Source organism: Nocardia flavorosea (assembly GCF_015477805.1).
Lineage (GTDB): Bacteria > Actinomycetota > Actinomycetes > Mycobacteriales > Mycobacteriaceae > Nocardia > Nocardia flavorosea_A.
In genome coordinates, this window is sequence record NZ_JADLQL010000007.1 from 56,767 (window position 1) to 112,580 (window position 55,814).

Annotated in this window: 59 protein-coding genes and 1 riboswitch (2 of these 60 only partly in view); of the genes, 32 read left to right on the forward strand and 27 right to left on the reverse strand. The window is 67.4% G+C overall.

The genetic code is table 11. The annotated features are described in order from the left end of the window. On the forward strand, positions 1-464 hold the end of the coding sequence (locus IU448_RS26250; RefSeq protein ID WP_195058393.1) for a CHAP domain-containing protein. 646 nt of this gene lie to the left of the window's left edge; the window shows 464 of its 1,110 coding nt (coding positions 647-1,110); its start codon lies off the left edge, out of view; it ends in the stop codon at positions 462-464. A 152-nt stretch (positions 465-616) separates the two neighbouring features. Here IU448_RS26250 and IU448_RS26255 read toward each other — a convergent pair whose 3' ends face one another. From IU448_RS26255 to IU448_RS26265, 3 genes are all read right to left on the reverse strand, one after another. Continuing rightward, the gene (locus IU448_RS26255) at positions 617-1,390 is read right to left on the reverse strand and encodes an adenylate/guanylate cyclase domain-containing protein (protein ID WP_195058637.1); all 774 of its coding nucleotides are present in this window, start codon (positions 1,388-1,390) and stop codon (positions 617-619) included. Between the two features lie 708 nt (positions 1,391-2,098). Next, positions 2,099-2,866: an ABC transporter permease gene (locus IU448_RS26260; RefSeq protein WP_195058394.1), complete on the reverse strand. Its 768-nt coding sequence runs from the start codon at positions 2,864-2,866 to the stop codon at positions 2,099-2,101. Beyond that, complete coding sequence (locus IU448_RS26265; RefSeq protein WP_195058395.1) at positions 2,866-3,858, reverse strand: ABC transporter ATP-binding protein; 993 nt, start codon at positions 3,856-3,858, stop codon at positions 2,866-2,868. Before IU448_RS26265 ends, IU448_RS26260 begins: the two co-directional genes overlap by 1 nt. A 78-nt stretch (positions 3,859-3,936) precedes the next feature. Here IU448_RS26265 and IU448_RS26270 point away from each other — a divergent pair, with 78 nt between their 5' ends. After that, positions 3,937-4,557, forward strand: a complete 621-nt coding sequence (locus IU448_RS26270; RefSeq protein ID WP_228814369.1) for an NYN domain-containing protein — start codon at positions 3,937-3,939, stop codon at positions 4,555-4,557. A 285-nt stretch (positions 4,558-4,842) separates the two neighbouring features. Here IU448_RS26270 and IU448_RS26275 read toward each other — a convergent pair whose 3' ends face one another. From IU448_RS26275 to thiO, 3 genes are read right to left on the reverse strand one after another with little or no spacing between them, the layout of a single operon-like run. After that, on the reverse strand, positions 4,843-5,601 hold the full coding sequence (locus tag IU448_RS26275) for a thiazole synthase (protein WP_195058396.1): 759 nt from the start codon (positions 5,599-5,601) through the stop codon (positions 4,843-4,845). Further along, on the reverse strand, positions 5,594-5,842 hold the full coding sequence (gene thiS, locus IU448_RS26280) for a sulfur carrier protein ThiS (protein WP_195058397.1): 249 nt from the start codon (positions 5,840-5,842) through the stop codon (positions 5,594-5,596). Before thiS ends, IU448_RS26275 begins: the two co-directional genes overlap by 8 nt. Next, a complete protein-coding gene (gene thiO, locus IU448_RS26285) occupies positions 5,839-6,924 on the reverse strand; it encodes a glycine oxidase ThiO (RefSeq protein WP_195058398.1) in 1,086 nt (361 codons plus the stop codon). Before thiO ends, thiS begins: the two co-directional genes overlap by 4 nt. 52 nt (positions 6,925-6,976) lie before the next feature. On the opposite strand from thiO, the gene thiE reads away from it, so the two are divergent. After that, positions 6,977-7,672 (forward strand): thiamine phosphate synthase, encoded by a 696-nt coding sequence (gene thiE / locus IU448_RS26290; RefSeq protein WP_195058399.1) that lies wholly within the window; start codon positions 6,977-6,979, stop codon positions 7,670-7,672. Positions 7,673-8,227: 555 nt separating this feature from the next. On the opposite strand, the gene IU448_RS26295 is transcribed toward thiE, so the two are convergent. Beyond that, entirely contained in the window at positions 8,228-8,383 is a 156-nt protein-coding gene (locus tag IU448_RS26295) for a hypothetical protein (RefSeq protein ID WP_195058400.1), read from the reverse strand. 90 nt (positions 8,384-8,473) lie between these two features. Beyond that, positions 8,474-8,947: a type II toxin-antitoxin system VapC family toxin gene (locus IU448_RS26300; protein WP_228814371.1), complete on the reverse strand. Its 474-nt coding sequence runs from the start codon at positions 8,945-8,947 to the stop codon at positions 8,474-8,476. A 103-nt stretch (positions 8,948-9,050) separates the two neighbouring features. On the opposite strand from IU448_RS26300, the gene IU448_RS26305 reads away from it, so the two are divergent. From IU448_RS26305 to IU448_RS26340, 8 genes are all read left to right on the forward strand, one after another. After that, positions 9,051-10,766, forward strand: coding sequence for an acyclic terpene utilization AtuA family protein (locus IU448_RS26305; RefSeq protein WP_195058401.1), 1,716 nt, complete (start codon positions 9,051-9,053; stop codon positions 10,764-10,766). After that, complete coding sequence (locus IU448_RS26310; protein ID WP_416383048.1) at positions 10,763-11,914, forward strand: acyl-CoA dehydrogenase family protein; 1,152 nt, start codon at positions 10,763-10,765, stop codon at positions 11,912-11,914. Before IU448_RS26305 ends, IU448_RS26310 begins: the two co-directional genes overlap by 4 nt. Beyond that, a complete protein-coding gene (locus tag IU448_RS26315) occupies positions 11,911-13,509 on the forward strand; it encodes an acyl-CoA carboxylase subunit beta (protein WP_195058403.1) in 1,599 nt (532 codons plus the stop codon). Before IU448_RS26310 ends, IU448_RS26315 begins: the two co-directional genes overlap by 4 nt. 8 nt (positions 13,510-13,517) lie before the next feature. After that, positions 13,518-15,575, forward strand: coding sequence for an acetyl/propionyl/methylcrotonyl-CoA carboxylase subunit alpha (locus IU448_RS26320; protein ID WP_324188724.1), 2,058 nt, complete (start codon positions 13,518-13,520; stop codon positions 15,573-15,575). 55 nt (positions 15,576-15,630) lie between these two features. After that, positions 15,631-16,791: an acyl-CoA dehydrogenase family protein gene (locus IU448_RS26325; protein WP_195058405.1), complete on the forward strand. Its 1,161-nt coding sequence runs from the start codon at positions 15,631-15,633 to the stop codon at positions 16,789-16,791. 18 nt (positions 16,792-16,809) lie between these two features. After that, complete coding sequence (locus IU448_RS26330; protein WP_195058406.1) at positions 16,810-17,700, forward strand: enoyl-CoA hydratase family protein; 891 nt, start codon at positions 16,810-16,812, stop codon at positions 17,698-17,700. 6 nt (positions 17,701-17,706) lie between these two features. After that, on the forward strand, positions 17,707-18,309 hold the full coding sequence (locus tag IU448_RS26335; RefSeq protein WP_195058407.1) for a TetR/AcrR family transcriptional regulator: 603 nt from the start codon (positions 17,707-17,709) through the stop codon (positions 18,307-18,309). A 149-nt stretch (positions 18,310-18,458) separates the two neighbouring features. Then, positions 18,459-18,878, forward strand: a complete 420-nt coding sequence (locus tag IU448_RS26340) for a nuclear transport factor 2 family protein (protein ID WP_195058408.1) — start codon at positions 18,459-18,461, stop codon at positions 18,876-18,878. Positions 18,879-18,908: 30 nt separating this feature from the next. On the opposite strand, the gene IU448_RS26345 is transcribed toward IU448_RS26340, so the two are convergent. Next, positions 18,909-19,361 (reverse strand): MarR family winged helix-turn-helix transcriptional regulator, encoded by a 453-nt coding sequence (locus tag IU448_RS26345; protein ID WP_195058409.1) that lies wholly within the window; start codon positions 19,359-19,361, stop codon positions 18,909-18,911. Between the two features lie 19 nt (positions 19,362-19,380). On the opposite strand from IU448_RS26345, the gene IU448_RS26350 reads away from it, so the two are divergent. Both IU448_RS26350 and IU448_RS26355 read left to right on the forward strand, forming a co-directional pair. After that, the gene (locus IU448_RS26350) at positions 19,381-20,043 is read left to right on the forward strand and encodes an SgcJ/EcaC family oxidoreductase (protein ID WP_195058410.1); all 663 of its coding nucleotides are present in this window, start codon (positions 19,381-19,383) and stop codon (positions 20,041-20,043) included. Positions 20,044-20,264: 221 nt separating this feature from the next. Beyond that, on the forward strand, positions 20,265-20,588 hold the full coding sequence (locus IU448_RS26355; RefSeq protein WP_195058411.1) for a hypothetical protein: 324 nt from the start codon (positions 20,265-20,267) through the stop codon (positions 20,586-20,588). A 97-nt stretch (positions 20,589-20,685) separates the two neighbouring features. Here the strand turns inward: IU448_RS26355 and IU448_RS26360 are convergent, their stop codons facing one another. From IU448_RS26360 to IU448_RS26370, 3 genes are all read right to left on the reverse strand, one after another. Then, complete coding sequence (locus tag IU448_RS26360) at positions 20,686-21,573, reverse strand: oxidoreductase (RefSeq protein WP_195058412.1); 888 nt, start codon at positions 21,571-21,573, stop codon at positions 20,686-20,688. Between the two features lie 192 nt (positions 21,574-21,765). Beyond that, positions 21,766-22,191 (reverse strand): organic hydroperoxide resistance protein, encoded by a 426-nt coding sequence (locus IU448_RS26365; protein WP_033246407.1) that lies wholly within the window; start codon positions 22,189-22,191, stop codon positions 21,766-21,768. Positions 22,192-22,199: 8 nt separating this feature from the next. Further along, positions 22,200-22,643: a MarR family winged helix-turn-helix transcriptional regulator gene (locus IU448_RS26370; protein ID WP_195058413.1), complete on the reverse strand. Its 444-nt coding sequence runs from the start codon at positions 22,641-22,643 to the stop codon at positions 22,200-22,202. A gap of 238 nt (positions 22,644-22,881) precedes the next feature. Between IU448_RS26370 and IU448_RS26375 the strand changes: the two genes are divergently transcribed. Further along, positions 22,882-23,682 (forward strand): class I SAM-dependent methyltransferase, encoded by an 801-nt coding sequence (locus tag IU448_RS26375; RefSeq protein WP_195058414.1) that lies wholly within the window; start codon positions 22,882-22,884, stop codon positions 23,680-23,682. Between the two features lie 207 nt (positions 23,683-23,889). Beyond that, on the forward strand, positions 23,890-24,378 hold the full coding sequence (locus tag IU448_RS26380) for a cupin domain-containing protein (RefSeq protein WP_195058415.1): 489 nt from the start codon (positions 23,890-23,892) through the stop codon (positions 24,376-24,378). 44 nt (positions 24,379-24,422) lie between these two features. Here IU448_RS26380 and IU448_RS26385 read toward each other — a convergent pair whose 3' ends face one another. Together IU448_RS26385 and IU448_RS26390 are read right to left on the reverse strand one after the other, a co-directional pair. After that, positions 24,423-25,187: a DUF2332 domain-containing protein gene (locus tag IU448_RS26385; RefSeq protein ID WP_195058416.1), complete on the reverse strand. Its 765-nt coding sequence runs from the start codon at positions 25,185-25,187 to the stop codon at positions 24,423-24,425. 460 nt (positions 25,188-25,647) lie between these two features. Next, complete coding sequence (locus tag IU448_RS26390; protein WP_195058417.1) at positions 25,648-26,235, reverse strand: hypothetical protein; 588 nt, start codon at positions 26,233-26,235, stop codon at positions 25,648-25,650. Between the two features lie 187 nt (positions 26,236-26,422). On the opposite strand from IU448_RS26390, the gene IU448_RS26395 reads away from it, so the two are divergent. Then, the gene (locus IU448_RS26395; RefSeq protein ID WP_280457341.1) at positions 26,423-27,979 is read left to right on the forward strand and encodes an MFS transporter; all 1,557 of its coding nucleotides are present in this window, start codon (positions 26,423-26,425) and stop codon (positions 27,977-27,979) included. A gap of 50 nt (positions 27,980-28,029) precedes the next feature. On the opposite strand, the gene IU448_RS26400 is transcribed toward IU448_RS26395, so the two are convergent. Continuing rightward, complete coding sequence (locus IU448_RS26400; RefSeq protein ID WP_195058418.1) at positions 28,030-28,371, reverse strand: DUF5713 family protein; 342 nt, start codon at positions 28,369-28,371, stop codon at positions 28,030-28,032. Between the two features lie 102 nt (positions 28,372-28,473). Then, a complete protein-coding gene (locus IU448_RS26405; protein ID WP_195058419.1) occupies positions 28,474-29,187 on the reverse strand; it encodes a GntR family transcriptional regulator in 714 nt (237 codons plus the stop codon). A 99-nt stretch (positions 29,188-29,286) separates the two neighbouring features. Here IU448_RS26405 and IU448_RS26410 point away from each other — a divergent pair, with 99 nt between their 5' ends. The 6 genes from IU448_RS26410 (at position 29,287) to IU448_RS26435 (ending at position 35,036) form a co-directional block, all read left to right on the forward strand. Then, positions 29,287-29,973: a phosphonatase-like hydrolase gene (locus IU448_RS26410; protein WP_195058420.1), complete on the forward strand. Its 687-nt coding sequence runs from the start codon at positions 29,287-29,289 to the stop codon at positions 29,971-29,973. A gap of 33 nt (positions 29,974-30,006) precedes the next feature. Next, on the forward strand, positions 30,007-30,966 hold the full coding sequence (locus IU448_RS26415; protein WP_195058421.1) for a phosphate/phosphite/phosphonate ABC transporter substrate-binding protein: 960 nt from the start codon (positions 30,007-30,009) through the stop codon (positions 30,964-30,966). A gap of 4 nt (positions 30,967-30,970) precedes the next feature. Continuing rightward, positions 30,971-31,789: a phosphonate ABC transporter ATP-binding protein gene (gene phnC / locus IU448_RS26420; RefSeq protein ID WP_195058422.1), complete on the forward strand. Its 819-nt coding sequence runs from the start codon at positions 30,971-30,973 to the stop codon at positions 31,787-31,789. After that, positions 31,786-33,378, forward strand: coding sequence for a phosphonate ABC transporter, permease protein PhnE (gene phnE / locus IU448_RS26425; protein ID WP_195058423.1), 1,593 nt, complete (start codon positions 31,786-31,788; stop codon positions 33,376-33,378). Before phnC ends, phnE begins: the two co-directional genes overlap by 4 nt. Beyond that, on the forward strand, positions 33,354-34,367 hold the full coding sequence (locus tag IU448_RS26430; RefSeq protein ID WP_195058424.1) for a zinc-binding dehydrogenase: 1,014 nt from the start codon (positions 33,354-33,356) through the stop codon (positions 34,365-34,367). Before phnE ends, IU448_RS26430 begins: the two co-directional genes overlap by 25 nt. Positions 34,368-34,652: 285 nt before the next feature. Next, a complete protein-coding gene (locus tag IU448_RS26435) occupies positions 34,653-35,036 on the forward strand; it encodes a nuclear transport factor 2 family protein (protein WP_195058425.1) in 384 nt (127 codons plus the stop codon). Between the two features lie 57 nt (positions 35,037-35,093). Here IU448_RS26435 and IU448_RS26440 read toward each other — a convergent pair whose 3' ends face one another. From IU448_RS26440 to IU448_RS26455, 4 genes are all read right to left on the reverse strand, one after another. Further along, a complete protein-coding gene (locus tag IU448_RS26440) occupies positions 35,094-37,175 on the reverse strand; it encodes a glycosyltransferase family 39 protein (protein WP_195058426.1) in 2,082 nt (693 codons plus the stop codon). Next, positions 37,172-38,425 (reverse strand): bifunctional glycosyltransferase family 2/GtrA family protein, encoded by a 1,254-nt coding sequence (locus IU448_RS26445; RefSeq protein WP_195058427.1) that lies wholly within the window; start codon positions 38,423-38,425, stop codon positions 37,172-37,174. The genes IU448_RS26440 and IU448_RS26445 overlap by 4 nt, the downstream gene beginning before the upstream one ends. Positions 38,426-38,694: 269 nt before the next feature. Then, positions 38,695-39,534: a bifunctional hydroxymethylpyrimidine kinase/phosphomethylpyrimidine kinase gene (gene thiD / locus IU448_RS26450; protein WP_195058428.1), complete on the reverse strand. Its 840-nt coding sequence runs from the start codon at positions 39,532-39,534 to the stop codon at positions 38,695-38,697. A gap of 345 nt (positions 39,535-39,879) precedes the next feature. Continuing rightward, the gene (locus tag IU448_RS26455; RefSeq protein ID WP_195058429.1) at positions 39,880-40,437 is read right to left on the reverse strand and encodes a TetR/AcrR family transcriptional regulator; all 558 of its coding nucleotides are present in this window, start codon (positions 40,435-40,437) and stop codon (positions 39,880-39,882) included. Between the two features lie 31 nt (positions 40,438-40,468). On the opposite strand from IU448_RS26455, the gene IU448_RS26460 reads away from it, so the two are divergent. Further along, entirely contained in the window at positions 40,469-41,725 is a 1,257-nt protein-coding gene (locus IU448_RS26460) for a KasA/KasB family beta-ketoacyl-ACP synthase (RefSeq protein WP_195058430.1), read from the forward strand. Positions 41,726-41,966: 241 nt separating this feature from the next. Here the strand turns inward: IU448_RS26460 and IU448_RS26465 are convergent, their stop codons facing one another. Further along, positions 41,967-42,647 (reverse strand): TetR/AcrR family transcriptional regulator, encoded by a 681-nt coding sequence (locus tag IU448_RS26465; RefSeq protein ID WP_195058431.1) that lies wholly within the window; start codon positions 42,645-42,647, stop codon positions 41,967-41,969. Positions 42,648-42,732: 85 nt separating this feature from the next. On the opposite strand from IU448_RS26465, the gene IU448_RS26470 reads away from it, so the two are divergent. Beyond that, entirely contained in the window at positions 42,733-43,821 is a 1,089-nt protein-coding gene (locus tag IU448_RS26470; protein WP_195058432.1) for an epoxide hydrolase, read from the forward strand. A gap of 114 nt (positions 43,822-43,935) precedes the next feature. On the opposite strand, the gene IU448_RS26475 is transcribed toward IU448_RS26470, so the two are convergent. Next, positions 43,936-44,289 carry a nuclear transport factor 2 family protein gene (locus tag IU448_RS26475; protein WP_195058433.1) on the reverse strand — a complete coding sequence of 118 codons (354 nt, stop codon included), beginning with the start codon at positions 44,287-44,289 and terminating at the stop codon, positions 43,936-43,938. Positions 44,290-44,409: 120 nt separating this feature from the next. Here IU448_RS26475 and IU448_RS26480 point away from each other — a divergent pair, with 120 nt between their 5' ends. Further along, positions 44,410-45,189 carry a helix-turn-helix domain-containing protein gene (locus IU448_RS26480; protein ID WP_280457332.1) on the forward strand — a complete coding sequence of 260 codons (780 nt, stop codon included), beginning with the start codon at positions 44,410-44,412 and terminating at the stop codon, positions 45,187-45,189. Between the two features lie 124 nt (positions 45,190-45,313). After that, positions 45,314-45,937 carry an NAD(P)-dependent oxidoreductase gene (locus tag IU448_RS26485; protein WP_195058434.1) on the forward strand — a complete coding sequence of 208 codons (624 nt, stop codon included), beginning with the start codon at positions 45,314-45,316 and terminating at the stop codon, positions 45,935-45,937. A 230-nt stretch (positions 45,938-46,167) separates the two neighbouring features. Here the strand turns inward: IU448_RS26485 and IU448_RS26490 are convergent, their stop codons facing one another. Together IU448_RS26490 and thiC are read right to left on the reverse strand one after the other, a co-directional pair. Next, positions 46,168-46,797 carry a hypothetical protein gene (locus IU448_RS26490; protein ID WP_195058435.1) on the reverse strand — a complete coding sequence of 210 codons (630 nt, stop codon included), beginning with the start codon at positions 46,795-46,797 and terminating at the stop codon, positions 46,168-46,170. A gap of 130 nt (positions 46,798-46,927) precedes the next feature. Then, a complete protein-coding gene (thiC, locus tag IU448_RS26495) occupies positions 46,928-48,556 on the reverse strand; it encodes a phosphomethylpyrimidine synthase ThiC (protein ID WP_195058436.1) in 1,629 nt (542 codons plus the stop codon). After that, positions 48,546-48,671, reverse strand: a riboswitch (TPP riboswitch). Its footprint overlaps the gene before it by 11 nt. Positions 48,672-48,770: 99 nt before the next feature. On the opposite strand from thiC, the gene IU448_RS26500 reads away from it, so the two are divergent. Beyond that, a complete protein-coding gene (locus tag IU448_RS26500; RefSeq protein ID WP_280456509.1) occupies positions 48,771-49,349 on the forward strand; it encodes a Uma2 family endonuclease in 579 nt (192 codons plus the stop codon). Between the two features lie 139 nt (positions 49,350-49,488). On the opposite strand, the gene IU448_RS26505 is transcribed toward IU448_RS26500, so the two are convergent. Genes IU448_RS26505 through IU448_RS26515 form a run of 3 tightly spaced genes read right to left on the reverse strand, consistent with a single transcriptional unit; the run spans position 49,489 to position 51,927 of the window. Continuing rightward, on the reverse strand, positions 49,489-50,304 hold the full coding sequence (locus IU448_RS26505; protein ID WP_195058437.1) for an exodeoxyribonuclease III: 816 nt from the start codon (positions 50,302-50,304) through the stop codon (positions 49,489-49,491). 35 nt (positions 50,305-50,339) lie between these two features. Next, entirely contained in the window at positions 50,340-51,347 is a 1,008-nt protein-coding gene (locus tag IU448_RS26510) for a GNAT family N-acetyltransferase (RefSeq protein WP_195058438.1), read from the reverse strand. Continuing rightward, a complete protein-coding gene (locus IU448_RS26515; protein ID WP_195058439.1) occupies positions 51,337-51,927 on the reverse strand; it encodes a peptide deformylase in 591 nt (196 codons plus the stop codon). The genes IU448_RS26510 and IU448_RS26515 overlap by 11 nt, the downstream gene beginning before the upstream one ends. A gap of 243 nt (positions 51,928-52,170) precedes the next feature. On the opposite strand from IU448_RS26515, the gene IU448_RS26520 reads away from it, so the two are divergent. The 5 genes from IU448_RS26520 to IU448_RS26540 all read left to right on the forward strand — a co-directional run. After that, entirely contained in the window at positions 52,171-52,515 is a 345-nt protein-coding gene (locus tag IU448_RS26520; protein ID WP_195058440.1) for a DUF3263 domain-containing protein, read from the forward strand. A gap of 90 nt (positions 52,516-52,605) precedes the next feature. After that, positions 52,606-53,190, forward strand: a complete 585-nt coding sequence (locus IU448_RS26525; protein ID WP_195058441.1) for a LytR C-terminal domain-containing protein — start codon at positions 52,606-52,608, stop codon at positions 53,188-53,190. 125 nt (positions 53,191-53,315) lie between these two features. Beyond that, a complete protein-coding gene (sodC, locus tag IU448_RS26530) occupies positions 53,316-54,008 on the forward strand; it encodes a superoxide dismutase[Cu-Zn] (RefSeq protein ID WP_195058442.1) in 693 nt (230 codons plus the stop codon). Positions 54,009-54,033: 25 nt separating this feature from the next. Next, positions 54,034-55,179 carry a glutamate--cysteine ligase gene (locus IU448_RS26535; protein ID WP_195058443.1) on the forward strand — a complete coding sequence of 382 codons (1,146 nt, stop codon included), beginning with the start codon at positions 54,034-54,036 and terminating at the stop codon, positions 55,177-55,179. A 153-nt stretch (positions 55,180-55,332) separates the two neighbouring features. Next, positions 55,333-55,814, forward strand: partial view of a phosphatase PAP2 family protein gene (locus tag IU448_RS26540; protein ID WP_416383053.1) — the beginning only. The gene runs 967 nt beyond the window's last position; only the first 482 of its 1,449 coding nucleotides appear in the window; the start codon lies at positions 55,333-55,335; its stop codon lies beyond the right edge, outside the window.

Here is a 55,814-nt window from a genome sequence, read left to right on the forward strand (position 1 = left end):
TCGAGGCTGCCCGAGCGGAGCTGGCCCTCGGGGCCGCCGAGCGCGGGAGTTCCAATAGCCTCTACTACGCCGAAAAGCCCGGTGTGAAAGTCCCATACGATATCGGTGATGCGTGGTGCGCCGCGTTCACCAGCCACGTCTGGAAGCAAGCGGGCTATGAGGTCGACTGGACGAACCCGAATTATGTGCCGGCTATCTGGAACGACGCCAAGGCCAAACTCGATACCGCCACTGCCGCTTATGCGGAGGAGGGCGATTTGATCATTTTCGATTGGCAGGGCGACGGCACCCCGGATCACATCGGCATCGTGGAGAGAGTGGAAGGAAACACCATCCACACGATCGAGGGCAATTCCAGTGACCAGCTGAAGCGTAACCAGTATCAGATGGGCAACAACGATTTGGTCGGTGTCGTCAAACCGCCTGCGCAACAGGCCCCCGCACAGCAGCCTGTTCCGCAATAGCGGAACTCCGTTCCGTCCTTTGCCTGCGGATCCGCACGGGCGCAGGCTGTCGAAGTCCGCCGACGGAAGTGTAACGCTCCCGTTTTCTGTCCAGGCCGATGGCCCGGCCGCCGCGGTTCCAGGTGGACCGACAGTGCGGCGGCCGAATCGGTTCAGGCGCGCTGACTCGAACTGACCCGGTAGATGCGCAGATCTTCCGGAACTCCGTTGAGTGGGGCCGCGAAAAAACTGCGCCGGTAGGGGCGGGCGGTATGTCCAAGTTCGGACAGTGTTTCCGCATCCAATGCCGCGAGGGTGGATTCGGAGATCATCATCCGGCCGTTGCCGGCCGCTTCCATCACCCGGGCCGCGATGGTGACGTCGACGCCCAGCCAGTCGCCGCCGATCTCCCGCGGGGAGCCTGTGTGCAGGCCGATCCGCATCCGGGGCCGGTAGGTGCCGACGGTGATATCGGCGAGGTTGCGCCGGGCCGATATCGCGGCTTCGACGGCGCGGTCGGCGGAGGGGAACACCGCCATCACACCGTCGCCCATTCGTTTCACCACCTGTCCGCCCCGTTCGGCGATGGGTGGTTCGATGGCCTGGGCGACCCTGCGCAGCAGGTCCAGGGTGGCTTCGTCGCCGGCGGTCAGCGACCACGACGAGAACGAAACCAGATCCGTGAACATGACGGTGATCTCCTGGGTGCCCTTGCCGCGGCCGAGGCGTTCGAGAACGGCCTGCCAGACCTGTAATGCACCGAAGCCGATTTCGCGGGCGGCGCTGGGGCTGTCGCCGACGAGCCGGTCCGCGGCGCGGGCTACGGCCCGGGCGCCGCCGGGGCCGCTGACCGAGAGCGGATCGCCGAAGGCGGGGTCACCGGGGAGTTGTCTGCGGGCCTTACGCAGAACGTCGATCACATCCGGGCGATTGTTTGCTGCGTGCATGAACGCGGAGAGGGGGCCGATCCGCAGGCGGAGCTCGTCTGCTTTTCCGGGTGCGCCGCTGTCGCTGGCCTCCGCGGCGGCGGTGTCGTCGCTGTCTTCGGTGGTGGGCGCGGAACCGTCCGTGGCTCCGCCGTGCCGCCGGCGCGACGCCCGGCGTGACCGCGTGGTGGCCGTAGCGTTTCGGCCGCGGGCCGGGCTCGATTCGATTGTCGGATCAGCGCCGTCGACACCGGCCGCGACGTCACCGACCTCCGGCTCCGGCGCTGTGCCGCCGGAGGGTTTGTCGTTCACGTCCCGAGGGTATCTCAGGGGATCGGACGGATGGGGAGTGCTGAGAATCGTCACCTGTCACCTCTCTATCGGAGGAGTGCGGCACGCCGTTGGGTCCGCCGATGGAAAACGTGTGGTGCCCGACCTTGCCGGTCCCGAGCCTAATCGGCCCTGACGTCGATGGTAGCCAGAACCGCGGGGCAGGAGGTGAACTCCCGGTTACCGATAGCGGGCATGCCCGGCCGGTGTCTCGGTGATCAGGTCGAATGTCCAGGCTGTGATAACGACCACCGGTCCGGTGCGTGGACGCACCGGACCGGTGGTAGAGCACCCCGGCGGCCGGGCAGTGGCCGCCGAGGCGCGGGGTGCGCGAATTCTCCCGACAAGGTCGCACACCCGCTACCCGAGCGGCGAGGGAAGCGGCTCGGGCGGTTCGGGTCAGGCGTCGCGCCGATTCACCACCAGCAACGCAGCGCCCGCGACGACTACGACGAAGGCGGTGAAGTAGGCGAGGCTGCCCCACACACCCCAGTGCCAGTTCGCCGAAGACATGGACTGGTCCATCGTCGCGAAGCGGCTCGCGTTCTGGAACGGCAAGAACGCGCTGATCTCACGTCCTACTTTACCCAGCGCGCCGACCAAGGGTTCGATGATCAATTGCCACAGAACGATCAAGGAGATCGCCGCGGCGGATTGCCGGACCAGCACACCGACCGCGATGGCCACCACCACATTGAGGAAGGCCAGGATCGGCACCGCGTACAGCGCCCGCCAGTTGCCCTCGAGTACCAGCGTCGCTCCCGCATCCCCTGCGACCGCCTTGGCGACGGCGTAGGCGGCGAAGGCCAGCACCGTGGTCAGTACCGCGGCATACAGGCCCACCAGGATCGTTTTGGCACCGACCACGGACGTGCGGTTGGGGACGGCCTGGAAGGTGGTCCGGATGATGCCGAACCGGTATTCGCTGGTTACGGTCAGGGTCGCCATGATGGACAACACCAGGATGCCGAAACCGGTGACACCGAGAAACGCGGTATCGACCGTGATGACCGGGGCGCCGGATGCCTGTGGGTCGTCGGCGGCGATCCGGCCGATCAGGCCGAACAGGGCGGCGAATCCGACGGCCAGCGCCACCACGATCACCGAACACCACCACGGTGACCGGGTGGAGGTGAGTTTGATGCGTTCCGCAGCGATCACGCCCATTACTTCGTACCTCCCGTGAACTGCGGCTCCGAGTCCGCCGGTTTGTCCATGAGCACCGTGGCGTCGGCCGCAGATCCGATCTCGCCCTGGTACTGGACGTCCCCGCCGGTCATTCGCATGAACGCCTCCTCCAGCGAGCCGCGCTGCGGGGCGAGTTCGAACAGGGTGATCTGGTGTTCGGCCGCCAGCGTCCCGACGGCATCGCTGGTGACCCCGTTCACGATCAGCGCCGCACCGTCGGCGTTGCCGTCGTTCTCCTTCACCGTCATCCCGTGCGAAGTGAGCAGGCTGCGCAGCTCGTCCAGTTGCGGGCTGCGCACCCGGACCGACGCCTCCGAGGCCCGTTCGATGAAGTCGGAGGTCGTCGAATCGGAGATGAGCCGGCCCCGCCCGATCACCACGAGGTGATCGGCGGTTTGTGACATCTCCGACAGCAGATGGCTCGACACCAGAACCGTGCGCCCCTCGGCCGCCAGCCGCTGCATGAACCGGCGAATCCACAGGATGCCCTCCGGATCCAGGCCGTTGACCGGCTCGTCGAACAGCAACACCTTCGGGTCGCCCAGCAGCGCCCCCGCCAGCCCCAGCCGCTGCGACATCCCGAGCGAGAACCCGCCCGCGGATTTCCCGGCCACCTCCGAGAGGCCGACCAGCCGCAGCACCTCCTCGACCCGCGATTTCGGCAGATCGTTGGAGGCGGCCATCCATTCCAGATGGGCGCGTGCCGAGCGATTGGGATGCACCCATTTCGCGTCGAGCAGCGCGCCGACCGCACGCAGCGGGTGCTTCAGCTCGGCATACGGCCTGCCGTCGATCAACGCGGTACCCGAGGTGGGACGATCCAGCCCCAGGATCATCCGCATGGTGGTGGATTTACCGGCGCCGTTCGGTCCGAGGAACCCGGTGACCTGCCCCGGTCGCACCGTGAAGGTCAGGTCCTGGACCGCGACGGTCTGCCCGTAATGCTTGGTCAAGCCCCGGACTTCGATCATGCCGACCAGCATGCCCTATCAGAAATGGATACGCGTCACCCGATGGTCGGGAGTCATGGTCATCCTCGAGGATGATCGGTGACTGTCCCGATGGGTACATCCCCGTACGGGCCCGCTTACAACCTCTACTACGGCATGCGTCCGCACTGCGGACGGGGGACGCCCGGATGGCGATGGCTGGACATCCGCAGCCTCGCCTCATCCCTGTGCGGCTGGAAGGAAGCGACGGTCCATCGCATCGTCTACTGCACTGCTCGCGTTGACCAAGCCGACGACCCCGGCGCATACGCCGACCAAGATATCTATCTGAAGGCTCTCCGCGAACGTGGCTCAATCGACAAACTCGAGCTGGGCCGGTATGTGTCGCGTTCGAAGAAAGCGCCTCTCGCTCGCGATGTGGGCAAGGGGCGAGCCGAGGTGATCAAGCCTCTGGGTACTGAGGTTTTCCCCGCAGGGATCCCTGTGTGCTCCGATGGCAATAGGTTGATGGCCCAGGTGCGGATCCGAGAGGAAAAGGGCTCGGACGTCAATGTCGCCACCCACCTGGTGACCGATATCCTCACCTCTGCCGTCGAGGCCGCGATCGTAATTTCGAACGACTCAGACCTTGCGCTGCCACTCTCGATTGCCCGGCAGTCCGTTCCAACCGGGACCGTGAATCCCGGCACAAACCCCCTTGCGGGGCGCTTCGTGGTCTGAAAACTGCCGGCCCGGGGCGCCATTGGTGGGCTAACCTTTCGCCCAAGCATTTCTACGACAATCAGATGCCCGACAGCGTCGGACGGTGGAAGAAACCAGTCGACTGGTAGAGCAGAACCCGGCGAGAGTGCGATATGCGCGGTCGTCGTACCCAAGGACGAATACCGTTGATCCGAAATGTCGGGCACGACAGGTGTCACGGAAACCCACCCCGCCATGTCGGCAGACCGCTTGGGGCGTAGCACCGCCGTGCGCGATCTGCTCGAGCGTGGCGGCGATCGTTATCTACAGTCCGGGCGACGACGCCTGGGCCCAGAACCGTTTCGGGATACGGCCCGCTTCGCGTGCCCGGTGTCCGGCCCGAACCGCGTCCGCCATGGCAGCGGCCATCAACGCCGGTTGCCGGGCGCGGGTGACGGCGGTCGCGAGCAGGACCGCGGAACAGCCGAGTTCCATGGCGAGCGCGGCGTCGCTGGCGGTGCCGATGCCGGCGTCGAGGATCACCGGCACCTGGGCGCGGCTCACGATCATCTCGATATTGTGCGGATTCCCGATGCCCAGGCCGGTGCCGATCGGCGCGCCCAGCGGCATCACCGCCGCGCAGCCCGCATCCTCGAGCCGGCGCGCCAAGGCCGGGTCGTCGTTGGTGTAGGGCAGCACCGTGAATCCGGCGTCGACCAGTTGTTCGGCCGCGTCGAGCAGTTCGATCGGGTCGGGTAGCAGGGTGCGTTCGTCGGCGATCACCTCGAGTTTGACCCAGTTCGTATCCAACGCCTCGGCCGCCAACTGTGCGGTGAGCACGGCTTCGGCGGCGGTGCGGCAGCCCGCCGTGTTCGGCAGCGGCGCGATATCGAGGCGTTTCAGCAGATCGAGCACACCGGTACCGCCCGCGGAGTCGACCCGGCGCATGGCCACGGTGGTCAGTTCGGTGCCGGACGCGACCAGCGCCTCCTCCAGCACCGTCAGGTTCTCCGCGCCCCCGGTGCCCATGATCAGCCGGGAGCCGAAGGTGCGGTCGGCGATCCGCAGCGGTTCGTCAACCACCTTGGACCGCCGTCAGCACATCGATCTGCCAGCCGCGACCGACCGGTTCATCCCAGCGTGATTTCGGGAACACCGCGCCGTCCACCGCCAGCGCCACGCCCTGGCACGGCAGTTCCAGCCGTTCCAGCAGTTCCCGGACGGTGAGCGGGGCGGCGAATTCGTGATCGGTCCCGTTCACCGTGACACCGATCGGAACCGGCGACCCGGCCGCGGGTGACCCCGGCGCTGAGGACACTGTCATCGAATACCTCCTGATGGTGTGGACGCACCGAAGCGGTGCGGATCGGCCGCCGCGACTTCGGTCAGCGGCTGTCCGCCGAGTTCGGCGCGGACGGCATCGGCCGTGAGCGCACTGGTCAGCATGCCATTGCGGCCGTGGCCGGTGGCGGCGATCACCCGGTCGGACAGGTGCCCGATCAGTGGGAGATTATCCGGGGTGCCCGGACGTGATCCCGCACTCGCCTCGGCCAGTTCGTATTCCCCGATCCCCGGCAACACGGCTTCGGCGTCGGCGATGAGGTCGCGCACCCCGGCGAGGGTGACGGCGGTATCGAAACCCGCTTCGTACTGGGTGGCGCCCACCACCACACCGTCGTCGCGGGGTACGAAGTACACAGGCCGCCCGTGGACGCGGGCGCGCACCACACGGGTCGGTGGCGGTTGCGACCCGGGACGCTGCCGTAGGCGCAGAATCTCACCTTTCACCGGCCGTACGGGCAGCTCCGGCCAGAGTTGCGCCGATGCGGCGCCCGCGGCGAGCACGATCCGGTTGTGGTCGAGTTCGGCGAGGTCGCGCACCCGTTCCGGGCGCACGGTGACGCCGGCTTCATCGGCGGCCTTGCGCAGTGCGGTGACCAGCCGGCGGTTGTCGATGGCGGGTTCGGCGGCGAGCAAGCCGGCCCGCACGGTGCGTGCCAGCGCGGGTTCCAGCGCCCGCACCCCGGCGCGATCCACCAGTCGCAGCTCGTGTCCGTGCCCGTTCACCCAGTCGGCGATGGTTCGCAGATCGGCGGCGTCCGCGCCGTCCTGGGCGATGGTCAGCGTTTCCCGGGCCACGAATACATCCACTCCGGTCACCGCTGCCAGCCGGGCCGCGAAATCCGGCCAGTGGGCCAGCGCTGCCGCCCCGAATCCGAGCACGTCGTCCTCACCGGGCCAGCCTTCGGACAGCGGTGCGAGCATCCCGCCGGCCACCCATGAAGCGCCGCTGCCGACCGCCGGATCGAAAAGCGTGACCGACCAGCCGGCTTCCGCGGCTTGCCACGCAACCGCGAGGCCGATCACGCCGCCACCGACCACGGCGACGGTCGCGGATTTTCGCACTACGTTCCACCTCCTGCAACATTTCCACGTTAGCGCGGTTACGGTGGCACTTGTGCAACCGTCCTCCGCTCCCCGACAGCTTCCGCCGCGTGATCGTCTCGCGACCGCCCGGCTGTACCTGTGCACCGACGCCCGCCGGGAGAAGGGCGATCTGGCCGCGTTCGCGGATGCGGCACTGGCCGGCGGCGTCGATATCATCCAGCTCCGCGACAAGGGGTCGCCCGGGGAGCAGCGGTTCGGTCCGCTGGAGGCCATGGGCGAACTCGCGGCGCTGGCCGAACTGAAGGCGGCCACCCGCCGCCACGGCGCGCTGCTGGCGGTGAACGACCGCGCGGATATCGCGCTGGCCGCCGCCGCCGACGTGCTGCACCTGGGCCAGCAGGACCTCCCGCCCTGGTACGCACGGCGGATCCTGGGCCCGGATGTGGTGATCGGCCGCTCCACGCGTGACCGGGAACAGGCTCGTCTGGCCGCTGCCGACGAACATCTCGACTACTTCTGCACGGGCCCGGTGTGGGCCACTCCCACGAAACCCGGTCGCGAACCGGCGGGTCTGGAGCTGGTGCGGGAAACCGCCGCCGCCGCGCCGGCGCGACCATGGTTCGCCATCGGCGGTATCGACGGCTCGACGCTGCCCGAGGTGTTGGCTGCGGGCGCGGAGCGAGTGGTGGTGGTGCGCGCGATCACCGCGGCCGACGACCCCGAGGCTGCGGCCCGGGACCTGAAGTCCGCACTGCTGGCGGACTGACCGAACCGTGCGCCCGGCGCCGGGGTCGTGGCCCGGCCGCGCGCGCGAACCTCGTCACCGTTCGGCCCGGGCCCGCCACCCCCCGTATCGTCGGTTCACCTGGCGAGCGTGTGGAAACCGGTGGGAATCGGCGGACGCGTGTTTCGGAATCGGCGGCCGTACTGTCGTAGCTCGCCGGCCCTTCACTGTCTCGGTATGCCGGTCCCGCCCGGCGCAGAGGGGCAGGACCGGCATACCGGCAGGGTCCAGGGACCGCCGGTCGCCGCAGGCGGGGCGGTTCCAGGACACAGTCGAAGACTGCCCTGTCTGTTGTCGCCGGAAACCCGCACGTCAGCGATTGCCCTGCCGGTGGAGCGAAGGGGAACTCGCGGGGCGGGTGAACTTCGTGGCTGCCGGGAACCGGTCGGAGCTGGATGGGCCGGGTTGCTGGAACAGCAAGCCGAGCATCCCGTGGCCGCGGGGGAGGATTGCGTCGGCGCGCTCGGTGTGCGCAGGGGTTCGCTGCTCGGCGAGCGCGGCCCGGTTGCCGGGCGGGTTCGCCGGGTACAAGCGCAGTTATAGCAACCAGAGGACTGCGCCCGCCGCCGCGAGCACCGCGCACACCGCGAGGCTGATCGCGAGGGGGCGGGTGGTCTTCCAGGTGGAGTAGGCGCCGCCGATCAGGAATCCGGCAAGGGTGAACAGCAGCACTACGGCGATATCGGGGGACACGGCAATCCATTGTGCCTGGTCGTTGCCGTCGCCTCGCGAGCGATCCGGCGAGCCGCGGGGTGTGACCCGGCGGCTACTTGCGGTCGTGTCTTATTGCCACGGGTCGATAGTGGACACTCCGGCGGCCTCGAACGACGACCGGTTGCGGGTGGCGACGATGAAGCCCGTGGCGGCCGCCACGGGGGCAATCACACCGTCGGCGACGGCGATAGCCGGGCCGGCTGCGCGGGCCTGGGACATCAGGCGGGCGTACTCTGCGGTGGCGTCCAGGTCATAGGACAGAATACGCCCGGCGAACGCGGGCACGGTGTAGTTCTCCAGCCAATCGGTGTACTCGTCGCGGCGGCGGCCGGCGGGCATCGCCGCGATTCCGTACCGGAGTTCGCCCACGGTGATGGCCGACAGGTACAGGGTTTCGATGGCTTGGGCGTCGAGCCAGTCGGTGACCCGCTTGTCGGGGGTCTTGGTGGTCGGTTCGCTGATGACGCCGGCAAGCAGGGTGCCGAGCTTGATCCGTTCGGGCGGTTGGACCGCCTCGGTGAGGATGGCGCGCCGAACTAACAAGCACGCGTGCTTGATTTTTTTCCGGCTGACTGTGATGCTGAACTCGTACACGAACAGCCCGGGCGCGCTGCACCGCCCGTAGCGGTAGGAGGCACAACCGCTGATGAGTGCTCTGGCCGACGATCCGGACGTGATCCGGATCGGCAACTGTTCCGGGTTCTACGGCGACCGGCTGACCGCCATGCGCGAAATGCTCGAAGGCGGGCAGCTCGACGTCCTCACCGGCGACTATCTCGCCGAACTGACCATGCTGATCCTGGGGCGCGACCGGATGAAGGACGCCGGGCTCGGCTACGCCAAAACCTTCCTCCGCCAGCTCGAGGATTGCCTCGGCCTCGCACTGGAACGCAAGGTGCAGATCGTCACGAATGCCGGCGGCCTGAACCCGGCCGGCCTGGCGGAAAAGGTCGGGGAACTGGCCGCCCGGCTCGGGCTCGACGTACGAGTGGGGTTCGTCGAGGGCGACGATCTGCTCGACCGGGCCGGCGAGCTCGGTCTGGGCACCCCGCTGACCGCCAACGCCTACCTCGGCGCCTGCGGTATCGCCGACTGCCTCACGGCCGGCGCGGATGTGGTGGTCACCGGCCGGGTCACCGACGCCTCGGTGGTCGTGGGTCCCGCGCTGGCCCATTTCGGCTGGCAGCGCGACGATTACGATCAGCTCGCCGGAGCGGTGGTGGCGGGGCATGTGATCGAATGCGGCACCCAGGCCACCGGCGGTAACTTCGCCTTCTTCACCGAACTGCCCGATCTGGGCCGGCCCGGTTTCCCGATCGCCGAGATCCGGGCGGACGGCAGCAGTGTGATCACCAAACACGCGGGCACCGGCGGCGCGGTCACGGTCGATACCGTCGCGGCACAATTGGTGTACGAGATCCAGGGCGCGCGGTATGCCGGTCCCGATGTCACCACTCGGCTCGACACCGTCGAACTGACGGCCGACGGCCCGGACCGGGTACTCATCAGCGGAGTCCGGGGCGAGCCGCCGCCGCCGCGGGTCAAAGTCTCGCTGAACACGCTGGGCGGTTTCCGCAACGAGATGGAATTCATCCTCACCGGGCTCGATATCGAAGCGAAAGCCGAACTGGCCCAGCGGCAACTGGAGTCCTGGCTACCGCAGCGCCCGGCCGAGCTCGAATGGACGCTGGCCCGGCTGGACCGGCCCGACGCCGCTACCGAGGAGCAGGCCAGCGCCCTACTGCGCTGCGTGGTGCGCGACCCCGACCCGAACAAGGTGGGTCGCGCTTTCTCCAGCGTCGCCGTGGAACTCGCGCTGGCCAGTTACCCGGGCTGTAGTTTCACCACCCCGCCCGGTAACGGTTCCCCCTACGGGGTCTACCGTCCGGGTTTCGTCGATGCCGCCGAAGTGCCGCATACCGCCGTACGCCCCACCGGATCCCGGGTTCTGATGGGCGCGCCGTCGGAAACTCGCGAACTCGCCGACGTGCCCGAACCCGAACTTCCCGAACCGCTTCCACCCGCACCCACCGAGCGTGTTCCGCTCGGCAGTATCGCCCTGGCCCGCAGCGGCGACAAAGGCGGTGACGCCAATATCGGTGTCTGGGTCCGCACCGACGAGCAATGGCGGTGGCTCGTGCACACCCTCACCGTCGACCGCCTGCGTGAACTGCTGCCGGAAACCGTCGAGCTGGTGGTCACCCGGCATGTCCTGCCGAATCTGCGGGCGCTCAATTTCCTGATCACCGGTCTGCTCGGCGAGGGCGTGGCCTATCAGGCCCGTTTCGATCCGCAGGCCAAGGGGCTCGGCGAATGGCTGCGGTCCCGTCATATCGATATACCGTTGGAGCTACTGGCGTGAGCACTGTCTGGAACACCCCCGAACGGCGCGAATTACGCGCCACCGTCCGCGCTTTCGCCGAACGCGAGATTTTGCCGCACCTCGACGATTGGGAGCGCGACGGCGAGATCCCGCGCGACCTGCACAAGGAAGCCGGCGCCCTGGGATTGCTGGGTATCCAGTTCCCGGAATCCGCCGGCGGCTCCGGCGGGGACGGTATCGACGGCGCGATCGTCTGCGAGGAACTGCACTACGCGGGTGTGTCCGGCGGTCTTTTCGCTTCCTTGTTCACCTGCGGTATCGCCGTCCCGCATCTGATCGCCGCGGGCGATACCGAACAGATCGACCGCTGGGTGAAGCCGACGCTGGCCGGTACGAAGATCGGTTCCCTGGCGATCACCGAACCCGGGGGCGGTTCCGATGTCGGTCACCTCACCACCAGTGCCCGCCGCGACGGCGACCACTACATCGTCAACGGCGCCAAAACCTATATCACCTCCGGTTGCCGCGCCGATTTCGTGGTGACCGCCGTACGCACCGGCGGACCGGGCTCGTCCGGGGTATCGCTGCTGGTGGTGGAGAAGGGCACACCCGGTTTCACGGTCGGCCGGAAACTGGACAAGATGGGGTGGCGCGCCTCCGATACCGCCGAACTCTCCTACGAGGATGTGCGGGTGCCGGTGGCCAACCTGGTGGGTCCGGAGAACTCCGGGTTCCTGCAGATCGCGGCCGCCTTCGTCAGCGAGCGGGTGGGGCTGGCCGTGCAGGCGTATTCGAGCGCCCAGCGCTGCCTGGATCTCACGCTGGACTGGGTGCGCAACCGGGAGACCTTCGGCCGCCCACTGATCAGCCGGCAGGCCGTGCAGAACACCGTCACCGAGATGGCGCGCCGCGTCGATATCGCCCGCGTCTACACCCGTGATGTGGCCGCCCGTGCCGCCGCCGGCGAAACCGATCTGATCGCCGAGGTCTGTTTTGCCAAGAACACGGCTGTCGAGGCGGGGGAATGGGTCGCCGACCAGGCCGTGCAGTTGTTCGGCGGACTGGGGTATATGCGCGAATCCGAGGTGGAACGCCAGTACCGCGATATGCGGATTCTCGGGATCGGCGGCGGCACCACCGAAATCCTCACCGGCTTGGCCGCGAAACGATTGGGGTATCAGGCATGACGCAACTGCGTAGCGTCCTCGACACCACCTCCGCGGAATACACCGCGGCGGCCGAGGCCATGACGGCCAAACTCGCCGAAGTCTCCGCGGAATTCGAGAAAGTCGTCGCCGGCGGCGGGCCGGAGAAACTGGCCCGGCACCGCAAACGCGGAAAGCTGACTGCCCGGGAACGGATCGAACTGCTCATCGACGAGGATTCGCCGTTCCTCGAACTGTGCCCGCTGGCGGCATGGGGCAGTGAATTCCAGGTCGGAGCGAGTACGGTCGCCGGAATCGGCGTGGTGGAGGGCGTCGAATGCATGATCGTCGCCCCCGACCCCACCGTGCGCGGCGGCACCTCGAACCCCTGGACACTGCGGAAAACCCTGCGTGTCAACGACATCATTCGCGAGAACCGCCTGCCGGTGATCTCGCTGGTGGAATCCGGTGGCGCCGATCTACCCACGCAGAAGGAAGTGTTCGTCCCGGGCGGCCGGATGTTCCGCGATCTCACCCAAGCCTCCGCGGCCGGAATACCGACCATCGCATTGGTTTTCGGTAATTCCACCGCGGGCGGCGCCTACATCCCGGGCATGTCCGATCACGTTGTGATGATCAAGGAACGCTCCAAGGTGTTCCTGGGCGGGCCGCCGCTGGTGAAAATGGCCACCGGTGAAGAATCCGACGACGAATCGCTCGGCGGCGCCGATATGCACGCCCGGGTATCCGGTCTGGCCGATTACTATGCGCTCGACGAACAGGACGCCATCCGGATCGGGCGGCGTATCGTCAAACGGCTGAACTGGAAGAAACAGGGCCCTGCGCCGCGGCCGTCGGTGCTGGAACCGCTCTTCGACCCCGAAGAGCTGCTGGGTATCGTCCCGCCCGACCTCAAGATCCCGTTCGATCCGCGCGAAGTGATCGCCCGGATCGTCGACGGCTCCGATTTCGACGAATTCAAGCCGCTCTACGGGTCGAGCCTGGTCACCGGCTGGGCCGAACTGCACGGCTACCCGGTCGGGATTCTCGCCAATGCGCGCGGGGTGCTGTTCTCCGAGGAATCGCAGAAGGCCACCCAGTTCATCCAATTGGCGAACAAGACGAACACTGCGCTGCTGTTCCTGCACAACACCACCGGCTACATGGTCGGTAAGGAATACGAGCAGAAGGGCATCATCAAACACGGTGCCCAGATGATCAACGCGGTTTCGAATTCGAAGGTCCCGCATATCTCGGTGCTCATGGGTTCCTCCTACGGCGCCGGGCACTACGGCATGTGCGGCCGCGCCTACGATCCTCGTTTCGTCTTCGCCTGGCCCAGCGCGAAATCCGCGGTGATGGGCGGCGCGCAACTGGCCGGAGTGATCTCCATCGTCGGCCGCGCCGCCGCCGAGGCTCGCGGACAGGCTTTCGACGAGGAAGCCGATGCCGGTATGCGCGCCATGGTGGAGGCGCAGATCGAGGCCGAATCGCTGGCCATGTTCATGTCCGGGCGGCTCTACGACGACGGTGTCATCGATCCGCGCGATACCCGCACAGTGCTCGGTATGGCCCTGTCGGCCATCCATACTGCACCTGTCCAGGGCGCCGAGGGCTTCGGCGTCTTCCGAATGTGAGGCCGGCCGTGACGCAACCACAGCTCATCACCAGTGTTCTGGTGGCCAACCGCGGTGAGATCGCCCGCCGAGTCTTCGCGACGTGCCGCCGGATGGGGCTCGGCACCGTCGCCGTGTACTCCGACGCCGACGCGGAATCACCGCATGTCACCGAGGCCGACGCGGCGGTCCGGCTGCCGGGTAACACACCTGCCGAAACGTATCTGCGCGCCGATCTCCTCATCGCCGCCGCCCGGGCCGCGGGGGCCGACGCCGTCCATCCCGGCTACGGTTTCCTCTCCGAGAACGCGGAATTCGCGCGGGCCGTGCAAGCGGCCGGACTGGTGTGGATCGGGCCGCCGGTCACCGCCATCGAGGAGATGGGTTCCAAGGTCGCGGCCAAGAAGATGATGGACGCCGCCGGGGTGCCGGTGCTGGCCGAACTCGACCCGGACGAAGTCACCGAGGACCAACTGCCGGTCCTGATCAAGGCGTCCGCCGGTGGCGGTGGTCGCGGAATGCGCGTGGTGCGCACGCTCGCCGAACTTCCCGAGCAGTTGGCGGGCGCCCGCCGGGAAGCCGAATCCGCCTTCGGCGACCCGACGGTCTTCTGCGAGCGCTATCTCGAGACCGGTCGCCATATCGAAGTACAGGTGATGGCCGATACGCACGGCACGATCTGGGCGGTAGGCGAGCGGGAGTGCTCGATCCAGCGCCGGCACCAGAAGGTCGTCGAGGAGGCGCCCTCGCCGCTCGTCGAACGCATCGATGCCGTGCTGTCGGGCCCACCGGCAGACGGTATGCGGGGCCGGCTGTATGCGGCGGCTCGGCAAGCGGCCGCCGCCATCGGTTACACCGGGGCCGGAACAGTCGAATTCCTGGCCGACGAATCCGGGGAGTTCTTCTTCCTGGAGATGAACACCCGGCTCCAGGTGGAACATCCGGTCACCGAATGCACCACCGGGCTCGACCTGGTCCAACTACAGATCGAGACCGCGCAAGGCGAACGGCTCCCGGCACAGCCCCCCGCCATGCGCGGTCACTCGATCGAAGTCCGGCTCTACGCCGAGGACCCGGCGCAGGACTGGCAGCCGCAGAGCGGGACCGTTCATCGCATCGAGCTACCGTCGGTAGCCGCCGAATTCGACCTGCTCGACCGTCCGGGTATCCGGCTGGACTCCGGTGTCGCCGACGGTTCGGTGGTCGGTGTCCACTACGACCCGATGTTGGCGAAGGTCGTCTCCTACGGCCGCACCCGCGACGAAGCCGCCCGGCTGCTCGCCGGTGCGTTGCAGCGGGCCCGGATCCACGGCCTGGTCACCAACCGTGACCTCCTGGTACGGGTGCTGCGCCACTCCGCGTTCCTGGCCGGTGATACCGATACCGCCTTCTTCGCCACCCACGGCCTGGATTCCCTGGCCGCGCCGCTGGTGCGACCGGACGCCGAGAAACTGTCCATCGTCGCGGCCACGCTCGCCGAGGCCGCAGCCAATCGGGCCGGCGCCACCGTGGTCGCGGGGGTGCCCAGCGGCTGGCGCAACCTGCCCTCGCAAAAGCAGCGCAAAGCCTACGAAAGCCGCACATCCGGCGTGCACGAGATCGAATACCGGTTCACCCGAACCGGTGTCACGGTCGACGGTTTCCCGGAACTCGAACTGATCTCCGCCACGCCGGACCAGGTCGTCCTCGCGGTTTCCGGCGCATCCGGCCGAGACGAACACACGGATGCGCACGGGCCGGTCCGGCGGCAGTTCGCGGTAGCTCGCTACGGTGACCTGGTCTGCGTGGATTCCGCGTTCGGTCCGGTGGCGGTGCGGCGGCTGCCCCGTTTCACCGACCCGGCCGACCAGGTCGCCATCGGCTCGCTACTGGCCCCGATGCCGGGCAGTGTGATCCGGCTCGGTGCCGAGGTCGGTAGCACGGTCACCGCCGGTCAGCCCATTCTGTGGCTGGAGGCCATGAAGATGGAACACACCATCGCCGCCCCGGCGGACGGCGTGCTCGGCGCCGTGAACGTCGAAGTCGGGCAGCAGGTCGATGTCGGGACGGTACTCGCCGTGGTCGACCCGGCCGAACCGGGCGAGTAGCCGCGCTCACCGATGGCGCCGGATCGCAAAAAAGCACGGAAAATCAGGAGCAGCAATGAGTTTCATAGAATCCGACGAACGCAAAGAGCTGCGGGCCGCCGTCGCCGCGCTGGCCGCGAAATACAGCTACCGCGACTATGTGCTGCCCAAGGCGCGTAACAGCGAACCGCTGGACGAACTCTGGCAGGAAGCGGGCAGTCTCGGCTTCCTCGGCGTGAACCTGCCGGAGGAATACGGTGGTGGCGGCGCCGGTATGTACGAGCTGGCGCTGGTGATGGAGGAATTGTCCGCCCAGGGCGCCGGACTGCTGCTCATGGTCGTCTCGCCCGCCATCTGCGGCACAATCATCACCAAATACGGCACCGATGCGCAGAAGTCCGAATGGCTGCCGAAGCTCGCCGACGGTTCGGCCAAAATGGTTTTCGGTATCACCGAACCCGACGCCGGCTCCAATTCCCACCAGATCACCACCACCGCCCGCCGCGACGGTGATGATTGGCTGCTCACCGGCCGCAAGATCTTCATCTCCGGGGTCGATCAGGCCGAGGCCGTGCTGATCGTGGCCCGCACCGAAGACCACAAGACCGGCAAACTCAAGCCCGCCCTGTTCATCGTCCCCACCGATGCCCCCGGGTTCGAGAAGACCCCGCAGGATATGGACATCATCGAACCGGACCACCAGTTCACCCTGTTCCTCGACGATGTCCGGCTGCCCGCCACGGCCCTGGTCGGCAAGGAGGACGCCGCCCTGATGCAGCTGTTCGCGGGCCTGAACCCGGAACGCATCATGGGCGCGGCGATGGCCGTCGGCATCGGCCGCTACGCCATCGACCGGGCCGTCGAATACGCCAAGGAACGGACCGTCTGGAAATCCCCGATCGGCGCCCACCAGGGGATCGCGCATCCGCTGGCCCAGGTGAAGATCGAGGTCGAACTGGCCCGGTTGATGATGCTCAAGGCCGCCACTCTCTACGACGCCGGCGATGAGATGGGCGCGGCCGAGGCGGCCAATATGGCGAAGTACGCGGCCGCCGAAGCGAGTATCAAAGCCCTGGATCAGGCCATCCAGACCCACGGCGGCTCCGGTCTCACCACGGAATACGGTTTGGCCGCCATGCTCGGCGCGGCCCGGATCGCGCGGATCGCCCCGGTGAGCCGGGAAATGATCCTCAACTTCGTCGCCCAGCATTCGCTGGGACTGCCGAAGTCGTACTGAGCGGCGGAGGTGGCTCCCGTGACCCGAACCGACCCCGCCGATCGAGTGGTGCGTTACGCCGTCGAGGAAGGCTTCGCCACCCTCACCCTGGATTCCCCGCACAACCGCAACGCTATCTCGTCTGCACTGGTCACCCAGCTTCTGGAAGGTTTCGAACGCGCCCGCGGCGATGGGGCTGTGCGCGGTGTGGTGCTCACGCACACCGGCAACACGTTCTGCGCGGGCGCCGATCTGAAGGAAGCGGTGGATGCCGATCCGGCGGCCGCCGCGGATATCCGCACCCAGTGGATGGTCCGGTTGCTGCGCACCATCCTGGAATTGCCGAAACCGGTGGTCGCCCGGGTCGACGGCAATGTCCGGGCCGGTGGGATGGGGTTGCTCGCGGCCTGCGATATCGCCGTCGCGGGGCGCGGCAGCAGTTTCGCCCTCACCGAAGCCCGGCTCGGCTTGGCGCCGTTCGTCATCTCCCTGACCTTGTTACCCAAGCTCACCGCCCGGGCCGCCGACCGCTACTTCCTGACCGGTGAGAAGTTCGACGCCGATACCGCCGAACGGATCGGCCTCATCACCCTCGCCGCCGACGATCCGCTGACGGCGACCACCGGCCTGCTGGCCGAACTCCGGCAGGGTTCGCCCCAGGGGCTCGCCGAGAGCAAACGCCTCACCACCGCGCCGGTACTCGCCGAATTCGACCGCAGTGCGGTGGAGTTGGCCCGGCGCTCGGGTCGTTTCTTCGGTACGCCCGAGGTGATCGAGGGGATGACGGCTTTCCTGCAGCGCCGCCCGCCCCGGTGGGCCGCCGAACCGAGCGGCTCGCCGGCCGAGCCTGCCACCGTAGGAGAGACTCCGTCCGCACGGGAGCCCGCCGACTCCGCGGACCGGGCAGCGCACACGCGCTCGGCAGAATAGACAGTTATGGCGACACCGCATGAACCCAAACAGGACCGCAGCCGGGCCACCCGGCAGCGGCTCCTCGAGGCCACCATCGACTGCCTGGCCGAAAAGGGCTGGGCCGCCGCAACGGTTTCCGTGGTCGCCGAACGGGCCGGGGTTTCGCGCGGTGCCGCCCAGCACCATTTTCCCACCCGGGAAGATCTGATCACCGCCGCCCTCACCTATATGTTCGACACCCGCACGGACCAGGCGATGACGGCGGCCGTCACCGAATCCGGCCGGGACCGTACCGAAGCGGTCGTCGCGGGTTTGGTCGAGTCCTACACCAGTCCGCTCTTCAAAGCGGCCCTCCAGGTGTGGACCCACGCCGCCGCCGATCCGGTCTTGCGGGAACGAATCGTTCCGCTGGAGGCGCGTTTCGGCCGCGGCGCCCACCGCCGCGCCGTCGCAGCGCTCGGCGTCGACGATTCCGATCCGGTCACCCACCACCTGGTCCAGGCGACCCTCGACCTGGCCCGCGGTCTCGGCTTGGCAGATGTTCTCACCGATGATTCCGCCCGCCGCAAACAAATCGTCCACCAGTGGGCGACCACCCTGCACGAAGCCCTCGAAGCCCGGCGGTGACCGGGGCGGGTTTCTCCGGTGCTGTGCCGCATCCGGTAGTGGTTCATCACCACCGCCGGGCACGGAAACCTTTACCTCTCAGGTAATCGCCACGCCGCACCGCGCGCTGCGAATATCGGGTGACACGCAACCGAAGCCAGGAGAACCCGATGACCGAAACCGCCGTTGCGCAGAGCACCCGGGCCACCGTCGAAAAATTTTTCGCGGCACGCGCGGCCGCCGATACCGCGGCTCTCACCGCTTTGTTCGCCGACGAGGTCGATTGGCTGCTGGCCGACAACCCCGTGGTGCCCTGGATCAGGCCGCGCCGCACCGCCGCCGAATGTGGCGCCCAGTTCGATGAACTGATGGCATATGTTGTTGCCGAGGACGCCCGCGCCGAGATCGATACCTTCCTGGTCGACGGGGCGGACGCGGTCCTGTTCGGTCATGTCGCCGGCCGGGTGCGCGCCACCGGGAAAACTTTCGAGGGCCCGTTCGCCCTGCGGCTGACCGTCGAGAACGGCCGGATCACCCGGCACCACCTCTACGAGAACAGCCTCTCCATCGCCCAGGCCTGTATCGCCTGAACGAGCTTCCGCGGTGAGCCGATCACGTGTTCATGTGTTCAGGTTCGCCGTCACCTCGCGGTATGCCTGGGTGGCCGCGGCGAAATAGGCGGTGAGTCCGTCGCGCTGGGCGGGGGTGAGTTCGGTGATCGCGGCGGCGATCGGTGCCTGGACACGGGCCAGGATCTCGGCCAATCGCTCGGGTTGCCGGCCGGTGACGTGGACCAGTACCCGGCGGCGGTCCGCCGCGTCGGGCACACGTTCGGCGAGGCCGGCGTTTGCCAGCCGGTCGACTGCGCGGGTGGTGGCGCTCGGGGATAGGCCCAGTCGTTCGGACAACTGTCCGGTGGTCATGGGGCCGTCCGCGTCGAGCAGGCTCAGGGCCTGGTAGTCCGTGGGGCCCAGCCCGCAGGTCTCGGCGGCGGTCAGGTGGAACTGAACCACCGAAGCGAGATAGCGGCGATAGATCTCGGGGCTTACTTCACCGTTGACGCTTGTTTGCATGCATGCAATTATTGCATTCATGCAAAAGAAAGCAAATTCCCCCCGGCAGTCCGGAACCGGGAGCCCGGCCCCTTTCCGGCGCGAGCGTCGTAAGCGGTGGCCATACGTCACCGGCGCCGTCGCCGCGGCAGTGGTGCTGGCCGGCGCAGGCGCATACGGCTGGCTCAGTGCCACCTCCACCGTGGCGGACCCGGGGGCCGAATCCTGCGAACAAGTACCGGTGAATTGGGGCAGCACACCGCCGGACAGTCGGGCGGTCGCGGATATCTGTGCCACCATGACCGGACTCGTCGCAGCCTGGGACGAGAACGACGCGGTGGCCTACGGCGACTGGTTCACCGCCGATGCCATCTACACGACATGGGTCGGCACACACTACGTGGGCCGCGACGATATCGTGCGCAGCCATCGTGCTCTCTTCACCGGCCCCCTGGCCGGAACCCGTTTGGCGGCCCGCTATCTCAGCTTGCGCTTTCTCACCGAAGAGGTGGCCGTGCTGGTCTCCCGCGGTGACACCTACAAGGACGAGGTGCCGGATTCGCTCGCGAAAATCCAGTCCTACACGCTGGTACGGCAGGACGATGCCTGGCGGATCGCCGCATTCCACAACACCGAACGCGGAAAGGTCATGGAACGTATCCAGTTCCTCTGGACCCCCGAAACCCGGCCCGCTGCCGAATAGCGGTCGCACGCGGGCGTGCGCGGCGGAACGAAAGATCTCGAAGAAGGACCAGGTAACGGGCGTAATCGGTAGTTTGTGATACAGGTTCGGCCGCAGGAGGGCGAACCGGCTCACGCCGTTGTTCGATCACGATCGCGTTCGCGATCGGTGTGTTCGGTAGTTCGGGTTCGTCGCGCAGCAGGGCACGCGGATCGCGGCCCTGCCGAGGAGAAGGGGCGTGAATGGCGGATACAGGACGTTCGAGACGTACGGACCGGGTGGTCGCCGCGGTCGACACGTTGGGTACCAGGCTTTCCGCAGGATGGTTACGCCATGAGCTCGTGGTGGCGTCTCTGGTCCTCTCGTTGTTCACTCTCGTGATGGGACTGACATCCGAACACCCCGGGTGGCAGATCGGATACTGCGCGGCCGGCACCGCGGCGGGCACCGCTTCGGTGCTGGTACTGCGCAACGCCGGGCCCCGGCAGTGGGTGGCGTCCATCGGAATCGCCCTGGTGAACGTGCTCCTGTTGATCGTGTACGGGCGGATGTCCGGCGATCTGTGAACAGCGGCGAAACCATCCGAACCGACCGGGGATACGGCGTACCGGAACCGCGGTCCGCAGCGCGCAGCCGAAATACGCCGTAGGTGCTGCCCTGGATTCAGTCCAGGCCGAATGAAACCGCGGTGAGTTCCTCGGAAACATCCCAGAGCCGTTCCGCAGTGCGCACATCACTGGCTGCGGCAGACCGGCCGACGAGTGCGGGGTAACCGTGGAGTTCCCCGCGGCCGTCCGGCCCCACATAGCTCGCCCCGGGCAGATCCTGGGTTGCGGCGAACAAGGTGGGCAGGGCGGCGCGTTCCGGCGTCTGGGCGAAGAACCGGCCCGCCAGGTGCACGAGCCCGACCAGGTATTTGTTGCGGTCCCGGGTGCCCAGCTCGGTGGCCGCATAGCCGGGGTGCGCCGCCGTCGCGCGGATTCCCGAACCGGCCCGCCGCAGCCGCCGTTCGAGTTCGAGCGTGAACAGCAGGTTCGCGAGTTTGGCGCGCGCGTAGGCCCGCACCGGGTTGTATCCGCTTTTCCGGAAGTCGAGATCATCGAAATCGATGCTGCCCGAGCGGTGCAGGCCGGAGGACAGTGTCACCACACGATCGGTGATCTGCGGCAGTAGCAGGTTGGTGAGTGCGAAATGGCCGAGATGGTTGGTGCCGAAATGCATTTCGAACCCGTCGGCCGTCCGGCCTTCCGGCACCATCGCGACCCCGGCGTTGTTCACCAGGATCGCGATCTCCCCGTCCCAGGCGTCGGCGAACGCGCGCACGGAGCCGAGATCGGCGAGATCGAGCCGGCGAACCTCGTGGTCGCCGCCGATCCGCCGCGCCGCCTCGGCACCGCGGTCGAGATCGCGGACGGCGAGCACGGTATGGGCGCCGGCGCGGGCGAACGCGGTCGCGGTACCGAAGCCCACGCCGCTGTTCGCGCCGGTGACGATGACGGTTCGGCCGTCGAGAGCGGGCATATCGGCTGCGGTCCAGTGCGTGGAACTCATACCCCGACGGTATCGGGCCCGGCCGGTCCCGGGGGACCGTTCGGAAGCGACGGTCGTCGCCGGGTTTCGCCGGGCGCGTCCCGGCTGCCGGTCAGGGGCCGTTCAGGGACGCCGTCGACGAAATCCCGCGCACGAGGCCGACGCCGAAACCGGCTGACCTCGTGCGCAGGGCCGGTCGATCGCCGGGACCGGTCAGTCGTCGGTGACGACGACGTCGACGTCGATATTGCCGCGCACCGCGTTCGAGTACGGGCACACCTGGTGCGCGGCGTCGGCGAGTTCCTGGGCGGCGGCATGGTCGAGGGTGGGGATGACGACCTCGAGCGTGACGGCCAGACCGAACCCACCGCTACCGTTCGGGCCGATGCCGACCCGGGCGCCGACGCTGGAGTCGCCGATTTCCACCTTCTTCGTGCGGGCAACCAGTTGCAGCGCGGAGTGGAAGCAGGCGGCGTACCCGGCGGCGAACAACTGTTCCGGGTTGGCCCCGTCACCGCTGCCGCCCATCTCCTTCGGCATGGCCAGTTGCAGGTCGATCCGCCCGTCCGGGGTGCGGGTGCGGCCGTTGCGGCCGGCGCCGGTGGAGATCGCTTCGGCGGTGTAGGCGATATCGGGCATCGGATTCCTCATTTCTGGTTGTCTTCCCGGGGCTGCGATTCGCAGAACCGGGTGGCGAGATCACGCAGTAGAACGGCTTCTTCGGGGGAGATGTCGAATTTCCGTTGAACTCGGCGCTGCACGTCGGCCACGCGCGGCTGCAGGCGCCGGCCCGTCTCGGTGAGGTGGATGGTGACCAGCCGCTCGTCGGCATCCGCGCGCCGTTTCTCCACGAAACCGAGCGTCTGCAACCGCCGCAGCAGCGGTGACAGCGTCCCGCTGTCCAGCCGCAGTCTTTTGCCGAGTGCCGAAACGGTGATCCCGTCCTTCTCCCACAGGGCCAGCAGGGTGACGTATTGGGTGTAGGTGAGCCCGAGCTCGCCGAGCCCGTCCCGGTAGGCATTGGACGCCACCCGGGCCGCCGAGTACAGGGCGAAGCAGACTTGCGAGTCCAGCAGCAGGTCTTCGTCCATGCGGACGATCGTGCCACGCGTTTAAATTATGCGCAACTCAGTTGCGTGCAACTTAGTTGCGCATGGATGCGAGCGATGCCTGCGCCCGGGCTCCCGCTTGTCTTCGCTCCGGAAATCTGGCCTCTACGCGTCTGCGTGTTGCGTTTCGACCTGTCCGAGGCCGGAGCGCCGGCAGGTTTGCGGTCAGCGATCGTCCACCCCGTGGCCGGATTAATTGAAAACCGTTACCGTTAGTGTCATGTCTGAGAACAACGGCTCCACCCGCGCCTTCGATACCGCCGCCGCCGATTTCGATCGCCTCGGCGAGTACCTGTGGCGGCCCATTGCCGCGGCCACCTTGGCGCGCACCGCGCCGGCTGCCGGGGAGCGGGTACTCGACGCCTGCTGCGGCACCGGAGCCTCGGCGCTGCCCACTGCGGAGGCGATCGGGGCGGCGGGACGTGTTGACGCGGTCGACCTGTCGGAAGGCTTGATCGAGATCCTGCGGCAGCGAGCGGCCGGCTACTCCCAGCTGTATCCGCATATCGGTGACGTCACCGCGTGGCCGGATGGCGGCTACGACCTGGTCCAGGTGGTGCTGGGGATCTTCTTCTTCCCGGATATGACCGCTGGAACCGAATACCTGATCAGCCGGGTGCGGCCGGGCGGCCGGGCCGGATTCACGATCTGGCGGCGCGGCGCCGTGGAAACCGCTGGTAAGCATCTCGCGACGGCGGTCGCCGCGGTCACCGGCACGCCGCCACCATCGCCGCGACCGGCACATCCGGTCGACGAACTCAACCAACCGGAACCGTTCGGCACCTGGCTCGGGGAACGCGGTCTCACCGATATCACCGTCGCCGAGCACGAACTGCGGCTCTCGATGACACCCGAGATCGCATGGCTGTTGATCACGGGCTCCGGTTTTGCGGGCGCCTTCACCGAACTCGACGCAGCGCAGACCGCCGCCGTCCGCGACGCCTACCTGACCTCCCTCGACAACGCCGGAATCCGTGACCTCGACGCCACCACACTGATCGGTGTCGGAAGACGGCCGTAGCGTCGGCAGTCCTGGAACGCAAAGCGGTTTCCGGGCAGCGGAGGCATCGTGCGGTGCTCGCGGGCGATGGAGCCAAACCTCGCGACCTGCGCCGCCCCGGTTCGCCCACCTCCCCGGTACGCGTTCGCCTGCCGGTCTGCGGACAGCCGACTACAGTCGGCGCTATCGGTGAAATCGCCGGTGCCGCAAGACGAAAGAGGGCTTATCATGGCCGCTATCGGTCGTGGTGGCGTCCGCAATCCGTGGACGCAGCCGACATATGGTTACTACAACACGCAATTCGAGCAGTCGCTCACCGAGCAGGACACCGCCGGGCAGCTGACCATGATGCGGATGACGCTCAACCCCGAGTCCGCGCCGCCGCTGCATTTCCACACTCGGGAAGACGAATTCTGGACGGTGGTATCGGGCCGGGTGCGGTTCTGGCTCGGCGGCTCGACCTTGGAAAGCTGCGCGGTACAGGAAGCCGAGCCCGGCGGCTTCGTATTCGGTCCACGTAATGTCCCGCACACCTTTCAGACGATCACCGAAACCGCCGAGGTGCTGATCGGTAACACCCCGGGTGCGCTGGAGGGGTACTTCACCGGTGTCGGCGCGGCGGACGCCCGTCACGACGATGCGAACACCGATGTCCTGGGGGACTACGGGGTGTTCTTCATCGGTCCGGCACCGGTGTGGAGTGAATGGAACAGGTGATACCGGCCAACTGCCGGCGGTTCGGTGAAAGGCCGTCCGGACGTTCAGGTGCCGGTCAGCCAGCTCAGCATGCGGCCGCGGGACCAGCAGCGGCCGATCGCCTCGGCGCGTAGGGCGGCACCGTCGAATATCGCCAAGCCGAGGATGCTGTGACCGGACGCGTGCCGATCACCGAGCGTCGGTATGGCCGGAGCCACGCCGACGCCTTCGGCCGAAACCCAGGCGATCACGCGGCCGGCGGCCGATTCGTCCAGCCGGTGCAGAAACCGCTGGCGACGATCGCGCGGGAACCGGGACAGGGCCCAACTCGTGGTGACCACGGGCAGGGTGTCCGCGGGCACCCGGGCGATGGCATCAGGTAGCAGGTCGATGGGGTCGCCGCGCCGGAGCAGTGGAGTGATCGCGGTGGTCAACGCGATATCGGCGGCCAGCCGGGCCAGGAGATCGGGGCGATCCGGCGGGACACAATCCCGGAGCCATCCGGCCACGGCCGGATCGGTCACGTCGATCGGATCACTGTCGATGCCGATACGGGTGCGGACCTGCGGCATGGCGCGCGCCGGGGCGGGGTGGCGGCCGACGATTGCGGACGACAGCTGGACCGGAGAATGCGGGTCGCCCAGTGGTGGTCCGTTGCGGTAGGTGAGGCCGACGCGATCGACGGTCAGATCGAAACCGGCGCCGCAGCCCACGTCGATCAGTCCGACGGCGTTCGCACTCACCCGCCGGGCCGCCTCGGCGATGGCCGGGTACAGCACGGCGCGGGCTTGCGTCGGCGTGGGCGGGTTCCGCTGTGTGGATCGGCTCATGCAGGTGAATCGTATCGTTGAAACAACGATTGAGACCTGTGCCGGGAAGCTCCACAGAATCCGCGAGCAAGTCTCAAAACCGCGAATTGAGCGGTACGAAACGGCACGGTAGTCGAGCGAACACGCGGCGCAAGGTTCGCCAGTGCAGCGGCTACGCGAAGGACGTCGGCGGTTTTCTGCGCGATGGCGTGTACAGCCACCCTGGTGCGCCGGCTGCCAGTACCGCCGCCGGTGTCCCGCGGTGCGCCGGCGCCACTGAGCCGCTCGCGCTGATCGGCGACCACCCGGGCCGGGCCCCCGGTTACGGCGGGTCGCCGGATGCCGTTGTGTCGGCCGCCGATTCCCTGCGCCGTTTCGGTAGCGGTTCGGGGACGGAATGTCGAATGACGGTCCCGACCCGTGTATCCCAAGACGACGATATGTATCGCACCGTTATGCAACGGTGCGATACATACTGGCCTTAAAAGGCGCTACCAGTGCCCGGCAGGCCCGGCAGGCCGGTCATCGGCAGGGGCAGATGCGGCAGCGGCGGCAGGTGCAGTGCGGGGATCGCCGGCAGCAGGGCCGGCGGGGGCGGCGGGATGTAGGGGTTGGGCATATTCCAGGTCTGGGGGGCACCGCCCTGGCTGTGCCCATGGCTTGCCGGCCCGTCGTGGTCGCGGTCGCCGCCGTCGCGGTAGCCGGTGTGTGAATCGTGGCTTTCGCGATCGGTGTGACCGCTGTTGAACTGGTCGTTCCAGCCGTCGTAATTCTGGCGATTGTGGTCGCGGTATCCGTAGTGCCCGTTGTCGTCCCAGCCGAAACCGTTGTCGCCGATGCCGTAGTCGCCGGGTTTGCTGTCGCCGAGCCTGTTGTCGCCGAAGTGGTGGCCGTCGTCGCTGTCGCGGCCACCCGAACTGTGGGAGTCGCGGTCGCTGATCTGTGTCGCACTGCCCGGATCCGCGAGGGCGGCGCCGGTGGTGACGGTCAGTGGAGTGAGGGCGAGGACCGCGATCGCGGCGATCCGGGCGGCGATGCGGCGGGTGCGCTGTTCGGGGTTTCGGTTCATCGGTGGGGTCCTCACTCGTCGCGCGCCCTGCGTGCCGGTTGGTTCGTGACGTCATCGGGAGCGGTTGTCGATACATTGACTACCGTACCGCTATATAGCGGCACATTCAATAGGTGTTTGCCGATTGGGTTCATATGGCGGTGCCGGCTGCGGTCGCGTCTACCCGCCCGGTGGGTAACCTGTGCCGGTGGGGACAATCGAAAGCCATACGGGCGCAACCAAACGCCCGGGTGCGGCGCTGGCCGCGGTCACCGCCGTCGTGTTCGTGACCTTCCTGGACACCACGGTCGTCAGTGTCGCGCTCGGTGCGATCCGCAGCGAACTGAAAACCGATGTGACCGCATTGCAATGGGTCGTCAACGGCTACACCCTGGTTTTCGCGTGCCTCATGCTGGCCGGTGGATCATTCGGCGACCGCTGGGGCCGCAAACGGGTCATGATCATCGGATTGGTGATCTTCTGTGCCGGTTCGGTGGTATCGGCGGTGGCAACCAGTGCGGCGGCGCTCATCGCAGGTCGCGTGATCATGGGGGTGGGTGCGGCCGCCTCGGAACCCGGAACCCTGTCGGTACTGCGGCATATCTTCCCCGGCGAGCGAGCGCGTGCCAAGGCTCTGGGGGTATGGGCGGCGGCGTCCGGGCTGGCCCTGGCGGCCGGGCCCGTACTGGGCGGTGTGCTGGTGCACGCGTACGGGTGGCGCTCGATCTTCTGGTTCAACCTGGTGATCGGGGCGGTGGCGCTGGTCGTCGCGCTGTGGTCGGTTCCGGAAAGCGCCGATCCGCGACCCGAACCGATCGACTGGGCCGGTGCGCTGCTCGGCGCCGGATTCCTCGGGGCGATCATCTACGCGGCGACCAGCGGTGAAGAAGTGGGTTACACCGCCCCCTCGGTGATCACCTTGTTCGTCGTGGGTGCGATAGCGCTGCTCGCGTTCGTCGCGGTCGAGCGCCGGGCCCGCGCGCCCATGCTGGACTTCCGGTACCTGCGCCTGCCGACGGTGCGCAGCGCGCTGGTGGTGGCCTTTGCCGTCTACTTCGGTGTCTTCTCGATCTTTTTCTTCACGGCGCTGTACCTGCAAGTGATGCAATCGTATTCGGGCGCGCGTACCGCGACCGTGTTCGCCCCGATGGCCGCCGCCATCATCGCCGGGTCATTGGCCGCGGGCTACTGGGTGGCGCGGCACGGGCCACGGATCCCCATGCTGGCGGGTTGCGTGATCGGCGCCGGCGGAATCCTGCTGACCCGTCTCGCCCTGGCCGGGCCCGTGCAGGACCTGCCGCTCTCGGGTGCGATGGCGGTGGCGGGCGCGGGATTCGGGATCGCGGTGGTGCCGTTGACCTCGGCCGTGATGTCGGCGGTACCGCCCGAGCATTCGGGTATGGCCGCCGCGGTGACCAATACGATGCGCCAGGTCGGTTCGGCGTTCGGTGTGGCAGTGCTCGGTGTCCTGGTGAATTCGCTGCTCACCGCGGATCTGCAGCGCCGGATGACAGAGCTGGGGCTACCGCCGGAACTGCAACCGGGAGCCGTGGAGGCCGTCGAGCGCGGTGGTATTCCCGAGGGGATGGATATCACCCCGTATTTCCCCTACCTGGGCAAGTTGAACGAGGTGATCGAAACCGGGAAGGTGGCGTTCCATCACGGCCTGGACGTCGCGCTGCTGGTATCGGCGATCATGATCCTCGCCGCGGCGGTGTTCACCGCGCTGGATCCGGCAAGCCGCCGGCCCGCTCGCAGCGAGTAGGCATCCGGACCGGACGCGATCGCATCGGCTCGGCCCCGCACGCGCAGTACTCACCAATCGCGAGTGGCGATCAACTCCTCGGCGTCCGCATCGTGGAAACCGTAAGCGCCGGCCACGAACCGGAAATCCTCGCCGATCGCCTCCCGGGCGACCGTCTCGATTTCACTGCCCGCTTCCTCGAATTCGGCCGCCAGCTCGTTGAATTCCTCGGTGGCCGCATGCGTCAGGACATATAGCGCAGCCGGGCCGGTAGGCTGTTCGGCTTCGATGCGTCCGCACAATCGCTCCAGGATCGCCTTACCGCGGTCCACGACGTGGTCGGGAAAATAGCCGTCTTTGTAGAGCTGGTCGAGAAATGGGTGGGCGAGCACTTGCGGGTTGGCGATCTGCATCTGGACCTTCGATCTCGTCGTGCTCAGGCGGGACGTTCTCCGCTCCGGACGCGATCAAACTAGAGCCGCACACCGACAAGTACGTCGAACTGGTGCGCTCGGCTAGGGGGTCTGGATGGCGGTGAAGGTCATGCGGTCGCCGCGGTAGAGGGAGCGGCGGTGTTCGATGGGGGTCCCGTCGGGGTCGTAGGAGACGCGTTTGAGCAGGAACATCGGGGTGCGGGTATCGACGGTGAGCAGGGCGGCTTCGCGGGCGTCGGGCAGGGTTGTTTCGATACTGTCCACTGCCTTGGCGAAAGCAATCCCGCGACTCGCGATTTCGGCGTACAACGAACGGGTGTAGTCGAAGGTGTCGATCAGTCCGGGGTAGCGGTAGGCGGGAAGGCGAGTGGTTTCCAGGCCGAGGCGCACACCGTCGGTGGTGAGTACGCGCTCGAGCTGGACCACCGGATCGCCGGGTTCGATGGCGAGTTGGCCGGCGAGTTCGGTATCGGCGGTGAGCCGGGACCAGCCGACGAGAATGCGGGTGGCGGTGCGGCCTTCGGCGCGGGCGGCTTCGGTGTAGGAGCCGAGTGCCAGGGGGAGAACGAGTTTCGGGCCGGCCACCAGGGTCGTCTTACCCTGGCGTTCGATCCGTCCGGCGACCAGTAGTTCACGCAGTGCCTGGCGCACCGTTTCCCGGGCCACGTCGAAGCGCACCGCGAGATCGCGTTCGGAGGGGACGGCGGCGCCGATTTCCAGCCCGTCGAGCAGTTCTTCGATGCTCGCGCGCACGATCTGGTGTTTGAGAACCCGGGGTTCGACGGTCGACGTCACGGTCCAACCCTACCGCGGCGCTGGTCTATACCAGCTGTTAACCCAAGGTTCGCTCAACGGCAGTCCGCTGGTCTATACCAGCATGGCATTCTCGGACCCGTGCAAGACAATTGCGATATCGCCCTGGCAGTACTGGATATGGCCGGAACCACGGTCGCCGACGACGGCGCCGTGATCGCGGCCTTCGACGACGCAGCCACGGCAGTGGGTCTGCCGGCGACCGGACCCGAGCGGGACAAAGCGCGCCGCTACGTGCTCGACACGATGGGGCAGTCGAAAATCGTGGTCTTTCGCGCGCTTTTCGGATCCGAACACAAAGCCGCCGAAGCCAACGCGGCCTTCGAAACCGCTTACGAACGGTACGTCGACGAGGGCGCGATCAGGCCCATCGCGGGGGCCGGGGAGGCCATCGCGAAACTTCGCGCGGGCGGTATCAAGGTCGCGCTGACCACCGGATTCAGCCGCTCCACCCAGCGGCGGATCCTCACCGCCCTCGGCTGGACCGAGGTTGCCGATCTGGTGCTGGCCCCCGCCGACGCCGGGCGCGGCCGCCCCTACCCAGACCTGGTGCTCACCGCCTTGCTGCGGGCCGAGATCGACGATGTCCGCCAGATGGCGGTCGTCGGCGATACGTCCAGCGATATCACCTCCGGCCGCCGCGCCGGCGCCGCCATCGTGGCGGGGACACTCACGGGCGCGCACAACGCGCCGACCCTGCGCGCCGCGGGTGCCACCCACATCCTCGACACCGTTGCCGAACTCCCCGACCTGCTTCTACCCGTCTGACCCCGCTCGACCCGACTCCACCGAGGACGTTCCATGTTCATCCGTCGCCGTCATACCCTGGCCGCCGTACTCGCCGGCCTGGCGCTTACGCTGTCCGCCTGTTCCGGCTCCGATTCCGAAGCGCTGAACGAAAAGGGCTTCCCCGAAACCCTGACGCTCGCCGCCATCCCGGCCGAGAACTCCACCGATCTGAAAGCCAGCTACGAGCCGGTGATCGCCCTGCTGGAGCGCGAAACCGGATCGAAGATCGACTTCGTGCAGGCCTCCGACTACGCGGGGGTGATCGAGGGACTCATCGCCGGCAATGTGGATCTCACGTTCTTCGGCCCGTTCGGCTATGTCGTGGCCGGGGTGAACGGCGCGGAGATGACACCGCTGGGCGCGGTGGTGCAGGACAAGGGCACACCGCCGGGCTACCAGTCCTACGGCCTCGCCCGAGCCGACAACGACCAGATCAACGAACTCGCGGACTTCAAGGGCAAGAAGGTCTGCTTCGTCGATCCCGGTTCGACGTCCGGATTCCTCTACCCGACAGCCGGTTTGATCGAGAACGAGGTGATCGCCTCCGGGGCGGAATCGGACCTCTCGGCCGGTCTGGCGCCGATCTACGCCGGCGGTCACGACGCCTCCGCGATGGCCATCGCGTCCGGTGACTGTGATGCCGGATTCGCCTTCGACACCATGGTCGACAAAACCATGATCGAGAAGGGCGATCTGGAACCGGGCGAACTGAAAACGGTGTGGAAATCGGAGACCATCGCCGGTTCGGTGTTCGCCGCGAACAACGATCTCGGCGCCGAAGCCGTCGGCAAACTGAAGACCGTTTTCACCGAGAAGGTCAACGCCGACTACATGCTGGGCGAAGGTCTGTGCACGGGCGACTGCCGGTTCACCGACGAACGCGTGTGGGGTGTCGTGCCCGCCACCGACGCCGACTACGACGGCGTACGCCACGTCTGTGAAGTAACCGGCTCCGAGAAATGCAAGGGCTGATCCGATGCCTCCCGCGCCGCACCGTCCCACCGTCGCCGGGGACGACACCGTCATCTCCGCGCAGGCAGTCACCAAGAAATTCGGCGAAACCACCGCGCTCGACGCCGTGTCGTTCGATGTGCAGCGCAGCGAAATGGTCGTCCTGCTCGGTCTTTCCGGTTCCGGGAAATCGACCCTGCTGCGTTGTCTCAACGGCCTGCACCCGGTGAGTTCGGGCCGGATCGAGGTCGGCGGGACCCGTGTGGACCTCGCCTCCGGGGCCCACCTGCGCGCCCTGCGGCGCGAGGTGGGCTTCGTCTTTCAGCAGTTCAACCTGGTCGGGCGGCTCAGCTGCCTGGAGAACGTGCTCATCGGCGGGCTCGGCCGGATCGCGCTGCCCCGCTACGGAGCGCTCACCTACCCGAAACGGATGCGGGCCGAGGCGCTGGCGCACCTGGACCGGGTCGGGCTGGCCGATCTCGCCGAACGCCGCGCCGATACGCTCTCCGGCGGCCAGCAGCAGCGGGTCGCGATCGCGCGCACCCTCATGCAGCAGCCCAAGGTGCTGCTCGCCGACGAACCCGTCGCCTCGCTCGATCCCGAGAACGCGGGCGTGGTGATGGATCTGCTGTTCCGTGTGTGCATCGAGGAGAAACTGACGGTGCTGTGCACCCTGCACCAGGTGGATCTGGCGATGGGCTGGGCGCACCGGCTGATCGGGTTGCGGGGCGGGGCGAAGGTGCTCGACCGGCCCGCGGTGGGGTTGTCCCGCGCCGAGGTCATGGAGATCTATCAGCGGGTCGAACCGGTGGCGGCCGGGACGAAATCGGTCGGGCCACGATGAGTGCCCTGCTCGCCCCACCCCGGACGGCCGCGAAACCACCGGTACCGAATACGATTCGCGCCGTAGTGCTGCGGACCTGCGCCGCAGCCGCGGTTCTGGCCACGCTGGCCGGTGCCTGGTACATCGACTTCGCGCCCGCCACCCTCATCGACGGTCTCGACGAGATCGCCGCACTACTGGAACGGATGCTGCCGCCGCGGCTCGACGACCCCGGCCGCATCTCCGCCCTCGCCGTCGAAACCCTGCTGATGGCGGTACTCGGCACCGTACTGGCCGCGCTGGTCTCGGTGCCGCTGGCGTTCCTCGCCGCCCGTAACACCACCCCTCATCCCGTGGTCTACGGTGCGGCGAGGGGCGTCATCACGTTCTGCCGGGCAATGCCCGATCTGCTGTTCGCGGCATTGTTCGTCCGCGCACTCGGCATCGGTGTGCTGCCCGGCATTCTGGCGCTGGCGCTGCATTCGATCGGAATGCTCGGCAAACTGTTCGCCGACGCCATCGAACAGACCGATCCGGGCCCGCGGGAAGCGGTCCGCGCGACCGGCGCCGGATACTTCCCGGAGATGTCGAACGCCGTTGTTCCGCAGGCGATCCCCTCCTGGATCAGCACTTTCGTCTACCGCATCGATATCAACCTGCGGATGTCGGTGGTCCTCGGATTCGTCGGCGCGGGCGGTATCGGTTTCGCCCTGCAGGACGCGCTGCGCGGTCTGATCTACCCGCGCGCGCTCGGCATCGTCGCCGTGATCCTGGTGATCATCGCGGCCATGGAAGTGCTCACCATCGTCATCCGCCGCACCCTGCTCACGCCCTCGAAGGCGGGTCCGCGCCGGGACCGGTCGACGCGATTCGTCTTCGGCGCGCTGCTCGCCGGCACCTGTCTCGTCTCGCTGGTGGTCCTCGATATCGACCCGTTCGCGCTGCTGACCTGGCCGTGGCCTTCGTTCGAGGTCTTCGGCCGGATGTTCCCGCCGGACTTCGGCGCACTCGGCGCCGACCTGTTCGACGCCGCCGTCCAGACCATCGCCATCGGTCTGGTGGCGACCGCGATCGGGGTGGTGCTCTCGATTCCACTCGGCATTCTCGGCGCGGCCAACGTGTCCCCGCATCCGGCGTTGTACTGGGTCGCCCGGGCCTGGATCCTGGTGGTTCGCGCGGTTCCGGAACTGATCATCGCCGTCGTCTTCGTCGCCGCGCTCGGGCTCGGGCCCATCGCCGGAACATGCGCACTGGCCATCGGCTCGATCGGATTCCTCGGCAAACTCGTCGCCGATGCGGTGGAGGAGATCGACCCCGGGCCGGCGGAAGCGGTCCGGGCAGTCGGTGGCGGATGGTGGAAAACCTTGTTCGCCGCAGTCATCCCGCAGGCCGTACCGGCTTTGATCGGTTCCGGCCTCTATCTGCTCGACGTCAATATCCGCACCTCCACGGTGCTGGGCATCGTGGGTGCCGGTGGTATCGGATTCCTGCTGTTCGAAGCCATCCGGACGCTGAACTTCGATATTGCGGGCGCGATCGTGCTGGTCGTGTTCGTCATCGTCTACACCATCGAAAGGCTTTCCGGATGGATACGCTCACTCGTCGTCTGACCCGCGCGGCCGTCTGGTCCGCCGACGGGGTGCAGGTCCGTGCGGTCGAGCTACCCGCCCCGGGCCCCGGGGAACTACTGGTCCGGGTCGACTTGGCCACCGTCTGCGGTAGCGATCTGCACACCGTCTCCGGGCGGCGTCCGGCGCCGTCACCGTCGATCCTCGGACACGAGGCGGTCGGGCATGTGGTGGCCGCGGGCCCCGGTGCCGACCGTACCCTCGGCGAGCGGATCGTCTGGTCGGTCACCGCCACCTGCGGCCGGTGTGGGCGCTGCCGGCGCGGCTTCACCGCCAAATGCGAACAGGTCCGCAAGGTCGGGCACGAGGCGTTCACGGGGGACTGGCCGCTGTCCGGCGGATACGCCGAACATATTCTGCTCCCCGCCGGCGTCACCACGGTCCCGGTCCCGGAGCAGATTCCCGACGCGGTCGCCGCACCCGCCGGATGCGCGACGGCGACCGTCATGGCGGTGCTCGAGGCCGCCGGCGATATGGCAGGTCGCCGCGTTCTGATCTGTGGTGCGGGCATGCTCGGCATCACCGCTGTCGGAGCCTGTACCGAACGAGGAGCGGAGGTGCTGATCAGTGACCCGCATCCGCAGCGACAGCACCTTGCGGCGCGATTCGGCGCGACCCCGGACCCCGGTGGGACGGTGGATATCGCCCTGGACTTCTCCGGTTCACCCGACGCCGTGGCAGGCGCTCTCGCCCGCCTCGACCTCGGCGGACGGCTGGTGCTCGCCGGTTCGGTGACCCCCGGCCCCGACATCGCACTCGACCCGGAGGCCGTGGTCCGCGGCTGGCTGACCATAACCGGTGTGCACAACTACGAACCCCGCCATCTGATCCGCGCCGTGGAATTCCTGACCCGCACCACCCGGACACTGCCGTGGCCGGACCTGGTCGCCGAACCGGTCGAGCTGGTCGCGATCGGCACCGTCTTGCAGCCGCTGCCACGAACGGTTCTCCGTGCTGCTATCGCACCGTGACACCGCCGCGGAGCCATGATCGCGAGGTGCGGCGGCGGGGAATCCGCGGCTTCGTGGACAGTTCGGACGGCACTCGGGCACGCCCTACCAATTATCGGCCCCGAAGGGGGGCCGATCAGGTCGATAGCGGAACGAGTTCCTGGATCACCTTCACCTGGTGCGCGGTGCGCTGAATCGTGATTTCCGAGTTGCGCTCATCGGGCGCGCGGGCTGCGATGTTGGACTACCCTGAGCACGCGTTACGGAAAGCGTTACCCACCTGGGTAATTCGGCAAGGAGAGGTTGATGGCGGTACGGAAACTGGCGGAGGAATACTACGGGCTCATCGACGCCGGGCGGCTGGACGAGGCCACCGCGTTGATGACCGATGACGTGAAGCTGACCTTCGCGAACGCCGAACCGGTAACCGGCCGGGACGCGGCCACCGCGTCCATCCAGTACGTACTCGACCAGACCACGAAGATCGAACACAAGGTGGTGCACTGGATCGAACCGCATCCGGCCACCGACGGTGTCACCGAGGTGATGTTCGAGATCCGGATCCACTACTGGCTGAAGAGCGGTAAAGAGGTCGAGATCCCGGGCGCGGTGTACGCGTCGGTGAACGCGGACAACAAGTTCACCGAGCAGCGTCTCTACGGTGATCTCACCGAGGTATTCACCGGCTGATTCCGCCTTGGCGCAGGCAGCCCCGGGCGAATGAGTCCGGGGCTGCCTGTTTTGCGGCTATTTCGGTGCTGTCAGGTCGTAGACCGTGACGCCGTCCACTTCCTGCGCGGTGAAATGCTCTTGCACCCACTGCGTGATTTCCGAACCGGTTCCGCTGCGCCCACCCGGGCCGCCGCCATTACCGCCGAGGAAGTAGTGGATCTGCCCGGATTCGACGTACTGCCGGAACTGTTCCAGCGTGGGCGAGGGATCGCTGCCGTTGAACCCGCCGATCGGCATGATCGGCTCCGCGGTGGCCAGCTGGTATCCGACCGCGCTGTTGGATGCCACGGTGGCCGCCGCCCAGGTGTAGGCATCGGCGTTTTCCGTCAGCAACGCCACCAGGGCGTCGCTCGGTTCGCTCGCACCCATCACGCCACCGCCGGGGCCACCGCCCATACCGCCGGGAGGACCCATCCCGTCGCCCGGCCCGCCGTCATCCGCGGTCCTGCTGTTGCCCGGGGCCACGCCGGTTGCACCGCCCGGCCCGCCGTCGATACGGCCGGTAGCGCCGGAGCCGCCGATCCCGGTGCCGCCGGGCGCAGCGGACCTATCGGCCGCCGCGCCCGGTCCGCCGTCGTCGTGCCGGTTGCCCGGCGGTCGCATACCGCCGAACATCCCGGAGTCCGGTCCGGCAGTCGGGATCGGACCACTATGCCCGGAATTCAGTGTGTCGACGGTGAATGCGATCGGTCCGGCCAAGCCGACCGTCGCGGCGAGCAGGGCGGCCGGCACCGCGGCACGACGGGGGAGCGGTAGCAGCAGCGACAAAGTCGCGACGATGCCGCAGACCAGGACGGACCAACGCAGCCACGGCAGGAAATCCGTGGTGCGCGACAGCAGCATCCACGCGGTCGCAGCGGTCAGGCCGACCGCAGTCGCCGCCAGGACCCGCACCCACCAGCGTGATCTGTTGCGCCAGAACAACACCGAACCGATACCCACCAGCGCGGCGATCGCGGGCGCCAGCGCCACCGTGTAGTACTGGTGGAAAATTCCCGCCATGAAACTGAACACGAGCCCGGTGACCAGCAACCAGCCGGCCCACAGCAGCACCTGTGCTCGCGCAGAGTCGGTGCGTGCGGCCCGGCCGCGCAACAGCAAGCCCGCGACCAGCGCGATCAGTGCCGCCGGAAGCAACCAGGCGATCTGCCCGCCCTGGGCCTGGTCGAACATCCGGGCTATCCCGGTCTGCCCCCACATTCCATTTCCGCCCGGCGGTAATTCGCCCCCTGGGCCGACGCTTCCGGTCTCGTTGCCGTTCAACCGGCCCAGCCCGTTGTAGCCGAGCGTGAGCTCGATAATCGAATTGTTCTGCGATCCACCGATATAGGGCCGGGAATCGGCCGGCCACAATTCCACGGTCAGCAGCCACCAACCGGCCGCGACGACCATGGCCGCGCCCGCGGCGAGCAACTGCGCGATCCGCTTACCGAGCTTCGGCGGACCCGCGAACAGGTACACCAGCGTGAGTACCGGCACCACCAGCATGACCTGCAACTGTTTTGCCAGGAATCCGAAACCGATGCAGGCGCCGGTGAGCACAAGCCAGCGCCAGCGGCCGTCGTCCAGTGCGCGTGTCATCGCCCACACCGCGGCGACCATCAGCAACACCAGCAGCGCATCGGGATTGTTGAACCGGAACATGAGGGCGAAAACCGGTGTCACCGCAGCGACGAGACCGGCGATCAGCCCCGCCGCGGGGCCGGACGAACGCCGGACGGTGGCCCAGAGCAGCGCTACCGTCGCCGAACCCAGCAGGACCTGCGGAACCAGCATGCTCCAGTTGTTCAACCCGAACATCCGGACCGACAGCTCCATCACCCACAGCGAGGCAGGCGGTTTGTCCACGGTGATGGAATTCGCGGCATCGGAGGAGCCGAAGAAGAACGCCTTCCACGATTGCGAACCGGCCTGGACGGCAGCGGAATAGAAGGAGTTCGCCCAGCCGTTCGCGCTCAAGTTGTACAGGTAGGACAGTCCGGTGGCGAGCAGTAGTACCGCCAGCGCCGGGTACTCCCAGCGGCCGGCACGTGCGGGGCCGGAACCGGCGGCTTCGGCGGTTTCGGCGGTCAGGGATGGAACGACGGTGAGGGTCATCGGGCGGCCTCCGCGGTGAGCGGCGCGCGCCGGGCCGGATCGCGGAACACCCAGCGCAGTCCGACGAAACGCATCAGGGTCGCGATCAGATTCGCAACCACCAGGACGAGTAGTTCGAGGTGTACGGGCGCCGCGGGCGCCCAACGATGCAGCGCGAACAGCGAACCGCCGGTCACCAGCAGGCCGAACCCGAATATCAGCAGCCCCTGGAACTGATGCGACACCATACCGCTCTGTCCGCGTACCCCGAAGGTGAATGCGCGGTTGACGGCGGTATTCGCCACCGCCGTGATGAGCAGCGCCGCGAAGTTCGCGACCTGCGGGCCGGTCACCGGCTGCATCAGCAGATAGAGCAGCACATAAGCGAGTGTGGAACCGGTACCGACCAGCGCGAACCTGATCAACTGCCCGATCATGCCCAACGGCACCCCCGGGACCAGCGGTTCCCGGCCTACCGCGCGGCGTAGTTCGGCCAGCGGTAACGACCCGGTGGCCAATGCCCGGCCCATCCGCCAGATCCCCTGCAGATCCTTGCGGGCGGTATCGACGATATCCACCCGGCTGTCGGGATCATCGATCCAATCCACCGGAATCTCATGGATGCGCAGCCCGGCCCGTTCGGCCAGCACCAGCAGTTCGGTATCGAAGAACCATTCGCCGTCTTCGACCAGCGGCAGCAGTGTGCGCGCCACCTCTGTGCGCATGGCTTTGAAGCCACATTGGGCGTCGGAGAATCGGGTCCGCAGCGATGCCTTCAACAGCAGGTTGTAGCAGCGGGAGATGAATTCGCGTTTCGGTCCGCGCACCACCCGGGAGCCGGTGATCAGCCGGGTTCCGACCGCCAGATCGGAATGGCCGGAGACCAACGGTGCGACCAGTGGCAGCAGGGCGTCGAGATCGGTCGACAGATCGACATCCATATAGGCGACGACCTGAGCGTCCGACTCCTGCCACACGGTTCGCAGGGCCCGGCCGCGGCCCTTGGCGGCGAGATGCACGACGCGTACATCGTCGAGTTCGGCGGCGAGCAGTTCGGCCACCGCCGGCGTGGCATCGGTGCTGGCGTTATCGGCGACGGTGATCCGGGCGGGGAAAGGGAATCCGCTGCCCAGATATTCGTGCAGGCGGCGCACACAGACGCCGAGGTCGGTCTCTTCGTTGTACACGGGGACGACCACATCCAGCACGGGGGGCGATGATGGGCCGTCGACTTGTTCCGCCGCTCCGGCGACGGTCACGGTCTCGGTCATATCGACCAGAGTCGACCGGCGCGCTGGGGCCGGGCTCCAGCGAACCATGGAGGTTGCTGGGAGCGTCTATCGACGCCCTGGTCCGGGAGGCGGTGGGCGAATCCGGTGATGTTGCCGGACCCGGCGGCACCACCGGGCACGGTTCGGCTGGGCGCCGATGCATCGGCGGCTCGGCTACGGGACAGATGGAACCTCGTTGTTCTCGTCACGCCGTTGTGGTGCTGCTCCGTAACGCCCTCAGTATGCGCGCGGGCACCGACAAGTTCGGGTCAGTGCAGCCGCCACAGCGGGGATACCGGACCGTGTCCCTTGCCCAGATCGTAGGCGGCATCGAGGCAACGCCGGGTCCATTCCTTGGCGAACTCGAAGGCGTCGGGCACCGAGTAGCCGTTGGCGAGGGCGCAGGCCAGGGCGGCTGCCAGGGTGTCGCCGCCGCCGTGGTCGTTACCGGTGGCGATGCGGGGAGCCCGGAACTCCAGGAAGCGCTCGCCGTCGAACAGCAGGTCCGTGCTGTCGGCAGAGGTACGCAGATGCCCGCCCTTCACCACCACCCATTGCGGGCCGAGCGCGTGCAGGGCCTCGGCCGCCGTCCGCGCCGAGGCCGCATCGGTGACCTGGACCCCGGTCAGCAATCGGATCTCATCCAGATTCGGTGTGACGATAGTGGCCAGCGGGAACAGTGTGTGGCGCATTGCGTCCAGGGCCTCGGTGTGCAGGAGGGGGTCGCCGTGCATGGACGCCGCGACGGGATCCACCACCAGTGGCGCCGAGCCGGCACGCCCGATCCCGACCTCCCGGCAGACGGCGGCTACCGCCTCGATGATGTCACTGGCGGCGAGCATTCCCGTTTTCGCGGCGCCGACACCGATATCGCCGGCCACCGACCGCACCTGATCGGCCACCACCTCCGGCGGAACCTCGTGGAAACCGCTCACTCCCACCGAGTTCTGTACGGTTACCGCGGCAATCGCCACCAGCGCATGCACTCCGCACAGCGTCATGGTGCGGGTATCGGCCTGGATCCCGGCGCCGCCACCCGAGTCGGTCCCGGCGATCGTGAGCACCCGCACCGGGGTCTGTCCCGGTGGGGTCAACGGCAACAACTTCACGCAGTCACCCTACGTGGGCCTGGTCGCGGCCGGGTTCGGTCCCAGCGGGTCCGGCCGAGTGGGTGGGCGAGGAACGCTGATCCCGGCGCCGGCGCCGGCGGTCGCCGATCGACACCTCGACCCGCCGCCGGTATCGGTCACGCACCGGTTGCCCGTGAAAACGCGGCGGGATTTCGCGCACCGGCATTGCACGCGGAGTTCCCGGTCTACCCCGAGGTAGACGGGTGGCCTGCTGGTCGGTACTCATCGGAATGAATTCGGGCGAATGGAGACCTGTCGCGACGGCCCACCGAACCCATCGTTGCTGTTGCGATGGGCGGCGGAGATGTCGTGGTATCCAGCCCGTCAGCGGATGGTCTGATCGATGAGGAGGCGGGCCGCGCGGTCGGTCCGTTCGGTATCGCCGGTGATGAGGCGGTCCTGGAGGATGCCGCGGAGGCCGGAGATCAGCAACGTGGCGGCGGCCTCGGGGTCCTCCACCGAACTGAGTTCGCGCAGGCGGGTGGCAAGTACGGAGATGAAGGCCGCGATCGCCTCGTCGGCATAGCGTACGTACGGGGCCGCCGGGGCGCAGGCCGCGCCGAGGACTTGCAGCATGACGGTGTTGCTGACGGCCTCGGGGCCGGTGGTGTTGGTGCGGTAGAAGTCCCACAGGCGTTCGCGGAGTGCGGTGACGTCGTGGATATCGGCGAATACGGCGGTGAGGTCTGGGCGGTGGGTCGCCAGGGCCTGGACCAGCAGTTCTTCTTTGGTGCCGAAGTAGTAGATCAGCATGCGAGAACTGGTGCCGAGTGCGGCGGCCAGGGGGCGCAGCGACAGGTCCGCGAGGCCGTGTTCGGCGATATAGCGGACCACCGCGTCGAGGAGTTCGGCGCGTTTGGCGTGGTCTAGGGGGCGGGCCATGGGTTGACTGTAGCGAACGCTACAGGTATTGATGAACCCCGTGAATGTACCGATCGCTTCAGGAACTCGGCCGGTGTCCACCCAGGTGGTTGTCACCGCCTACGCGGGAGTCACCTCCCTGGCCGACGATATGGACGACACCTGGGCCGCGTTGCTCCGCGGCGAAACCGGTATCACCACCCTCGACGATGATTTCGTCGCCGAGTACGACCTGCCGGTACGCATCGGCGGCAAACTGAAATCGCACCCCGGCGCCGAGCTGACCCGGGTCGAACAGCGGCGGCATTCGTATGTCGAGCAGCTCGCGTTGGTGCTGGGCCGGCGCGTCTGGGCGGCGGCGGGCCGCCCCGGGGTGGAGGGGGAGCGGCTCGCGGTCTGTATCGGTACCGGGCTGGGCGGCGGTGACGCGCTCATCGACGCGGTGGACGCCATGCGGGCGGGCGGGTATCGCAAGGTTTCGCCGATGTCGGTACCGATGGTCATGCCGAACGGTCCCGCGGCGACAGTGAGTCTCGAAATCGGCGCGAAAGCAGGCGTTTTCGCGCCGGTCTCCGCGTGCTCCTCGGGAACCGAGGCGATCGCTCATGCATGGCGGCTGATCGTCACCGGGGAGGCCGATGTCGTTGTGGCGGGTGGGGTGGAAGGCCATATCCACGCCGTGCCGATCGCGAGCTTCGCCATGATGCGCGCGATGAGCACACGTAACGACGAACCGGAGCGGGCCTCTCGCCCGTTCGACCGGGACCGCGACGGTTTCGTGTTCGGTGAGGCCGGCGCTCTGGTGGTCCTCGAATCGGAGCGGCACGCCCGTGCCCGCGGTGCCCGTATCCACGCTCGGATTCTCGGAGCGGGTATCACCTCCGACGCCTACCACATCGTCGCCTCCGACCCGTCCGGTACGGGTGCGGCCCGGGCCATGCGTAAAGCGATTGCGACAGCGGGATTGCGGCCCACCGATATCCGGCATGTGAACGCTCACGCCACTTCGACCTCGATCGGCGATGCGTCCGAGGCCGCGGCGATCGGCGCTGTCACTCCCGAAGCTTCGGTCTACGCGCCCAAATCGGCGCTGGGGCATTCGATCGGTGCGGTCGGTGCGCTGGAAACCATCCTGACCGCATGCACGCTGCGCGAACAGATCATTCCGCCCACGCTGAACCTCGACAACTCCGCTGTCGACCTCGATATTGTGCACGGCTGCGCGCGCCCGCAAGTTTGCGAGTACGCGCTGACGAACTCCTTCGGATTCGGCGGACACAACGTCACCCTCGCACTCGGACGGGTCTGACCTGCCGATCGCTTCGCCGGCCAGTTGGGCGGATCACTGCGCCGGCACGCAGGGGCGGCCGCGAATTTTCGGCCGGATGGTCACGGGTGAACCCGGGTTCGGTTGCGAAACGCTGCTGTCGTCGCTGTTGTTCTCCAGTTCGGAACACAGCGAAGACCCCGCCGGTATCGCCCGATGTGCGTCGGCGCCGAGGAGCATGAAAGTCCGGACCGGCCCGGGGCGAAACCGAGCCGGTCGACGTTCAGTCGCCGGCGGCGGGCTTCGCTGCGCCGGGTCCCGGGTCGCGTTTCCAGCGCCAGGCGAATTCGCCGGCCCGGGGTGGCGGGCCGGGGAGTTCTTCGCCGTCGCGCAGACCGGCGAGCATGAGGGCGAGGATCCGGCGGCGTAACTGTCCGGTGCGTTCGGCATCGGGGGTGGATACCGCGGCGCAGGCTTCCAGTATGAGGCCGAGGTCCTGGGGGGTTACGTCGCGGCGCAGCTGTCCGGATTCGTGTGCCCGCCGGATGAGTTCGTTGTTCACCTTCTCGGAATGCCGGACATCGGGCACCAGTGATTCGTCAGGTGTGAACGTGCCGGCGAGGTGGACGGCCAGCGAATGTACATCGGCGTGGACCACCCGCTCCAGGAAACTCACCAGTGCCTGCCAGCCGTCGGGTTCCTCGAGTGCCGCATCGGCTTCGGCGTTGTACCGGCGCAGCCCGTCGTGGCAAAGGGTGCGCAGTAGTACGTCTTTGCTCGGATAGCGGCGGTAGAGAGCGCTGATCCCGACTCCGGCGCGTTCGGCGACAGCCGAGATCGGCGCGTTCGCGTCGGCGAGGAAAACCGCTCGCGCGGCGTCGAGGATGAGTCTGTCGTTGCGGGCGGCTTGCGCTTTGCGGCCGGGGAGGGGTTTGGCGGCGGAGGTTTCGGCTGTTCCGGGCATGCTTCGAGGTTAACACTTGAAACGGAATGATCCGTTCTGGTACGTTCAGAACAGAACAAAGCATTCCGTTCCAGTAGGAGTTGATATGACCGTCATCCAGCCTTTCCGTATCGAGATCCCCGCCGCCGAGCTCGACGATCTGCGTGCTCGTCTCGAGCGCACCCGCTGGGCAGAGCAGATCCCCGGCTCCGGTGACGAGTACGGCGTGAGTGTCGACCGGGTACGCCACCTCGCCGATGTCTGGCGTTCGCTCGACTGGCGCGCCCAAGAGCGCAAACTGAACGCCTATCCGCAGTTCCGCACGGAAATCGACGGTCAGCTGATCCACTTCCTGCATATCCGGTCGGCGGGGGCGCAGGGATTCCCGCTGATTCTCACCCACGGCTGGCCCGGCACCTTCGTCGAATTCCTCGATCTCGTCGAGCCGCTCACGGCGGCCGGTTTCGACCTGGTCATCCCGTCGGTGCCCGGCTACGGTTTCTCCGGACCGACAACGGAAGCCGGCTGGAACGATGCCCGTATCGCCCGCGCCTGGGCCGAGCTGATGGATCGCCTCGGCTACCGGCGCTACGGCGCCGTGGGTAATGACGGCGGGTCGTCCATTTCCGCGGAGCTCGGCCGTTGTGCCCCCGAGCGGGTGGTGGGAGTGCATGTCGCGCAGGTGTATTCGTTCCCGTCCGGTGACCCCGCGGAAATGGCCGATCTCAGCGCCGATGAGCAGCAGGCGATGGCGACGCTGGATTGGTTCGTCAAGAACAAAATGGGTTTCAATGTCCTGCAGTCACAGCAGCCGCAGACCCTTGCGCACGCCCTGGCGGATTCCCCGGCCGGTCTGCTCGGCTGGAACAGTCAGCTACTCGGACCGGATCTGGACGATGAATTCGTCGTCACCAATATCGCGATCCACTGGTTCACCGCAACCGCCGGCTCGGCGATCCGGCACTACTTCGAGAAGGACAAGGCCGAGCAGCCCACCGAACCGAGCACCGTCCCGCTCGCGTTGTCCGGTTCCACCGGGGATTTCCATGGCATCCGGCGTTTCGCCGAGCGCGACCACAACGTGGTTTCCTGGCGGACCCACGATGTGCACAGCCACTACCTGCACCACGCCGCGCCCGCGCTCATGGCCGAGGAGATCACCGTGTTCTTCGACAAGGTCCGCGCCGGCGAGTAGGCCCCGAAATCGGGCCGGATCGATGTCGACTACGGGAGCCACCGCGGGTGGTCCGCGCCGGCCGGTACCCGGCACGTTCGACGGCCGGGCGCCCAGGCGCGCAGTTTCCACCGCTCAGCTCGGAACCTTGTCCAGGAAACCGAGGACGGTCTCGATACGCCCCTGTTCGTCGGTGACCAGGACATCGAACCCGATGATCACCGGTTCCGCGCCGGCCGGTCCCAGGCCCCACTGGAACCGGACCTGGCGATGGTGGTTGTCCGGTTCGCCGACCTGGCTGAACACGAACCCCGGGAACTGCTCGTGCACGGCACCGATGGTGGTGCCGATCGCGTCGCGGCCCGCCGCGTCGGCGAGCGGATCGGTGTAGGTGGCCTCCGGCGCCCAGTGCTCGGCGAGCAGCGCCGTGCGGGCCTGCGGCTCGGTGCTGTTCCAGGTCTGCAGGTAGGTGCGGACGATGTCGTTCATAAGAGGATCCCTCCGGGTTCCGTTGACTGTGTGCTGCTCAAAGCTTCGCCCCGATCCGGCCTTTTGACGATTACCCCGGAGGTAATGGGATCGGCTACCGGAACGGCTAGCATCTGATATGTGGCGATATTGGACACCGAATCCCCGGTAGGGGGCCTGATCCGCGCGTGGCGGGAGCGACGGCGGCTGAGCCAGTTGCAGCTGGCCGCGCAGGCGGAGGTGTCCACGCGGCATCTGAGTTTCGTGGAGACCGGCCGGTCGCGACCCACCCGGGAGATGATCGAGCGGCTTGCCGCGCATCTGGATGTACCGCTGCGCGAACGCAACCAACTGCTGCTCGCGGCCGGTTACGCCCCCCGCTACGGCCAGCGCGACCCGGACGCCCCGGAATTGCACGCGGTGATGGACGCCTTCCGCACCCTGCTCGACGCGCACCTCCCGCATCCGGCGCTGGTACTGGACCGCTGCTGGGACGTGGTCGATCGCAATACCGCCACCGATGTGCTGCTCGTGGGGTGCGCGCCGGAACTGCTGGAACCGCCGGTCAACGCGATCCGCATCTCCCTGCACCCGGACGGCCTGGCGCCGCGGATCCGCAACCTGGGCCAGTGGCGGGGGCATCTGCTGAGCCAGATCCGGTCCCGGCTCGCGGCCACGGGGGATCCACGTCTGCGGTCACTGCTGGAGGAGGTATCGGCCTACCCGTGCCCCGAGGCGGGGGTCGCGGCACGCGCCGATGTGGTGGTACCGCTGCAACTGAGCGTGGGCGATGCCGAGTTCTCCTTCTTCAGTATCACCACCTCGGCGATGTCGGCCACCGATGTGACGATCGACGAACTGCATATCGAGGCGTTCTACCCGGCGGACGAGGCGACGATGCGAGTTTTTCGCGCGATGTGACGGTCCCTGGACAGCCTTTGGACGCTCGCTTATGTAGCGGAGCGTTCGAGCCATGTTCCGTCTCGTTGCTGTCGGCTGTACTGGATTCAGTCAGCAGCCAACAGCTTTCGACCAGGAGCGGAATATGCGAATCACAGTTTTCGGAGCCACCGGCACGGTCGGCCGGCATATCGTCGATCAGGCGCTCGAGCGCGGGTACGAGGTCACTGCACTCACCCGGGATGCCGCCCGGATCACCCGGGCGCACGAACGACTGCACATCGTGGAAGGTGATGTGCTCGACCCCGGCGCGGTCGAACGAGCCGTCACCGGCCAGGACGCCGTCCTGGTGGCGCTCGGTAACGGCCGCAAGGGGGTGGTGCGGGCGGAAGGCACCCGGACGGTGATCGAGGCGATGAACCGGGCCGGGGTGAAACGGCTCGTGTGCCAGTCCACTCTCGGCGCCGGTGACAGCCGGGCAAACCTGAACTTCCTGTGGAAATACATTATGTTCGGCCTGCTGCTGCGCCCTGCCTACGCCGATCACCAGCAGCAGGAATCCTACGTTCGAGCCAGTGACCTGGATTGGACCATCGTGCGCCCCAGCGCCTTCACCGACGGTCCGCGCACCGGCGCCTACCGCCACGGATTCGGCCCCGGCGAAACCGGTCTCGCGCTGAAGATCGCGCGGGCCGATATCGCGGGCTTCCTGCTGGATCAGGTCACCGACCGCACCTATGTGCACCGGGCTCCGGGCCTGTCCAACTGAACCCCGGCCGGAGTGCACCGACTCCGCATCCGGCGGCTGTCGCGGAATCGGTCGAGCGCAGGCGCCGGCAGCGGTCGTTCGCGAGGTGCTCGCAACCCACGTCGCTGTCGTGCGGCGACCGGTCGCGGCGCGCCGACCGGTCTGTGCGGCGGCAACAGGGGGCTCGTGCCGGAACTTGTGGTGGCTCCCAGGAATGTTCGTGGCGGCGGGACCGGGCCGGGGTGAATGGTTCAAGCCCCTGGCCCGGCCGTGTATTCACCGGCGATTGTGCGGGCTGCGGAACTGCGGGTCACGCGCTGTCGCAGCACGATGATCAGGCACAGGCCGATGCCCAAGGTGGTCGCGTAGACGGGAAAAGCCCATACCGCCGGCTCCCACACGGTGATCGTGAGCAACGTGATGATTCCGTTCACCGCCACCAAACCGAAAACCAGCGGATTCTCGGTGCCGGGCGCGGACCACGCTTTGCGGAAAGTCGGGATCGCCGCGGCAAGATCGCCGAGTACGGCGAAGATCACGGCCGTCTGTGGATCGTCCCACGCCAGCCAGATCGCCAGCGCGGCGGCGGATGCGGCCCCGCAGAGCAGATCCGCTGTCGACAGCCGCCAATAGCTCGACCGGTTCGCGAACGAGGCGAGAAAAACCACTGCCGGACCCGCACCCATCGAGAAGGTGAGCACCGCGGGCAGACCGACACCGCCGTCGAGTTGAGCGCCGAACCCGGTCAGCGACGCGGCCGCCCACAGAAACCACGAGAGGCGGTTCGGTTGCACGGCACCGCGCACGGTGAGCAGGGCATAACTGAGCGTTCCCACCATGCTGAACGCGGCGCCGAGGAATACGAACCGTGGATCGATCACCGATCCACGAGAACACCGGAGCCCCGGCCCGGCAAGGGGCCGGGTCGGCCACCCCTTCGGCAGACCTGCCAGGAGCGAAGCAAGAGACGGCGTCCGCACCGCATCGCGGGTGCGGACGCCGGCCCCTCGCTCAGGTGGTGATCGGCAGGTACACGCGATTACCGGAATCGGCGAATTCGGCCGATTTCTCGGCCATACCCGCCTCGATGGCCGCCATATCGGTGAGATTGTTCCGCTCCGCGTACTCGCGGACATCCGCCGAAATACGCATCGAGCAGAACTTCGGACCGCACATCGAACAGAAATGCGCCGTTTTCGCCGGTTCTGCGGGCATCGTCTCGTCGTGGTATTCGCGAGCGGTATCCGGGTCCAGCGACAGCGCGAACTGGTCGCGCCAGCGGAACTCGAAACGGGCCTTGGACAATTCGTCGTCCCGCCGCTGCGCGAATGGATGCCCCTTGGCCAGGTCGGCGGAATGGGCGGCGATCTTGTAGGCGATGACGCCGGTCTTCACATCGTCCCGGTTCGGCAGGCCCAGATGTTCCTTGGGCGTGACGTAGCACAGCATCGCCGTACCGGCCTGCGCGATCATCGCGGCGCCGATGGCCGAGGTGATGTGATCGTAAGCGGGCGCGATATCGGTGGCCAGCGGGCCGAGCGTATAGAAGGGGGCTTCCTCGCACAGCTCCTCTTCCAGCCGCACGTTCTCCACGATCTTGTGCATCGGCACATGACCCGGCCCCTCGATCATCACCTGCACACCGTGCGCTTTCGCGACCTTCGTCAGTTCGCCGAGCGTGCGGAGTTCGGCGAACTGTGCCTCGTCGTTCGCATCGGCGATGGAACCGGGCCGCAAACCGTCGCCGAGCGAGAAGGTCACGTCGTAACGCGCCAGGATCTCGCACAATTCCGCGAAATGCGTGTACAGGAACGACTCCCGGTGGTGAGCCAGACACCATGCGGCCATGATCGAACCACCGCGCGAAACGATCCCGGTGACCCGTTTCGCAGTGAGCGGCACGTATCGCAGCAGCACACCGGCGTGCACGGTCATATAGTCGACACCCTGCTCGCACTGCTCGATCACCGTATCGCGGTACAGCTCCCAGGTCAGCGCCGCCGGATCGCCGTTGCATTTCTCCAGTGCCTGATAGATCGGCACCGTCCCCACCGGGACAGGAGAATTGCGCAGAATCCACTCGCGGGTCTCGTGGATGTTCTTACCGGTGGACAGATCCATGATCGTATCGGCGCCCCAACGGGTCGCCCACACCATCTTCTCCACCTCCTCGGCAATCGAGGACGAAACCGCGGAATTGCCGATATTGGCATTGATCTTCACCAGGAACTTCTTGCCGATAACGGTCGGTTCGAGTTCCGGATGCCGGTGATTGGCCGGGATCACCGCGCGTCCGGCGGCCACCTCCGCACGGACCAGCTCCGCCTCGACTCCCTCCCGTGCGGCGATGAACCGCATCTCGTCGGTGACGACCCCGGCCCGGGCCCACGCCAACTGGGTGCGCGGACCGGGAACATCCGGTTTCGACCAGGTGTCGCGCAACTGCGGCAGACCGGCCTCCAGATCGATGGTCGCCGAAGTATCGGTGTACGGCCCCGACGTGTCATAGACGTCGAAATGTTCGCCGTTGGTCAACGCGATCCGGCGTACCGGTATCCGCAAACCGTCCACGGCCCGATAGTGCTTGCTGCTGCCCTCGATCGGACCCGTGGTCACGGAATCGACAGGTGTACCCGTCATTTTTCCTCCCTACGCCGGCATTACCCGGTCAGGTTCATACGGTCGACGGCCCTGTACGCCCGGATGGGCTAGCCGTCCTCTCAGCCCGCTGGTGCGAGCCCCCGTGGGTATGGAATTTCCGCCGCCGACCCTACCCGCAGTTACCACGGCGGCGCAGAACTTCGCTCGGGTGTCCGGACCCGCTTCGGGGCGTTGTGAGCGATAGGGTCGAACGGTGACGCTCTCGCATGGATCGCTGATGACCGCGGACGAGTTCGAAGAACTCGACGCCGCGGCCCAGCGCATATCCGAGGGGCTGCGGCTGGAATACCTCAACGGTCTGCTCGCGGCGAAGGCGCGCCCCGACGCCAACCACAGCCGGGTCATCCAGTGGCTGGCCCGATTCCTCGTACCGCGCCGCTCGGAACTGTGGCTCTTCGCCGACCGGGGCCTGCGGGCCGGCCGCGGCGGCGGCAGCCGGGTCCGTCCCGATGCGATTCTCGCGCCCGCCTCGGCCTTCGCAGGCGAAGGCGAATGGTCGGATCCGCAACCGGTACTGATGACCATCGAGATCACCTCCCGGGCTCAGCACACCGAACTACGCGACCGCCTCGACAAACCGTTCCTGTACGCCGCGACCGGCATCCCGCTCTACCTGCTCATCGACCGCGGTTCCGCGGAGATCAATATCTTCAGCGAACCCGAAGACGGCCGCTACTCCTCCCGGGTGACCCTCCCCTTCGGCACCGACGTGGAAATCCCCGACCCCCTGAACGTAATCCTCGCCACCGACGCCTTACTCGACTGGACCTGACCACCAGTCCCCCCGATACCGCCCGGCCGCCAACCCGTTTCTCCGTATGTTCACTTTCCCCGGGTGGAGCCCGCCCGGTTCTGGAGCGAGGAACAGCCACACCCGAACCCCGCCGATGGGCGCCGGCGCAATCTGGCAATCAAATATCGAACTCCGCGATCACCGGCGCATGATCGCTCGCGCCCTTGCCTTTGCGTTCCTCCCGGTCCACCCCCGCATCCACCACCGTCGCCGACAGCGCCGGTGAGGCGAGGATGAAATCGATCCGCATCCCCTCCTTACGAGGAAACCGCAGCTGCGTGTAATCCCAATAGGTATAAACCCCCGGCCCGGGAGCGAAGGGCCGCATCACATCCGTGAACCCGGTCGCGGTGACAGCCGCGAAAGCATCCCGTTCCGGTTGCGAGACATGGGTTTTACCGGTGAAGAACTCGGCGGACCACACATCGTCGTCGGTGGGCGCGATATTCCAGTCGCCGACCAGCGCGGTCTTGGTTTCCGGGTTCTCGGCCAGCCAGCGGGCGGCGTTGTCGCGCAGGGCCGCCAGCCAGGCGAGTTTGTATTCGTAGTGCGGGTCGTTCAAGCTGCGGCCGTTGGGTACGTACAGACTCCACACCCGGACGCCGCCGCAGCGGGCCCCGAGTGCGCGTGCCTCGACAGTGGGTGTGCTGATCAGCGTTTCCGCGGCGTCGCGATCGAATCCGGGCTGATCCGGAAATCCGATCTCCACATCCTCCAGCCCGACCCGCGACGCGATCGCCACGCCGTTCCACTGGTTGAGTCCCACGTGGGCGACTTCGTAGCCGGCCTCGGTGAACCGTTCGAACGGGAACTGGTCGTCGCGGCATTTGGTTTCCTGTAAGGCCACGACATCGATGTCGTGGCGGTCCAGCCAGGCCAGTACCCGATCCTGCCGGGAGCGGATCGAATTGACGTTCCAGGTGGCCAGTCGCAACTGAATTCCCGTCTGTGTATCGCGTTGCGCCGAGGCTACGGCGCCGACCCGGAACCGCCGGGCACGGCGTAGCGGTAGCTGTGGTGGTCGAGGAAACCCAGCTCGCCGAAAAGTTCCAGTGCCTCCACATTACCGGCCTCGACCTGCACGTACGCGTGGGTTGCACCACGATCGCGACCCCAGCGCAGCAGTTCTCCGCAGACCAGGGCCGCCAGCCCGTGGCGGCGGTGCGCGGCCAGTACGGCCACACACGACAGGCCGATCCACTGGCGGCCGTCCGAGGCTGTCGTGAGGGCGCCGCGAGCTATCGCGATGGGGCCGGGCAGGCCCAGCGAGGCGAATCCCAGTTGTCCTTCGTGCACCGCGCACAGCACCTCCGGCAGCGGGACCGTGGCGGTATGGCCGCTCGGTTCGTCGCCGCGATAGCGGTGGATCTCCAACCAGGCGATATCGGGTTCGGTGGCGATCCGGACCATGGACGGACCCTGTGGGAGTACGAAATTGTCCAGGTCTATGCCGAGTACCCGGGTTTCGCCCCAGCTGTTCCAGCCCGGCGGTACGGCGGCCAGCCGGTCCGGTAGTGCGAGCTGTAGCGGTAGCCCCTTGGCCGCGTACCAGGCGCCGATCCGGTGCAGCGTTTCCGCGTCCACCCGTGCCGGCCCGTTCGTATCACCGATGGGTACAGCGGAATTGGCGCGCCGGGTATAGCCGTGCCCGGCGCGCAGCAGCCAGCCGTCCATCCAGGCGTACTCGGTACCCGGCCAGCCGTAGGCGGCCGCGGATTCCAGCGTGCGGATTTCGGAAGTGCGGATCGGCCGGGGCGCGAGCCTTTTCAGCGCGACCACCCGGGTGGCGGGGATCAGCACCGGATGACCGTCGGCGCCCATGACGGTGAGCGGGTTGGTCGAGACCACCTCACCGATCACATCGGTCAATGGCGGATCGCTGCCGTCCGGTAGCCGGTACCGGACCACGACTCGTTCACCGACCGGGATATCCGGCGTCGCGGGTTGCTGTTCGGGTGGCGGCGGTTCAGTCGTCATATCCGAAGGGGTCCGGATCGGTACCGGGGAGCCAGCTCAGGCCCGGCACCCCCCAGCCGTTGCGTTTCACCGATTTCTTCGCCGCCCGTGCGTGCCGGCCGATGAGCACATCGATGTAGAGGTAGCCGTCCAGGTGCCCGACCTCGTGCTGCAACATCCGGGCGAAGAACCCCGTGCCCTCGATCTCGACCGGTTCGCCGTGTTCGTCGGTGCCGGTGACCTTGGCCCAGTCGGCGCGGCCGGTGGGGAACTGTTCGCCCGGTACGGAGAGGCAGCCCTCGTCGTCGTCATCGGGGTCCGGCATGGTTTCCGGGATCGCCGAGGTCTGCAGGACGGGGTTGATCACGGCCCCGCGGCGGCGTGCCACCGTGCCATCCGCCGCCGGGTCGGGGCAGTCGTAGACGAAGAGCCGCTTGGACACTCCGACCTGGTTGGCGGCCAGGCCCACGCCGTTGGCGGCGTCCAGCGTTTCGTACATATCGGCGATCAGCCCGGCCAGTTCGGCCGGTGCTTCGGTCACCGGCTCGGTCGGGCGATGCAGTACGGGATCGCCGACGATCACGATGGGCAGGATTGACATGGTTACGAGCTTATGGGGGGCGCCTGGCCGGCAGGAAAAGGGCCTGTCCGCGGCCGCAGCGGGTGCGAAGTGGCGGGACCGCCCGGTCGATGCCGCTATTTCTGGTACCGGTGTACCGGACACGCCCGGGTGGACTCGGCAGCGGCCGGCCGGGTGGCGTGGTTGAATATCGCAAGGCAGTAACACGGTGAGGCGTTCGGTCACGATTCGATCGCATCCGGTGGTAACTCGGCGAGGAGCAAGATGGACGGCGCAGCAGCGCGGGAGCTTTCCGCAATCCAGGGCAATCCTCCGGCCAATACGAATACATACCCCGAACCGGCCCACGATCCCGAGAGCGGCCTGAGCCGCCGCGAACACGAGATCCTGGCCTTCGAGCGGCAGTGGTGGAAGTACGCGGGTGCCAAAGAAGAGGCCATCCGTGAACTCTTCGCGCTCTCGCCCACCCGCTACTACCAGGTCCTCAACACCCTCATCGATCGCCCCGAGGCCCTGGCTGTCGACCCGATGCTGGTGAAACGCCTGCGCCGGCTGCGCGCCGGCCGCCAGAAATCGCGGGCCGCCCGCCGCCTCGGCTTCCAGGTGTAAACCCCACTCACGCACCCACGGTCTGTTCGCGCGGGGCGGAACCCGCGCGCCGGAGGCGCGCGGTGGCCACCTCCCGCTAGGCTCGGGCGGGTGAGCAATTCGAACCCTGGCTCCGGTGGTCCGCCGCTGCGCGCGACGGCAATGGTTCTGATCGCCCTGGCGATCGTTTTCGCCGGTCTGGGCGCGATGTCGCTGTCGAGTGCGGATTCCGACACCAGCGACAACGCCGAGGGTGCCGGCACCACATCGGCGTCCGCCGCGCCGACCACCCCGCGTGCCACGACCACCGCGGCAGCGCCCACCACGGCGGCGGTGGGCGCACCGTCCGCGGGCGCGACCACCACCGCCGGCGCGACCACCACGCCGGCGGCGACCACCACGTCTCCGGCCGGTGCGGTCGATCGTTCCACGCCGGTCCGCGTGCTCAACAACAGTCTGGTCGCCGGTTTGGCCGCCACCACGGCCGACGAACTCGCCGCCCGCGGCTGGACCAACACCTCGACCGGTAACTACGCCGCCGCCACCCTCCCGGCCACCACCGTCTACTACGGTTCCGCACCGGGCGACGAGGCGGCCGCAGCCGCGGTCGCCGCCGATCTCGGCGCCACCACCGCCCCCATGCCGCCCGGCCTGGGCGACGGCTCGAGCGTGGTTGTCGTGGTCACCGGCCGGTGAGCCGGGCGGCCGGAGGCCGGGGGTGTCCCGGATGGATGTGGCAGGCGTGGCATCATCATCTGCGTCGAATGATCGTTGTCGAAACGCTCTACCCGTAAACTCGGTACTCGTAAAGGAGTTCCCTGATGGCACCGTCCACATCTCGTCGCCCGTCTTGGCGGAGCGTGACCCCGGTGCTGGCTGTCGCGGCTTTCGGCCTCGTTGCCTGCACGAACAGCCAGGAGTCCAGCGACGTGCCGGGAACGACTCCGCCGGTTTTCACCTCCTCGCCCGCACCGGCCGGTGAAGGTGAGCACGGCGGGCACGGCGAAGAGCAGGACACCCCGGCCGGTTCCGGTACGGAGGTCGAGCTGAAGTCGCCGAGCGGCGCGAAGATCGGTACCGCCAATTTCACCGAGGACGGCAACCATCTGCGCGTCACGGTCGAAGCCACCGGCCTGACGCCGGGCTTCCACGGCCTGCACATCCACCAGCAAGGGAAATGCGAGGCCAATTCCGCGCCGCCCGCCGGTGGCGCGCCCGGTGATTTCCTGTCCGCCGGAGGGCATCTGCAGGTCGGCGGTGCCACCGGGCATCCGGCCAGCGGTGACCTGACCTCGCTGCAGGTACGCGAGGACGGCCACGGCTATCTGGTGACCACCACCGACCAGGTCACCATGTCCGATATCCAGGGCAAGGCCATCATCATCCACGCCGGCTCGGACAATTTCGCAAATATCCCGGACCGCTACACCCGCGCGGGTGGCACCGGCCCGGACGAGCAGACGATGAGCACCGGTGACGCGGGCGGCCGCGTCGGCTGCGGCGTCATCGGGTAGCTGTCGACCCGCGACGGAGGCGTGTATGGGTGGGGCACGGATAGACCCGGTACCTTTCCGTGGCTCACCCCGGCCGACCATCGGCATCGAATGGGAGATCGCGCTCGTCGACAAGACGAGCCGTGATCTGTCCAACACCGCGGCCGCCGTCTTCGATGCCGTCGGTGAACTCCGTGCCCACGACGGCACCCCGCAGGTGACCAAGGAACTGCTGCGCAACACCGTGGAACTGGTCACCGGGGTGCACGAAACCGTCGGGGCGGCAGTGCAGGATCTGTCCGCCACCATGGATACCGTGCGCCGGGCCGCCGACGAACTCGGCGTCGACCTGTTCTGCGCCGGCACCCACCCGTTCGCGCAGTGGTCGACCCAGCAGCTCACGCGTTCGGTGCATTACGACGAGCTGATCGAACGCACCCAGTGGTGGGGCCGGCAGATGCTGATCTGGGGTGTGCACGTGCACGTCGGAGTATCGCACCGAGACAAGGTTTTCCCGATCCTGAACTCGCTGCTGCTGTCCTACCCGCATCTGCTGGCGCTGTCGGCGTCCTCGCCGATGTGGTCCGGTTCGGATACCGGTTACGCCAGCAACCGGGCGTTGATGTTCCAGCAGCTGCCGACGGCCGGGTTGCCGTTCCAGTTCGAGAACTGGACCCAGTTCGAGCATTACGTGCACGACGAGATGAAAACCGGTGTGTTCGAACAGCTCGGCGGTATGCACTGGGATATCCGGCCCGCGCCGAAATGGGGGACCATCGAGGTGCGGATCTGCGACGGGATCTCCAACCGCGGTGAACTCGCCGCGCTGGCGGCGCTGATCCACTGCCTTATCGTGCATCTCGACGAACGGGTGGAACGCGGCGAAGACCTGCCGACCCTGCCGCCCTGGCATGTGCAGGAGAACAAGTGGCGGGCGGCCCGTTACGGGTTGGACGCCATCGTGATCGTCGGCGCGGACAACACCGAACGTCTGGTCACCGACGACCTCGAGGATCTGCTCAACCGGCTGGAACCGACCGCGCGGCGGCTGGGTTGTGCCGATGAACTCCGGGCTGTGGCGGATATCCCACGCCGCGGAGCGAACTATCGACGCCAGCGCCGAACCGCCGCCGCGGCACAGGGCGATCTGGTTGCGGTGGTCGACGCCCTGGTCCGGGAGCTCCGTACCTGACCGCTGCTGTTCAACGGTCCATGGGTCTGCCGTTCACGTGCCGTTTACGATGAGCGGGTGCTAGTCGAAAACCCGAATATGGGAGCTGGAGCCGCGGCGCGAAGACCTGCGCCGCACCGGGGGATTCGGGTGTTCGCGCGCCGCCGGGTTCGGGTGTTCGCCGTGCTCGCGGTGCCGGTTCTACTGGTGGCCTTGCAGGGGGTGGCGTTGTGGCGCGGGTACGAAGGCCCGCTGGAGAGTTTGTTCCGGGATTACGCCGGGACTCCCAAATCGATGACCGTGCCCTGGGCGGGGCTGGTTCTGGCACTGGTCGGGGTGGGAAACAGGTATCGGGTGATCGCGTTCGCGGCGGCCGTGGCGATCGATCTCGGCTACGCGGGGGTGCGGTTGGCGCTGGGCGGGCCGTTCACCGTCGGTAACGGCCCCGTACTGGTGCTCACCGGACTGGTGGTACTGGCCTGGTGGCGCTGGGCGGGCCGGCAGCGGCGTACCGCGTTGCATGCGGCGGCGCTGGGAGCCCTGTTGATCCTGGCGACCAAGGTCGGCGATGTCTGGTTGCATATCACCGTCGACCTGCGGCCGTACGTGCTCGATCAGTATGTGCGGCTCGCCGACCACGCGCTCGGCGATCCGGC

Coding starts and splice junctions, on each gene's coding strand:
- IU448_RS26520 (WP_195058440.1), top strand. CDS start 52,171: ATGGACGGCGCAGCAGCGCGGGAGCTTTCCGCAATCCAGGGCAATCCT.
- phnE (WP_195058423.1), top strand. CDS start 31,786: ATGAGTGCCCTGCTCGCCCCACCCCGGACGGCCGCGAAACCACCGGTA.
- IU448_RS26390 (WP_195058417.1), bottom strand. CDS start 26,235: ATGAACCGAAACCCCGAACAGCGCACCCGCCGCATCGCCGCCCGGATC.
- IU448_RS26335 (WP_195058407.1), top strand. CDS start 17,707: ATGGCGACACCGCATGAACCCAAACAGGACCGCAGCCGGGCCACCCGG.
- IU448_RS26400 (WP_195058418.1), bottom strand. CDS start 28,371: ATGCAGATCGCCAACCCGCAAGTGCTCGCCCACCCATTTCTCGACCAG.
- thiC (WP_195058436.1), bottom strand. CDS start 48,556: ATGACGGGTACACCTGTCGATTCCGTGACCACGGGTCCGATCGAGGGC.
- phnC (WP_195058422.1), top strand. CDS start 30,971: ATGCCTCCCGCGCCGCACCGTCCCACCGTCGCCGGGGACGACACCGTC.
- IU448_RS26325 (WP_195058405.1), top strand. CDS start 15,631: ATGAGTTTCATAGAATCCGACGAACGCAAAGAGCTGCGGGCCGCCGTC.
- IU448_RS26455 (WP_195058429.1), bottom strand. CDS start 40,437: ATGGCCCGCCCCCTAGACCACGCCAAACGCGCCGAACTCCTCGACGCG.
- IU448_RS26375 (WP_195058414.1), top strand. CDS start 22,882: ATGTCTGAGAACAACGGCTCCACCCGCGCCTTCGATACCGCCGCCGCC.
- thiS (WP_195058397.1), bottom strand. CDS start 5,842: ATGACAGTGTCCTCAGCGCCGGGGTCACCCGCGGCCGGGTCGCCGGTT.
- IU448_RS26345 (WP_195058409.1), bottom strand. CDS start 19,361: ATGCAAACAAGCGTCAACGGTGAAGTAAGCCCCGAGATCTATCGCCGC.
- IU448_RS26435 (WP_195058425.1), top strand. CDS start 34,653: ATGGCGGTACGGAAACTGGCGGAGGAATACTACGGGCTCATCGACGCC.
- IU448_RS26475 (WP_195058433.1), bottom strand. CDS start 44,289: ATGAACGACATCGTCCGCACCTACCTGCAGACCTGGAACAGCACCGAG.
- IU448_RS26445 (WP_195058427.1), bottom strand. CDS start 38,425: ATGACCGAGACCGTGACCGTCGCCGGAGCGGCGGAACAAGTCGACGGC.
- IU448_RS26460 (WP_195058430.1), top strand. CDS start 40,469: ATGAACCCCGTGAATGTACCGATCGCTTCAGGAACTCGGCCGGTGTCC.
- IU448_RS26485 (WP_195058434.1), top strand. CDS start 45,314: ATGCGAATCACAGTTTTCGGAGCCACCGGCACGGTCGGCCGGCATATC.
- IU448_RS26360 (WP_195058412.1), bottom strand. CDS start 21,573: ATGAGTTCCACGCACTGGACCGCAGCCGATATGCCCGCTCTCGACGGC.
- IU448_RS26465 (WP_195058431.1), bottom strand. CDS start 42,647: ATGCCCGGAACAGCCGAAACCTCCGCCGCCAAACCCCTCCCCGGCCGC.
- IU448_RS26470 (WP_195058432.1), top strand. CDS start 42,733: ATGACCGTCATCCAGCCTTTCCGTATCGAGATCCCCGCCGCCGAGCTC.
- IU448_RS26305 (WP_195058401.1), top strand. CDS start 9,051: ATGAGTGCTCTGGCCGACGATCCGGACGTGATCCGGATCGGCAACTGT.
- IU448_RS26440 (WP_195058426.1), bottom strand. CDS start 37,175: ATGACCCTCACCGTCGTTCCATCCCTGACCGCCGAAACCGCCGAAGCC.
- sodC (WP_195058442.1), top strand. CDS start 53,316: ATGGCACCGTCCACATCTCGTCGCCCGTCTTGGCGGAGCGTGACCCCG.
- IU448_RS26315 (WP_195058403.1), top strand. CDS start 11,911: ATGACGCAACTGCGTAGCGTCCTCGACACCACCTCCGCGGAATACACC.
- IU448_RS26380 (WP_195058415.1), top strand. CDS start 23,890: ATGGCCGCTATCGGTCGTGGTGGCGTCCGCAATCCGTGGACGCAGCCG.
- IU448_RS26255 (WP_195058637.1), bottom strand. CDS start 1,390: ATGCACGCAGCAAACAATCGCCCGGATGTGATCGACGTTCTGCGTAAG.
- IU448_RS26515 (WP_195058439.1), bottom strand. CDS start 51,927: ATGTCAATCCTGCCCATCGTGATCGTCGGCGATCCCGTACTGCATCGC.
- IU448_RS26430 (WP_195058424.1), top strand. CDS start 33,354: ATGGATACGCTCACTCGTCGTCTGACCCGCGCGGCCGTCTGGTCCGCC.
- IU448_RS26355 (WP_195058411.1), top strand. CDS start 20,265: ATGGCGGATACAGGACGTTCGAGACGTACGGACCGGGTGGTCGCCGCG.
- IU448_RS26265 (WP_195058395.1), bottom strand. CDS start 3,858: ATGATCGAAGTCCGGGGCTTGACCAAGCATTACGGGCAGACCGTCGCG.
- IU448_RS26340 (WP_195058408.1), top strand. CDS start 18,459: ATGACCGAAACCGCCGTTGCGCAGAGCACCCGGGCCACCGTCGAAAAA.
- IU448_RS26385 (WP_195058416.1), bottom strand. CDS start 25,187: ATGAGCCGATCCACACAGCGGAACCCGCCCACGCCGACGCAAGCCCGC.
- IU448_RS26365 (WP_033246407.1), bottom strand. CDS start 22,191: ATGCCCGATATCGCCTACACCGCCGAAGCGATCTCCACCGGCGCCGGC.
- IU448_RS26535 (WP_195058443.1), top strand. CDS start 54,034: ATGGGTGGGGCACGGATAGACCCGGTACCTTTCCGTGGCTCACCCCGG.
- IU448_RS26350 (WP_195058410.1), top strand. CDS start 19,381: ATGCAAAAGAAAGCAAATTCCCCCCGGCAGTCCGGAACCGGGAGCCCG.
- IU448_RS26415 (WP_195058421.1), top strand. CDS start 30,007: ATGTTCATCCGTCGCCGTCATACCCTGGCCGCCGTACTCGCCGGCCTG.
- IU448_RS26260 (WP_195058394.1), bottom strand. CDS start 2,866: ATGGGCGTGATCGCTGCGGAACGCATCAAACTCACCTCCACCCGGTCA.
- IU448_RS26370 (WP_195058413.1), bottom strand. CDS start 22,643: ATGGACGAAGACCTGCTGCTGGACTCGCAAGTCTGCTTCGCCCTGTAC.
- IU448_RS26510 (WP_195058438.1), bottom strand. CDS start 51,347: ATGACGACTGAACCGCCGCCACCCGAACAGCAACCCGCGACGCCGGAT.